The following is a 56,227-nucleotide window of genomic DNA, read 5'->3' on the forward strand; positions in this document are numbered from 1 at the left end:
AGGAGGCCGGCCTCCCCGACGGCGTCTTCACCGTCCTGAACGGCGACAAGGTCGCGGTCGACGGCCTCCTCGAGCACCCGGACGTGAAGTCGATCTCCTTCGTCGGCTCCACCCCGATCGCCCAGTACGTCTACGAGACCGGCACCCGCCACGGCAAGCGCGTTCAGGCGCTCGGCGGGGCGAAGAACCACATGCTGGTGCTGCCGGACGCGGACCTCGACCTGGTCGCGGACTCCGCCATCAACGCCGGCTTCGGCTCGGCCGGCGAGCGCTGCATGGCGATCTCGGTCGTCGTCGCCGTCGAGCCGGTCGCCGACGAGCTGATCGCCAAGATCCAGGAGCGCGCCGCGACCCTGCGGATCGGCGACGGGCGTCGCGGCTGCGACATGGGACCGCTGGTCACCGAGGCGCACCGCGACAAGGTCGCCTCCTACATCGCGATCGCGGAGGAGGACGGCGCGAAGGTCGTCGTCGACGGCCGCGGCATCGAGGTCGACGGCGACGAGAACGGCTTCTGGCTCGGGCCGACCCTGCTGGACGACGTCCCGATCACCTCGAAGGCCTACACCGAGGAGATCTTCGGCCCGGTCCTCTCCATCGTCCGCGTGCAGTCGTACGAGGAGGGCGTCGCGCTGATCAACAACGGCGCCTTCGGCAACGGCACCGCGATCTTCACCAACGACGGCGGGGCGGCTCGCCGGTTCCAGAACGAGGTCGAGGTCGGGATGATCGGCATCAACGTGCCGATCCCTGTGCCGGTCGCCACCTTCTCGTTCGGCGGCTGGAAGTCGTCGCTCTTCGGTGACACCAAGGCCCACGGCGCGGAGGGCGTCCGCTTCTTCACGCAGCAGAAGGCGATCACGAGCCGCTGGCTCGACCCGTCGCACGGCGGCATCAACCTCGGTTTCCCTCAGAACTGAGCGGGCCGCGAGATGCCACTTAGGAGCGACTTCTACGGCGTGTCCTGCTCACAAGTGGCATCTCGCGGGGCCCCCGCACGCCGACCATCGCAAGGTCGAGCGCAACCGGCGAATCGCGTGTCAGCGATTCGTCGTGGACGGACGTGCGTCGCTCTGTGGGGCGTCCCCCTCTCGCTCGGCCGACCGCGGCCGATCGACGACGGAGGAGGAGACCGGCGCCGAGAAGCACAGCGCCAGCCAGAGCTCCGTGCGCGCGTCCACGTCGTCCAGGTCGACGCCCAGCGCCCGCTCGATCGCGGTGACGCGGTTCCGCAGCGTGTGCCGGTGCACGCCGAGTTCGCGGGCCGCCGGCTCCCACGCGCCGTTGCAGCGGAGCCAGACGCGGGCGCTCTCGAGCAGCACCCCGCCCTCGGGGGTGAGCAGCGGCGCGAGCAGCCGCCGGGCGAGGGGCTCCGCACCGGCCGCGGTGAGCAGGCCGCGCATCCCCCGCGCCGACACGTCCTCGAAGCGGAGCAGCGGATGCTCCGCCGTCGCCCGATCGGCCGCGCGCCGGGCCTCCACGAGCCCCCGGTCCACCTCCGACCACGCGACCGGCGCCGACGCGCCGGCCTGCGCGCCGTGCCGCTCCAGCACGCCCGCGATCAGCTCCAGGTCGTCCGCGCCCGTGATCACCACGAGCGCCCCGTCGCGCTCGGCGAAGAACAGCCGCGACCCGTTCTCCTCCGCGAACACCTCCAGCTCGTCGAGCAGCGAGTCGCCGCGCACCGGCTCGCTCAGCACACTCACCCGGACCGGCTCGGCAGGCAGCGTCCCCCACAGCTGCCGGGCGGTGCGCGCCGCGACGTCGAAGGCCCCTGCGGCCAGCAGCTCGAGCAGCCCCGAGCGCAGCTGCCGCCGCGAGGTGTCGAGGGCGCGCCGCTGCTCCAGCGCGATGCTCGCGAGTCCGATCACGCTCGCGACCAGGTCGTTGCCGGCCGGGTCGAGCGGAGTGCCGGTGCCGACCGCGAGCACGCCGCGCAGGTGATCGCGCTGCCCGAGGGTCTGCAGCGTCACGCCGCCGCCGTCGTCCAGGCGCAGCCCGGCGCGGCTGCCCCGCGCGAGCGCGTGCCGCACCGCCGCGGCGACCGAGCGCTCCGCACCCGCCGGCACGTCGAGCCGCGTCGGCAGGTGCACCCGCTGCCCGACCGCGTCGTAGAGCGCGACCCAGCAGTCGAGCTGGCGCTCGAGCTCGGAGAGGATCGCGGCGAGGCCGTCGGGCCGCAGCGCCGCCCGCGCGACCCTGCGCTGCGCCTCCAGCGACCACTCCAGCCGCTCGCGCTGCTCGCGCGAGATGACGTCCGCGACGAAGCGGATGATCCCCATGAACGGGGTCAGCTCGGCGACCTCGAGCAGCGGCAGCCCCTGCCGGGCGCAGGCCGCGACGAGCGGCGCGGGCACCTCGTCGTGCACGATGCCCGTCGCGAAGCCCAGGGCCCGGATGCCGCGGCCGCGCAGGCGCGCCACGTACGCCTCCGAGAAGTCGGCCCCCTGCGTGCCCGGGCTCTGCTCGAAGTGCACGCCGTCGGTGAGCAGCAGCTGCCCCGATTCGAGCCACGGCGTCGGGTCGACGAGATCGGAGGAGTGCGCCCAGACCAGCGGGGCGTCGAGCGCCGCCTCGTCGTGCACGCCTGCGAGGACGTGGAGGCGGAACGCCGGCTCGGCGAGCAGGTCGCGGACGGTCGCGGGCACGGGCGGCTCCCTCAGAATTCGACGTTCTGTCCATCGTAGGGCGGAGGCTTCGACAAAGCGGGCCGCCCGCGACGGGGCGCCGCGCGGCACGATGGAGGCATGACGCTCTCGGACACGACACCCTCGGACACGACTCCCACCGGCAGCACCAACGCCTCCGTCACCGCCGCCGACCGCTCCCGGGTCTTCCACTCCTGGTCCGCGCAGGGCGCGCTGAACCCGCTGCCGATCGCCGGCGGCCTCGGCGCCGAGGTCTGGGACGTCGACGGCACCCGCTACCTCGACTTCTCCAGCCAGCTCGTCAACGTCAACATCGGCTACCAGCACCCCAAGGTCGTCGCCGCGATCCAGGCGCAGGCCGCCGTCCTCACCACCGTCGGCCCGGCCTTCGCGAACGAGACCCGGGCCGAGGCGGCGCGCCTGATCACCGAGCGCGCGCCCGAGGGCTTCGAGAAGGTCTTCTTCACCAACGGCGGCGCGGACGCCAACGAGAACGCGATCCGGATGGCGCGGCTCTACACCGGTCGCGACAAGATCGTCTCCTTCTACCGCTCGTACCACGGCAACACCGGCGCCGCGATCGTCTCGACCGGCGACTGGCGCCGCATCCCCAACGAGTACGCCCGCGGGCACGTCCACGCCTTCGGCCCCTACCTCTACCGCTCCGAGTTCTGGGCGGAGACGCCCGAGCAGGAGTGCGAGCGCGCGCTGCACCACCTCGAGCGCGTCGTCCAGGCCGAGGGCCCGGAGTCGATCGCGGCGCTGCTGCTCGAGACGATCCCCGGCACGGCCGGCATCCTGACGCCGCCTCCCGGCTACCTCGCCGGCGTGCGGGCGCTCGCCGACCGCTACGGCATCCTGCTCATCCTCGACGAGGTGATGGCCGGCTTCGGCCGCACCGGCGAGTGGTTCGCCTTCGACGCCTTCGACGTCCGACCCGACCTGGTCACCTTCGCCAAGGGCGTCAACTCGGGCTACGTGCCGATCGGAGGCGTCGTCATCGACGACCCGATCGCTCACCACTTCGACGAGCGCGTCTTCCCGGGCGGGCTCACCTACTCCGGTCACCCGCTCGCCGCGGCGAGCGTCGTCGCGACCCTCGAGGCCATGGCGGAGGAGGGCATCGTCGACAACGCGAAGACCATCGGCTCCGAGCACCTCGCCCCCGGCCTGGCCGCCCTCGAGGCGAAGCACGACCTGATCGGCGAGGTCCGCGGCTCCGGCGTCTTCTGGGCGCTCGAGCTCGTGAGCGACCGCGCCACCCGCGAGCCGCTGCCCGCCGCCGCCGTCGGCCGCCTGAAGGCCGACCTGCTGTCCCGCGGCCTGCTGCCCTTCACGGCCGACAACCGCATCCACGTCGTCCCGCCCGCCGTGGTCACCCCCGCCGAGGTCGCCCGCGGCCTCGCGATCCTCGACGACGCCCTGACGGCCTTCAGCGGCTGACCCGCCGGGTCTCGAGACGCCGCTCCGCGGCTACTCGACCAGCATGCTTCTGCCCCGACCACCGGCCGGCGGTCCTCCGAACCACCCGGCCACGCACAAGCCGTATCCGGGAATCCGCGTGCCAGCGGACTCCCGTCGGCGTACGCGAGACGCTCTGCGGAACGCGCGCGGCACTCCGCCGACCGCGAGACGCCGCCCCGCGGCGTCCTAGGAAGCGGAGTGCAGCGCGAACGCCGTGATGAACCCGAGGACGGCGTACAGCCCCGTCAGCACGTCGTCCCGGTCGAACGCCTCCGGGATCATCGTGTTCGAGATCATCGCGAGGATCGCGCCGGCCGCGACCGTCGTCACGAACGCCACGACCGCTCCCGGTGCGCTCGCGAAGACGAGGAAGCCGACGAGCGCGGCGATCGCGGAGAGCGCGGCGATGCCACCCCAGACGGTGAAGACGTAGCGGGCGGAACGGCCGTCGGCCTTCATGCCGACGGTCGAGGACAGGCCCTCGGGCAGGTTCGAGATCGCCACCGCCGCCACGATCGGCACGCTGATCGCCGCTCCCGCACCGCCCTGTGCCACGGAGAGGCCGAGCACGATCGACTCGGGGATCCCGTCGATCAGGGCGCCCGCGGCGATCGCGGTGCCGCCGCCGGCGGAGCCCGAGCCCTTCGCGCTCTTGCGGTTCCCGGCCCCGGCGCGGGTGAGCAGCGCGTCCGCCCCGACGAAGACCACGGCGCCGGCGAGCGTGCCGAGGACGGTCGGCAGGAGTCCGCCGTCGTCGGCCGCCTCCTGCACCAGCTCGTAGGCGAGCGCCGAGATGAGCACCCCGGCGCCGAACGCCGAGATCGCGGCGGTCAGCTTGGGCGGGACGCGGACGAACCAGGCGAGCGCCGCTCCGACGAGGAGGGTCGCTCCGCCGATGGCGCCGCTGAGCAGCGCGAGGGACCAGGGGGGCACGGCGCCCAGCCTGTCAGGCGGACGCAGGCCGCGGAGCGGGGTTGACGGAGCTCGGACTCGCGCGGCTGAGCGCGCTCATGCTGGTCGAGTAGCCCCGCAGGGGCGTCTCGAGACCCACCGTCGCCGGCACGACGGGTCTGCGGGCTCGTCCTTCGACACAGCCTCCTCAGCAGCGCTCCGAGACGTACCCCTCGTCCTCCGGCGTCAGCAGGTCGCGGTCGCGCAGCAGCACGCCGATGCCGTCGCCGCGTGCGCACGCCCGCGCGAACACCGCGTCCGCGTCGTCGACGTCCGTGTACTCCACCTCGTAGACCCGCTCGCCGTAGACGTCCCTGTAGGCGTCGCACTCCGCGAACACCTCGCACTCCTCCGTGATCGCGAAGTCGAAGCCGAGGCCGCGCATCTCCTCCGCGCGCTCGGCTGCGTTCTTCTGCCCGATCGCGAGCCCGGCCCGGTGCGCGGCCTCGACGAGGCCGCGGGCGAACGCCGCGGTGTCGTCGTCGGTGAGCAGCCCCTCGGAGCGGGTGGCGGAGTCGAGGTTGTCGGCCTCGACGGCGTCGAAGCCGCTCTCGGCGCAGCCCTCCAACCACGGCCCGACCACCTCGAGCAGGGCGTCCCGCTTGGCCTCCGTCGACACGTCGAGCAGCGTCTCGTCCGGCCAGTCCGGATCCGTGATCGGCTCCCCGTCGGCGTCCCGCAGCAGCAGGTCGGGGCGCGACTCCCACTCCGCCTCCTCGCCGGGCTGCGTCTGGAAGGCGTTGACGTAGCAGACCGAGTACACGCCGGGCGCGGGCTCGGCCTCACGATCGCGGACGACGAGCTCGACGCCGTCGGCCGGCGGGTAGCTCCCGCCGAGCTGGTAGTCGAAGCCCGCGCCGGCCGGGGGAGGGGCCGACTGTCCGACGGTTGCTGCGCATCCGGCGAGGAGGAGGGCCGTCGCGGCCAGGCAGCACAATAAACTGGCCGAATGGCGGAGTTCAGCGCGAGTGTCTTTCAGAACGAGTTCCTCTCGGACGGCGCGACGGATGTGCACGCGATCGTGACGGTGACCGCCTCCGGCACCGGCGCGGCCGGCAGCGACGGAGCGGCCGCCGAGATCATCATCGTCGACTGCTCGGGGTCGATGACCGGCGAGAACATGACCGCGGCCAAGCGCGCCGCCGCCGTGGCGGTCGACCAGATCCTCGACGGCACCTTCTTCGCCGTCGTCGCCGGCTCCGAGCGCGCCGACCGCGCCTTCCCGTACCCCAACGCCTCCGTGTCGATGGTGCGGATGGAGCCGGGGGCCCGCGCGGCCGCGAAGGAGGCCATCGGCTACCTCCAGGCCGACGGCGGCACCGCGATGGGCACCTGGCTGGCCCTCGCCCGACAGCTCTTCTCCAGCGTCCCCGAGGCGAAGCAGCGGCACGCGATCCTGCTCACCGACGGCAAGAACGAGCACGAGTCGCGGATGCAGCTCGACGCGGCGATCCGCGCGGCCGGCGGCGTCTTCCAGTGCGACGTCCGCGGCGTCGGCTCCCGCTGGGTCGTCGAGGAGGCGCGCACCATCGCCAGCGCGCTGCTCGGCACCGTGGGCCTCATCGCGAACCCGGCCGACATGGCCGCCGACTTCGAGCAGCTGATCCAGGCGTCGATGGGCCGGGGTGTCGCCGACGGCGAGCTGCGCGTCTGGACCCCGCAGGGCTCCCAGCTGCTCTTCGTCCGCCAGGTCGCCCCGAACCTGGAGGACCTGAGCTCGCGCCGCACCTCGGTGAACCCGCTGACCGGCTCCTACCCGACCGGCGCCTGGGGCGACGAGTCGCGGGAGTACCACGTGGCCGTCCGGGTCGCCTCGAAGCCGGTCGGCGCCGAGCAGCTCGCCGCCCGGGTGCAGCTCAGCGTGCGCGACGAGGTCGTCGCCTCCGCGCTGGTGAAGGCCCGCTGGACCGACGACTCCGCGCTCACGGCGCGGATCGATCCGGCGGTCGCGCACTACACCGGCCAGACCGAGCTCGCCTCGGCGATCCAGGACGGCCTCGCCGCGAAGGCCGTCGGTGACGACGCCACCGCGACGGTGAAGCTCGGCCGCGCCGTGCAGCTCGCCGCCGCCACCGGCAACGACGAGGCGACCGCGAAGCTGCGCAAGGTCGTCGAGATCGACGATCCCAACGAGGGGACGGTCCGGCTGAAGCGCGGCGTCGCCCGCCTGGACGAGATGGCGCTCGACACCGCCTCGACGAAGACCACGCGGGTGCGCAAGTGAGCTACCGCTGCCCGGAGGGGCACACCTCCCAGTCCGGCGACTACTGCGACGTCTGCGGTGCGCCGATCGTGCCGGCCGCGCCGTCCGCCCCCGCGCCCCGCGCCACCGACCCGACCACGGCGATCCCGACCGGTCCCGCCGTCTGCCCGAACTGCTCGTACCCCAACGAGGCCGGCGCGCTGTTCTGTGAGAACTGCGGCTACGACTTCACCACCGGCTCGCTGCCCGAGGCCGACCCGTTCACCGAGTCGGGGGCCGTCCGCGCGCCCGGCGAGGTCGGCGGCTCCGCCACGCCGGCCGGCGATCCCGCGGCTCACCTGGGCGAGGCGCCCGCTCCGGCCGCTCCCGGTGCGCCGCCCGCGCTCGTTCCGGAGGAGGAGGCCGGCTTCGACGTGCCCGTCGCCACCGCGCCGCCGGCCGCGCCGCCCACCGAGGTGATCCGCGAGGTCACCGGGAGCACGCCGACGGCCGCGCCCGCCGCCCCCGCGGCCCCGGAGGAGGACGACCCCTGGATCGCCGAGGTCTGGGTCGACCCCGACTGGTACGCCGAGCAGCGAGCCGAGGACCCGATGCCCTCCGCCGGCCCGCCGACGATCGTCGTGCTCCGCGAGCGCTCGGTGCTCGTCGGCCGGCCCTCCGCCTCGCGCGGCATCTCGCCGCAGATCGACTGCGGCACCGACTCCGGCGTCTCCCGCCGCCACTGCCAGCTCAACACCGACGGCTACCGCTGGTGGGTCGAGGACCTGCAGTCCGCGAACGGCACCTACCTCGCCGCGGCCGGCGCCCCGCTGCCGCAGACCCCGATCCCCACCGGCCAGCGCCGCGAGATCGAGGAGGGCGACCGCGTCTACGTCGGCGCGTGGACCCGCATCGTCCTCCGCCAGGCCTTGCCGGGCGAGGCCTGACCCCCGCCGACCGACGCCGCCGAGGAGCCCGCGGAGCGGGCGTATCGAGATCCGCCGTCACCGAGAGCGGAGCCGCCGGGCTCGCGTGCCGGACTGGGCGGGTCTCGATACGCCACTGCGCGGCCACTCGACCGGGATGGGTCACCGGGCGCGCAGCGCGAGCGCCGGGTCCTGGCGGCTCGCTGTCCACGCGGGGATCGTCGACGCGGCGAGTCCTGTCAGGAGTCCGACGCCGAGTCCCGCCGCCGGCAGCCAGGACTCGAGGATCGGAGTCCAGCCCTGGAGCCCGGCGATGACGAGCGTCGCGGCACTCCCGACGGCCACGCCCACCGCTCCGCCGAGCAGGCCGATGAGGAGGCCCTCGGCGAGGAAGAGGCGTCCGACCGCGGTCCTGCTGGCGCCGACGGCCCGGCGCAGTGCGATCTCGTGCGCCCTGGCCTGCACGGAGAGGTGCAGGGTCGTCGCGGCGCTGATGGTGGCGAGGACGAGCAGGATGAGGGAGATCAGTGCGATCAGGGCGCCGAGGTCGCTGCCGATGCCCGTCCGGAGATCGCGGAGGTCGGCGACGGTCTCGACGCCGAACCGTCCGGGGTTCGCGGGATCGAGCCGAAGGGGGACCGCCTCCGCGACGGCGGCGGGATACCCGGGCTCGGTGCGGATCAGGAGCGCCGTCGTGACATCGGATGAGCCCTGCAGGACATCGGAGGAGACGATCACCGAGTCGGCGAGGTCGGCCTGCCGAGGCTCGGCGTCGAGGACGCCGACGACGTCGACCGTGCGGCCGTTCACCCAGAGCCGGCAGCCGGGTCCTGGAGGAGGGAGCTCGAGCGTCGCCGCCGCGTCATGGCCGACGATCGCGATCCCCTGCAGCGACCGGTCATCGAGGAGTCCGAAGGTGTCCGGACCCACGGGCGATGCGCCTGTGAGCCGCAGGTAGTCCGAGGAGGCGGACATCAGCCTCAGCGGCGATCCCCTCTCCGGCTCGGTCGGCGAGAGGCGCTGGATCGAGGCGGCGCCTCCCGACGCCACGGAGGCGGAGCCGACTCCGGCGACTCGCGGCAGAGACGACGCCGAAGCGATCCACTCGGAGAGGCGACGGTCGTCGTCGCGCAGGAGATCCGTGCCGCCGGGGACCGAGACGCGCACCTCGTCGAGGGCGGCCGCGCTCAGCCGGTCCGCGACGCTGCCGGAGGCGCTCTCGCTGACCCCGATGGAGGCGACCAGACCGCCGATGCCCAGCGCGAACGCGAGCAGCAGGAACAGGGTGCGCGCCAGCCGGGTGGTGACGACGTCGACGGCGTCGCCGAGGTCGTCGGCGAGCGCCGTGACCCAGCGGTGAGGACTCCTGCGCGATGGTTCCGCCTCCTCGGCATTCGCCTCCGCGGCGGCCCGGTGCACTGGCGCTCGGGGAGGGAGGGCCGTCGACGGGTCGACAGTGCCGTCGACGATGCGGATCGTGCGATCCGCGGCCGCCGCGATCGTCTCGTCGTGGGTGATCAGGACGACGGTGACTCCGCCGGCGTGGAGATCGCGAAGGTAGTCGAGCACCGCCGTCCCGTTGGCCCGGTCGAGATTGCCGGTCGGCTCGTCGGCGAGGACGATCCGCGGCCGGGTGGCGATGGCGCGAGCGAGGGCGAGACGCTGCTGCTCACCGCCGGAGAGGACCCGCCCGGCGGCGTGTGCCCTGGCCTCCACGCCGAGCCGGGCGAGGGCGTCCAGCGCCCGCGTGCCGCGCTCCGCGAGCGGGACGCGCTGCGTGCGGAGTCCGAGCGCCGCGTTGTGCAGCGCGGAGACGTCGCCGAGGACGAACGACTGCTGGAACACGAATCCGAAGACCCGGGACCGGAGGCGGTCGCGCTCGCGCTCGCGCAGGGAGGCGACCTCCGTCCCGAAGACGCGGTAGCTGCCCGCCATCGGTGTGTCGAGCAGGCCGAGGACGTTCAGCAGCGTGCTCTTGCCTGAGCCGGACGGACCGACGATCGCGACGAACTCCCCCTGCTGCACGGTGATGCCGATGTCCCGGATGCCGGTCGCGGGGTCGGTGCCGAAGGTCCGGGTGATCCCGGTCAGCTCGAGGGCGGCCGGCGCGGGAGGCGTGCCGACGGTCACTGCAGGATCACCTCGCTCCCGGGTGCGAGGACGTCGCCGGCGATCGCGGTCCAGCCGTTCCCCGAGTAGTCGACGGTGACGGGCACGCGCCGGGGCTCCGGCTGCTCCGCTCCTGCCTCGGCGTCGGCCGGCACGAGGACGAAGGTCCCCTCGGCGTCCTGCCGGAGGGCGACCGTCGGCACCGCGAGGGACTCCTCGTGCGGAGCCTGCGGCAGCACGGTGACGCTCAGCCCCGGCGAGAGCCCGGCGAAGGCGGGATCGGCCGAGACGACCGTGACGTCCCGGCCCGGCGCCTTGCCGTCCGAGGCCTCGACGAACTCCCCGATCGCCGAGATCGTGCCCGCGAGCTGCCGGGTGTCGGCCTGGATGCTCACCTCCTGCCCGTCGGTCAGCGTCGCGGCGCTCACCGCGTCGGCCCGGAACGAGACGACGTTCGGAGAGGTGCGGACCCGGACCAGCGGGGCCTCAGCCGTGACCGTCGCGCCGAGCGGGAGGGCGCTGGTCACGGTCGCCTCGGCCGTCGCCAACGCGACGAAGCTCGCGAGGGGGATGAGCGGAGCCGGGGGCCGGACGACAGGGGGCTGCCGCACCTCAGGCGCCGAGGAGGACATGGGCTCGGCCGGATCAGGATCGGCCGGTGGCGACTCCACCGGATCGGGGGCGGCGGTGGTCGGCGCGGGGAAGCCGTTGTCGACGAAGAGCTCCGTCACGGCGGCGGTGGTCCGCCAGTCCACCCAGCCGGTCACCTCGACGTCGGCCCCGGTCCCGCGGAGCGCCCGCTGGAGGGACGAGACGTCGTCGCCCTCGTCCTCGGTGCGCAGATCGCGGTAGAGCGCCAGCGGTCCGGGCACGGCGAAGACGGGTCGTCCCGAGACGGCGCCGACGAGACTCCCCGGTCGGACCACGTCGCCGACCTCGACGGTGCGCCTGGTGACGACGGCCGGGACTCCCGAGGGGATCGTACTGAGCGCCTGCTCGCTCCCGGCGACGACGCTGCCGGCGAACGCCGTGCGGGAGTCGACGACTCGTCGCTCCACAGGCGCGGTGACCTGGATCGACTGCTGCGCCTGCTCTCCGGGTCCGTGGTCCGGCACCTGCACCAGGAGCCCGGTCAGGAAGGATGCCGTGATCGAGCCGAGCAGGACCAGGGCCGCGACGACCGCCCGCAAAGGGTGCTCTATGCGCCGGAGCCGCATGGTGCTCGGCTCTGCACCCCCGCCGTCAACCATGCGCGGCGATGTACGCGCGCGCGGCCTCGAGGAGTTGCTGCTTGCGCTCCTTCTCCTCGTTCAACGCCGCCTGGTTCGCGTCGATCAGCGGCTGCTGGTACGCGGCTTCGAGGTCGGCGAGCGTCTGCGTCAGTCGGGTATCGGTGTTGCACCGGGCCTCGATCGAGGCGAGCCGGATCCCTTCTTCGCTGCTCCCCGCTCCTTCGTTCCCCAGCAGCGCGTAGGACTGCTCCGTCAGGTAGTACTCGCCTGTCTGGGCGGTGAGTCCGGCGTCTTTCAGACACTGCTCCCAGGGCTCGCGGGCGCGATGCCAGCGTTCGTCCTTCCGAGCCTTCGTCAGCGCCTCGCTCTCCAGGCGGGAGGCGAGACTGTTCAAGTACTCGTCCTGCCGCGGGTTCACGGTATCCATCGCTGTCCTCACGGAGTCATCGTCTTCGTAGCAGGCGTCCCGCGCCGCGGACCATTGCATCCCGCCGACCGCGCGTGCCTGCTCCAGCGCGACGTCCAGTGGGGAGTCGGCGGAGCCGAAGCCGTAGCGTGCCGCGCGCTTCTCGTCCCACATCCCGAAGGTCCGGTCGTCGAGGTCGGTCGTCGGGTCGGCCGGAGTGCGAGCGACGGAATAGGTGAAGCCCTTCTTCTTCATGCACTCTCCGACCACGGCTTCCGCCGCCGTATCGAAGACCTGCTCGTCGGCGTGGCGCCCGTAGAACGCGTACTCGTTCAGCGGCATGACGATCTCCCCGCTGACCGAGTCCAGGTAGGCGTGCGCGGAGTCGTCGTGTTCGACTGCACCGGCAGTGCAGCCGCTCAGAACCGCGACGGTGAGGAGGGCGCCGACGACACCGCCGAGGGCTCGAGCACCAGTGCGCTGCCCGCGGCTGGTCATCGCATCCCTTCCACTGTCATCGGGCTCTCCTCGCCGCAGTACCCCGTTGTTCTCGACTGCAGTCTCACTGTCAGCACCCCTCCGTCAGCCATGCGCGGCGATGTACTCGCGCGCGGCCTCGAGGAGCTGCTGCTTGCGCTCCTTCTCCTCGTTCAACGCCGCTTGATTCGCGTCGATCAGCGGCTGCTGGTACGCGGCTTCGAGGTCGGCGAGCGTCTGTGTCAGCCGGCTCTCGGTGTTGCATCGGGCCTCGATCGAGGCGAGCCGGATCCCTTCCTCGCTGCTCCCCGCTCCTTCGTTCCCCAGCAGCGCGTAGGACTGCTCCGTCAGGTAGTCCTCGCCTGTCTGGGGGGTGAGCCCGGCGTCCTTCAGGCACTGCTCCCACGGCTCGCGGGCGCGATGCCAGCGCTCGTCCTTGCGTGCCTTCGTCCGCGCTTCGCTCTCGAAGCGGGAGACGACACTGTTGAGGCGTTCGTCCTGCGGCGGAGTGACGGCACCCATCGCGTCGACCACCGATTCGTCGTCCTGATTGCAGGCGTCGTACGCTGCGGACCACTGCACGCCGCCGGCCGCTCGGGCGTCCTCCAACGCGATGTCCATCGGCGACGGTGCGAAGTCGAAGCCGTAGCGCGCTGCGCGCTGCTCCTCCCAGAGTCCGAACGTCCGGTCATCGAGGTCGGTCGTCGGGTCGGGCTGTGTGCGGGCGGGAGAGGTGGTGAACCCTTTCGACTTCACGCACTCGACGATCACCGCCCGCGCAGCTGCCTTGAAGACCTGGTGGTCGGCATGCCTCCCGTAGAACGCGTACTCGTCCAGCGGCATGACGATCTCCCCGCTGACCGAGTCCAGATACGCGTGCGCGGAGTCGTCGGGCTTCGTCGCGCCGACAGCGCAGCCGCAGAGAACCGCCAGAGAGGCGAAGGCGCCCAGGGCGCCCCGGAGGATCCGTCCGCCGGGGCGCCGTCGTCGACCGTCCACTAGTTGTAGCTCTGGATCCGGTCGTTCCAGGTCTCCAGCCAGTTCAGGCCTGACGTGAGACTCGACAGGGCTGACACATCTCCCTGCAGACGGATCGAACGCCCGACCATTCCGCGGTTCTCGTAGAGGGTCTTCCGGTTCGGCGTCTTCAACGACGACGCCTTTCGATTGATCGAACCGAGACCGTCCTTCTCCACCCATGTCGCCTGGTAGGCGTATCCGCGGAAGTCGGCGTCCTCGTAGATCGGGAAGGCCGACGCGATCGGCGCCGCTCCGAGGGCGAGTGCTGCGGTCACCGCTCCTGAGGCGAGAAGTGCCCCGTACCTGTTCTTCATGGTCCATCTCCATCGATCGGACTATCACCGTACGGTGGCCGAGCCGTCCTGGCCCGACGAGAAGAGACGGTAAATGAGCGTTAGTCGACTTGCAAGGGAGTGTCGTCCGCTGCTCGCTCGGCGGCGCTCGACGCGCCTTCAGGCGCTGATCGACGCAGCGAGGGCCCTCCGGTGCGAGTGCTGGAGCGGAGTCTCGATACGCCGCTGCGCGGCTACTCGACTAGCGGGTGGGGTGCGCGTCCGCCGCTGTTGCTGCAGCCCCTGCATGCTGATCGAGTAGCCCGCGGAGCGGGCGTATCGAGATCCCCACCGGCAGGACGCTGAGTCAGCAGACCCGTCCTGCTGGTGACGGGGGGTCTCGATACGCCCCTGCGGGGCTACTCGACCTGCAGGAGGCGCGGCCGCTCGACGAGCGGGCTGTCGGCTCAGCGGCCGGCGAGGAGTCCGAGCATCCAGGAGAGGGCGGCGACGGCGCCGACGCCGACGACGCTCGAGCCGATGATGACGGCGCGGCGCAGGCGCACGCGGCTGCCGTCAGGGGCAGGGGCGGCCTCGCCGGCGGACGACGCGGTCATGCCCGCGCGCAGGCGGTGCGCGACCTGGTCGGCGGTGGGCCGCTTCGCCGGGTCGCGCTCGGTCATCGAGGTGAGCAGCGCGCGCCAGGGCGCGGGCAGCGTCGCCGGGACGACGGGGGAGCGGTTGAGGCGCGCGATCGCGGCCTCGAGGACGGTGCCGGAGTACTCGCGGTGCCCCGTGATCGCCTCGAGCAGCACGAGGCCGAGCGAGAAGACGTCGCTGGCGCCGCTGATCGGCTCGCCGGCGACCTGCTCGGGGCTGACGAAGCTGGCGGTGCCGATCACGATGCCGTCGCTGGTGAGGCGCGAGCCGTCCATGAAGTGGGCGACGCCGAAGTCGGTGAGCTTGGCGGTGCGGGTGTAGCCGCTGGAGGCGACCTCGCTGACCAGGATGTTCGCGGGCTTCACATCGCGGTGGACGACGCCGCGCTCGTGCAGGTAGGCGAGCGCCTCGGCCAGCTGCGTGCCGATCGCGGCGACCTCGTCCGGCGCCATCGGGCCCGGCTCGAGCCGCGCCTCGAGGGTCGGATCGGCGACCAGCTCCATCACGACGTAGCGGCGCACCTCGCCGCCGAAGTTGTGCAGGCCGGCGTCGAAGAGGTTGACGATCCCGGGGTGCGCGAAGGAGCTGAGCATCCGCACCTCGCGCTCCTGGCGGGCGACGTCCTCGGGGTTCGAGGCCTCGGCGCGGAAGACCTTCACGGCCACCTCGCGCTGCACGGTCTCGTCGCGGGCGCGGTACACCGAGCCCATCCCGCCCGAGCCGATGCGCTCGATCAGGTAGTAGCGACCGGCGACCCGCTGCTGGGCGGCATTGGCGGCGATGGTGCTCACGACGACCCCGCCTTCTGCTGGAGCGACGTGCCCCGCGGCGCTCCGGACGAGCGCCTGGGTAGACGGTACCGCGGTGCCGCGACGACGGGGAGCGCAATAGCCGGGATTGACATACGGCCGTGATAGAAGCAGTCGATCCGACCCCGAGCGACTGGGCTCAGCGCAGTCCGCTGCGGGAGAAGCCCTGCACGAAGTAGCGCTGAAAGATCAGGAACAGCACGACCATCGGCAGCACGTTCACCAGCGCGAAGGCCATCGTCCCGCCGTAGTCGCTGCCGAACTGCCCCTGCAGGTAGAGCAGCCCGATCGGGAGGGTGAAGAGGACGTTCTCCTTGAGGGCGATCAGCGGCCAGGCGAAGTCGTTCCAGGAGCCGAGGAGCGACATGAAGAACAGCACCGCGATCAGCGGCTTCGAGAGCGGGAGCACGATCCGGGTGAAGACGCGGAAGTGGCCGGCCCCGTCGATCCGGGCCGCCTCGATCAGGTCCCGCGGGATGGCGAGGATGAACTGCCGCGCCAGGAAGAGCCCGAACGCCGAGGCCGCGGTCGGCAGGATGACGGCCCAGTAGCTGCCGTAGAGGCCGAGATCGGTGACGAGCCGGAAGAGCGACACCATGATCACCTGCACGGGGAGCGTCAGCGTCGACAGTGCCAGCAGGAAGAGCACCCCCGAGCCGCGGAAGCGCAGCTGCGCGAAGGCGTAGCCGCCGAGCAGGTTGATCGCCACGGTGATCAGCGCGGTGGTGAGGCTGATCGCGAGCGAGTTGCCGAACCAGGTCGCGACCGGGAACGAGTCGAAGACGCGCTCGAAGTTGGCCAGCGTGAACTCGCGCGGCCACAGCCGCAGCGTGCCGCCGAGCAGCTCGGCGCGCGAGGAGAACGCGACGACGAGCATCCAGTAGAGCGGGAAGAGGATGACGAGCGAGACGAGGATCGCGAGGACGAGCCGGAGCGCGGTCGTCGAGCGGGAGACGCGGTTCATTCGACGAGGTCCCTCGAGCGGTTCGTGCGCCACTGCACGGCGGTGAAGATCATCGTCAGGATCAGCAGGACGATGCCGATCGCCGCCGCGTAGCCCTGATCGCGGGTGACGAAGCCGGTGTCGTAGGCGTAGGTCACCAGCACCGAGGTGGAGTTCTGCGGCCCGCCGCCGGTGAGGACGAAGACGATGTCGAAGACCTGGAACGAGTAGATGACGTTGAGGATGAGCAGGAAGAACGTCGACGGGCCGACCAGCGGCACCGTCACGTGCCGGAACTGCTGCCAGCCGTTCGCGCCGTCCAGCCGCGCCGCCTCGTAGAGCGCGGGGTTCACGCCCTGCAGCCCGGCCAGGTAGATCAGCATGTTGAAGCCGGTCCGCCACCAGAGCGTCACCAGGATCACGGAGGCGAACGCCGCCGCGCCGCCGGACTGCCAGGCGATGCGCGGCAGTCCGATCGTCTGCAGCAGGCCGTCGAGCACGCCGCTGTTCTCGTCGAAGATCAGCACGCCCATCAGCGCCGTCGCGACGCCCGAGACGGCCATCGGCAGGATCAGGATCGAGCGGAAGACGGGCCGGGCCGGCAGCACCGAGTTCAGCAGCACCGCGGCGCCCAGGCCGAGCGCCATCGAGAGCGGCGTGACGATCAGCGTGAACAGCGCGGTGTTGAGGGTCGAGCGCCAGAACAGCGGGTCGCTCAGCAGCCGGGCGTAGTTGTCCAGGCCGATGAAGACGCCGTCGCCGAAGCCGTTGGTGCGCTGGAAGCTGAGCAGGAACGCGCCGACCAGCGGCACGAAGACGAACAGCGCCAGCATCAGCAGGTTGGGCGCGAGGAACCCGTAGGCCGCGACGGTCTCGCGGGCGGCGGGCGCCCGGGAGGTGCGGCGCGGTCGCGCCGTCACCTCCTCGGGCGCGGGGAGGGTGCGGGTCACCGGATCCTGCCGCTCACTGCACGGCGGTGGCGATGCCGGAGCTGAGCTTCGCGATGGTGTCCTCGGTGCTCTGGCCGCCGACGAACGCCTGCTCGAGCTGCTCCTTCAGCACCGCGATGATCGCGGCCATGTCCGGTGAGGCGACCTGCGCCGCGTCCTCCGCCTGCACGGTGCCCGCCTGGCCGAGGAAGACCTCGGCGAGCTCGGGGCGCACCTCGAACTCGATGCCCGACTCGGTCAGGTCGCGGCGGGTGGGCAGGAGCGAGGCGCCGGCGCAGAAGTCGCGCATCGACTCCTCCTCGGTCACGAAGGCGAGGAACGCCGCCGCGAGCTCGGGGTTCGCGGTCGCCTTGGTCGCGACGAGGGCGTTGCCGCCGAAGTCGCCGCCGCCGCGCACGTTCCGCGGCGAGTAGGTCGCGCCCCACTCGAAGTCGAGCGTCGACTCCGCGTCCGGGATGAGGAAGGCGCCGCCGAAGGTCATCGCGGTCGTCTGCGAGTACCAGAGGTCGCTCGCGTAGGTCGTCGCCTGGATCGAGCTGCTCGGCGGCACGAGGCCGTCGGTGAAGAAGCTGCGGCTGAAGTCGATCGCCGCGCGACCGGCGTCGGAGTCGATGGCCGGAGCGGAGAGGTCCTCGGTGAGGAAGCGGCCGTCGGCCTGGAAGAGCAGGCTCAGCCAGCGGGTGACGCCGTTGCCCTGCCAGTTGTAGGCGAAGGGGTAGCGCTCGGCGGGAAGCGAGGCGCGCAGCGTCCGGCCGACCTCGGTGAACTCCTCCCAGGTCCACGCCTCCTCCGGCGAGGCCGGGAAATCGGTGATGCCTGCGGTGGCGAGCGCCTCGGTGTTGTAGAGGATCAGGGAGGTGTCGGTGTGGTGCGGCACGCCGAACGGGCTGCCGCCGCTCTGCACCGCGGCCCAGGCCGGGTCGGTGAAGCGCTCGGCCACGTCGGCCTCGAGGTGCGGAGTGAGGTCGAGCAGCTGGTCGCGACCGGCGTAGCTGCCGAAGGTGTAGTACGGCACGCGGAAGACGTCCGGCGGGTTGCCCGCCTGCAGCTGCGCGTCGATGTTGGTGAACATCTGCTCGTACGGCACCGAGTTCAGCGCGACGGTCGAGCCGGGGTTCGCCTCCTGGAACCGGTCGATCGCGCGCTGGAAGCCCGCGAGTTCGGCGTCCGTGCCCCAGGTGGTGAAGGTCAGCGTGCCGCTGTCGGCGCTCGCCGCGGGGCGGGCCGGCGCGAAGCCGCAGCCGGCCAAGACGGGGACCGAGGCGGCGACGCCCAGGGCGCTGAGGAAGCGACGCCGATCCAGCGTCACCCGATCGAAGGCGCTCCTGCCCAGCGACGTCGTGTCCAGAGCCATCATGGCCTCCCCTCGGGGGCCACCGGCGGGCCCTCCGAGGGGAGGCTAGCTGCGGGCATCGGCGTGCGCCGCTACTGGACGGATCCGCGCTCCTGTGAGAGAAGCGGTGCTCAGCTCCGGCGGCCGAGCATCCCCTCGAACGAGCCGTCGAGCGCCCACGGGTCCGCGGGAGCGCGCGAGGTGCGCGCCGCCTCGGTCGCGAGCTCGCGGCCCGCCCGCTCGATCCGCGAGGGCAGCGCACGGCCGTCCTCGGTCGCTCCGCCCCAGTCCTCGGTCGCGGCGAAGACCGTCGTCGACAGGGGAGCGGCGTGCAGGTAGCTGAAGAGCGGGCGCATCGCGTAGTCGACCGCGAGCGAGTGGCGGGGCGAGCCGCCGGTCGCCGCGAGCAGCACGGGCAGCCCGCGCAGCGCCTCGGTGTCCAGCACGTCGACGAACGACTTGAAGAGCCCGCTGTAGCTGGTGGTGAAGATCGGCGTCACGGCGATCAGGCCGTCGGCGCCGGCCACCGCGTCGAGCGCGGTCTGCAGCGCGGGGCTCGCGAAGCCGGTCAGGAGGTTGTTCGTCACGTCGTGCGCGAGGTCGCGCAGCTCGACGACGCTGCGTTCGACGGTGAAGCCCTGCTCGGTGAGCGAGGCCTCGGCCGCGTCGGCCAGGCGGTCGGCGAGCAGGCGGGTGGAGGACGGCGTGCTGAGGCCGGCCGAGAGGACGGTGATCCTGCGGGTGTCCATGGGCGGGGCCTCCTAGGCGCTGACGGGGACGGGCTGCTCGGCGCGGGCGGCGACGAGCGAGGAGTGGGTGGGCGCGTCCGGCACGTGCGCCGGGCGGCCCTCGGCGAAGCCGGCGCGCAGTGCGGGCAGGATCTCGCCGAGCATGTCCATCTGCTCGAGGACGGTCTTCAGCGGCAGGCCGGCGTGGTCCATCAGGAACAGCTGGCGCTGGTAGTCGCCGACGTACTCGCGGAAGCCGAGGGTGCGGTCGATGATCTCCTGCGGCGAGCCGACGGTGAGCGGGGTCTGCTCGGTGAAGTCCTCGAGGGAGGGGCCGTGGCCGTAGACCGGGGCGTTGTCGAAGTAGGGGCGGAACTGCGAGACCGCGTCCTGCGAGTTCTTGGCCAGGAAGATCTGGCCCCCGAGCCCGACGATCGCCTGGTCGGCGCTGCCGTGGCCGTAGTGCTCGAAGCGCGAGCGGTAGAGCTGCACCATCTTCGCGGTGTGCGAGGCGGGCCAGAAGATGTGGTTCGCGAAGAAGCCGTCGCCGTAGTACGCGGCCTGCTCGGCAATCTGCGGTGAGCGGATCGAGCCGTGCCAGACGAACGGCGCGACGCCGTCGAGCGGGCGCGGGGTCGACTGGAAGCCCTGGAGCGGCGTGCGGAACTGGCCCTCCCAGTCGACGAACTCCTCGGTCCACAGACGGTGCAGCAGGTCGTAGTTCTCGATGGTGAGCTCGATGCCGCGGCGGATGTCCTTGCCGAACCAGGGGTAGACCGGGCCGGTGTTGCCGCGGCCGAGCATCAGGTCGACGCGGCCGCCGGCGAGGTGCTGGAGCATCGCGTAGTCCTCGGCCAGCTTCACCGGGTCGTTCGTGGTGATCAGGGCCATCGCGGTGCTGAGCTGGAGGCGCTCGGTCTTCGCGGCGATGTAGGCGAGAGTCGTCGTGGGGGAGGAGGACCAGAACGGCGGGTTGTGGTGCTCGCCGAGCGCGAACACGTCGAGGCCGATCTCCTCCGCCTTCAGGGCGATCGCGAGGGTGGCCGCGATCTTCTCGGACTCGGTCGGGGTGCGGCCGGTCGTGGGGTCGGTGGTGATGTCGCTGACCGTGAAGATGCCGAACTGCATCGGGCGCTCCTTCTCTCCGTGGCCCCGTCCTGGCGAGACCTGATCCATGCATTTGCATGTACATCCTCATCCAACCACGGAGAAGCCACGTTATTCCCGGACCCGTCGGAGAGAGTCCGCTCGCCCTCCGATCGCCCGAAACATCCCCGCAATCTGCCCCGCACTAGAGTCGTGCCATGGGTGACCTCTTCGACGGATACGGGTCCCAGAAGGTCGAGCGGCCCCGCACGGGCGCCTCACCCTGGGACGAGATGTTCGCCGATGTCGCGGCGACGAGCGGCCCCGCCGGCGTCCGCGACTCCTACCGCGACATCTACTCCTCGCTCGCGCGGATGACGCAGGAGGAGCTGCGCGGTCGCACCGATGCGCTCGCCTCCTCCTACCTCGCGCAGGGCGTGACCTTCGACTTCGCGGGCGAGGAGCGGCCCTTCCCGCTCGACGCCGTCCCGCGCGTGATCGAGAGCGCCGAGTGGAACGAGGTGCAGAGCGGCATCAAGCAGCGCGTCCGCGCGCTCGAGGCCTTCCTCGCCGACGTCTACGGCCCGCAGAACGCGGTGAAGGACGGCGTGATCCCCGCCGCCCTGCTCTCCAGCTCCAGCCACTTCCACCGCCAGGCCGCCGGGATCGAGCCGGCCAACGGCGTGCGGATCCAGGTGTCCGGCATCGACCTGATCCGCGACGAGGTCGGCGACTGGCGGGTGCTCGAGGACAACGTCCGCGTGCCCTCCGGCGTCTCCTACGTCATCTCGAACCGCCGCGTGATGGCGCAGACGCTGCCCGAGCTGTTCGTCTCGATGCGCGTGCGACCGGTCGGCGACTACCCCAACCGCCTGCTCCAGGCCCTGCGCGCCTCCGCCCCCGAGGGTGTCGACGACCCCACCGTCGTCGTGCTCACCCCCGGCGTCTACAACTCGGCCTACTTCGAGCACACCCTGCTCGCGCGGCTGATGGGCGTGGAGCTCGTCGAGGGGCGCGACCTCTTCTGCACCGGCGGCAAGGTGTTCATGCGCACCACCTCCGGCCCCACCCGCGTCGATGTGATCTACCGCCGCGTCGACGACGAGTTCCTCGACCCGCTGCAGTTCCGCGCCGACTCGATGCTGGGCTCGCCGGGTCTCATGCTCGCGGCCCGCCTGGGCAACGTCACGATCGCGAACGCGGTCGGCAACGGCGTCGCCGACGACAAGCTCGTCTACACCTACCTGCCCGACCTGATCCGCTACTACCTCTCGGAGGAGCCGGTGATCAAGAACGTCGACACCTGGCGCCTGGAGGATCCCGGTGCGCTCGAGGAGGTGCTCGACCGCCTCGACGAGCTCGTCGTGAAGCCGGTCGACGGCTCCGGCGGCAAGGGCCTCGTCGTCGGGCCGGCCGCCTCCGCGAAGGAGCTGGCCGAGCTGCGCTCGCGGCTCCGGGCCGACCCGCGCGGCTGGATCGCCCAGCCGGTGGTGCAGCTCTCGACGATCCCGACCCTGGTCGACGACGGGATGCGGCCGCGGCACGCGGACCTCCGTCCCTTCGCGGTCAACGACGGCAAGGACATCTGGGTCCTGCCCGGCGGTCTCACCCGGGTCGCGCTGCCCGAGGGCCAGCTCGTCGTCAACTCGTCGCAGGGCGGCGGCTCGAAGGACACCTGGGTCGTCGGCCTCGAGGGCCAGCAGACCGCCGAGCCGGACGCCCACGACATCTCGGGCCTCGTCGAGGACCAGGCCGCGGTGACGACGTCGATCCCGATCGTCTACCCGCTCAACCACACGCCCGACCAGTCGCCGCAGGACGCGGCCAACCACGACCAGGACCAGCAGCAGCAGCAGACGCTCGCCGCGGGGGAGGACGCCTGATGCTCTCCCGGATCGCCGAGTCGCTGTTCTGGATCGGCCGCTACATCGAGCGGTCGGACGGCACCGCCCGCATCCTCGACGTCCACCTGCAGCTCCTGCTCGAGGACCCGTGGATCGACGAGGACACCGCCTGCCGCTCCCTGCTGTCGGTGATGGGCTCCACTGCCCCGGACGACATGAAGGAGGTCACCCGCGCCGACGTGCTGACCATCCTCGCGATCGACCGCACGAACCCCGCCTCGATCGCCTACTCGCTCGGTGCCGCCCGCGAGAACGCCCGCCGTGCCCGCGAGATCGTCTCGACCGAGCTGTGGGAGTGCCTGAACACCACGCGCACCCGGATGCCCCGCCGCGTCACGGGGGAGCGGGTGTCGGAGTTCTTCGGCTGGGTGCGCGAGCGCTCGGCGCTCGCCGTGGGCATCATCGAGTCGGCCACCTCGCGCGACGAGGCCTGGCAGTTCTTCACCCTCGGCCGCTCGATCGAGCGCGCCGACATGACCGCCCGGCTGCTGGCGACCCGGTCGCTGACCGAGGCGAGCGGTCCGTCCTGGACGACGATCCTGCGCTCCTGCGGGGCGTACGAGGCGTACCTCCGCACCTACCGCGGCGTGCCGAGCGCGCGCAACGCGGCGGAGTTCCTGCTGCTCGACCGGCTCTTCCCGCGCTCGATCCTCTTCTCGGTCTCGCGCGCCGAGATGTGCATGCGCGACATCGAGCCGCGCACCGGCCGCGTCGGCCACACCGGCGACGCCCAGCGGGTGCTCGGCCAGATCCGCAGCGAGCTGGAGTACCGGCCGATCGCCGAGATCCTCGAGGACCTGCCCCGGCACATGGACAGCGTGCAGGAGGCGACCTCGTCGGCCTCCGAGGCGATCCGGCAGCGCTACTTCCCCACCAATGTCATGCCGAGCTGGATCGGGGAGGCGCTGTGAGCAGGCTGCGCATCACGCACACGACGGGGTTCACCTACCGGGGCGATGTCGTCGCGTCCTACAACGAGGCGAGGATGCTCCCCGCCTCCTCGGACGGGCAGCTCGTGCTCTCGTCCAACCTGGTCATCCGCCCGGTCACCTCGGCGCACACCTACACCGACTACTGGGGCACCCGGGTCTCGTCCTTCGACGTGCTCGACCCGCACCAGGAGCTCTCGCTCACCGCGACCTCGCTCGTCGAGATCCGGCCCAAGGCGCACCCCGACCACCCCGTCGGCTGGGAGCAGCTCGACGACCAGGTCCAGACGCTGACCGAGTACGTCGAGCAGCTCAAGCAGACCAACCGCACCGCCCCGCCCGAGGACCTCGTCGAGCTGGCCCGTCGGCTGGCCGACGCTGCGGAGGGCCCGTGCGACGCGGCCCTGTCGATCGCCGAGACGATCGGTCGTGAGATGACCTACCGCCAGGGCGTCACGGGTGTGCACTCGACGGCGACCGAGTCGTGGACCGCCCGCGAGGGCGTCTGCCAGGACATCACCCACATCGTCCTGGGCGCGCTGCGCTCGACCGGCATCCCCGCGCGCTACGTCTCCGGCTACCTGCACCCCAAGCCGAACGCCGCGATCGGCGAGACGGTCGTGGGGGAGTCGCACGCCTGGGTCGAGTGGTTCTGCGGCGGCGCCTGGCGCGGCTACGACCCGACCAACCTGATCGACATCGGCGACCGCCACGTGATCGTCGGCCGCGGCCGCGACTACAACGACATCGCCCCGCTCCGCGGCGTCTACGCCGGGCCGCACTCCTCGAAGCTCTTCGTCCGGGTGGAGATCACGCGCGAGGCGTGAGGGCGGGGGTCGTCACGAGGGCGACCTCCTCCTGGGCGGCGGGCTCGCCGGCGCGGGCGCGGCGGCGGGTGCGCAGGTACCAGCCGAGGCCGACGCCGGCGGCGAGCGCGCCCGAGGCGGCGCCGACCAGCATCGCCCAGCGCGGGCCGTAGGCGTTGGCGACCCAGCCGATCAGCGGAGCGCCGATCGGGGTGCCGCCCATGAAGATCGCCATGTAGAGCGCCATGACGCGGCCGCGCATCTCCGGGGTGGTGGAGAGCTGCACGTAGCCGTTGGCCGAGGTCATCAGCGTCTGCGCGGCGATGCCGACGAAGGGCAGCAGGATCGCGAAGGCCCAGACGGTCGGCATCAGGCCGGCGAGGGCGAGTGCGACGCCGAAGGCTGCCGCGGCGCCGACGATCAGGCGCAGCCGGGGGCGGTCGCGACGGGCCGAGAGCAGGGCGCCGACGACCGAGCCGACGGCGATGGCGGAGGAGAGCAGGCCGAACTCGCTGGCGCCCATGTCGAATTCGACCGTCGCCATCGTCGAGGCGAAGATCGGGAAGTTGAGGCCGAAGGTGCCGATCAGGAAGACGATCGAGAGCACGACCACGATGTCCGGCCGGCGCGAGACGTAGCGGAAGCCCTCGAGCAGGGCGCCGGGGCCGCGGGTCGCCCGGGGAGCCGAGCGCAGCTGCTCGCGGTGCAGGAAGCGCAGCGAGACCAGCACGGCGACGAAGCTCGCCGCGTTGAGGAGGAAGACCCAGCCCGAGCCGACCGCGGCGATCAGCACGCCCGCGAGGGCCGGGCCGATCATCCGCGCGGAGTTGAAGGAGGCGGAGTTCAGCGAGACGGCGTTGGAGAGGTCGCGCTCCTCGACGAGGGCGGAGACGAAGGTCTGCCGCACGGGGGCATCGATCGCGGCCGCGAAGCCCAGGAGCAGCGCGAAGACGTAGACCATCCAGAGCTGCACGATCCCCGTCACCACGATCAGACCGAGGGCGAGGCCGAGGACGGCCATCGCGGCCTGCGTCGCCATCAGGAGCTTCCGGCGGTCGAAACGGTCGGCGATGAAGCCGGAGAAGGGGACCATCAGCAGCTGCGGGCCGAACTGCAGCGCCATCGTCACGCCGAGCGCGGTCGCGTCGTGGTCGGTCAGATCGTTGATGACGATCCAGTCCTGGGCCGTGCGCTGCATCCAGGTGCCGATGTTGGAGACCATCGCACCGGCGAACCAGATGCGGTAGTTCGGCACCGCGAGCGAGCGGAACATCGCGCTCATCGGTCCGCCACCTCGCGCAGCAGCGCGGCGGCGTCGTGCAGCAGCCGGCGCTGGGCGGGATCGAGCTCGCGGAGGCGGGCGATGAGCCAGGCGTCGCGGCTGCGCCGGACGTCGAGGACCAGCTCGGAGCCGCGGGCCGTCGCGCGGATGCGGGTGACGCGGCCGTCGCTCGGATCGGCGAGGCGCTCGACGAGTCCGTCGTCGGCGAGGCAGCCGACGGTGCGGGTCATCGAGGGCGGACGGACTCGCTCCGCCTCGGCCAGCTCGCCGAGGGTGCGCGGGCCCTCGCGGTGCAGCAGCGCCAGGACGCCGAACTGCGCGTCGCTCAGCTCGTGCTCCGCCTTCTCCTGGCGCAGGCGGCGGCCGAGCCGGCCGACGGCGATGCGCGTCTCGCCGGCGAGGGCGGGGAGGTCGGTGTCGGGCGAAGTCACATAGTTAGCCTAACAAAAGAATTGAGCGGATGCATGCTGGCGACCAGCTCGCGCAGCCGGCGTATCGAGACCTCGGGGCCGATCCCCCCCCCCCCGTTGTGGCCACGCCGTCCGCGACGGCTAGGCGGGCCGGTCGGCGCTCAGTACGGTCGGGGGAAGACCAGGCCGGGGACATCTCGCGTACGGTGACCTGGTCCGATCGGCCGCCCGACCCGGAAGGGCGGCTCCCGCGCCCCCGGCCTGGCCTCCGCCTCCCGTCGTTCCGCGACGGCAGCGGGACCCGGGTCAGGCCCGACGGGCCGTGCGCACCGCGCCGACGCTCGCGACCACGACGAGGGCGATGCCGACCGCCTCGATCGCGGTCAGCCGCTGGCCCAGGACGAGGAAGCCCGAGAGCGCCGCCGCGCCGGGCGCCAGCGCCATCAGGATCGAGAAGGTCGACGAGCGCAGCCGCCGCAGCGCCAGCAGCTCGAGGGCGTAGGGCAGCGCCGAGGACAGCACGGCGACCGCGAGCCCGAGCAGCAGCACCGGCGGCAGCACCAGCGCGGGGCCCGCCGTGGCGATGCCGAACGGCAGCGAGACGATCGCTCCGGCCGTCAGTGCGAGCGCCAGCCCGTCGAGCCGCGGGAAGCGCCCGCCGGTGCGCCCGGCGAAGACGATGTAGGTGGCCCAGAGCGCGGCGGCGCCGAGGGCGAAGGCGACGCCGACGGGATCGAGCGAGGAGAAGCCGCCCTGGGAGAGCACGACGACACCGCCGAGGGCGAGGGCGGCCCAGAGCAGGCTGACGAGACTCCGGCCGGCGATCACCGAGAGCACCAGCGGCCCGAGCACCTCGAGCGTCACCGCCGCTCCCTGCGGAATGCGGGCGATGGCCTCGTAGTAGCAGGCGTTCATGCCGCCGAGGGCGAGACCGTAGGCGCCGACGGTGGCCCAGTCGGAGCGCGAGTAGCCGCGGACCCGCGGCCGGCAGACGACGAGCAGCACCAGTGCCGAGAAGACCAGGCGGAGCGTCACCGTCCCGATCGGGCCGGCGGCGGGGAAGAGCAGGACGGCGAAGGATGCGCCGAGCTGGACGCTCGCGATCGAGCCGAGCACGAGTCCGATCGACCCCGCGCTCACCCGGGCGGGCGGGACGGCGTTCAGCTCGAGCGCCGCTGCTTCTGCACGGGAGGGACGTTGTAGCCGAGCAGGCCGACGCCGGTCTCGTCCCAGAGCAGGGTCGTCAGCGAGACGTTGTCGACCGAGGGGAAGGTGTGGCGGTAGGTCTCGGGGTTGATGCCGAGGTAGGCGCAGAGCAGCAGCCGGATCAGGGTGCCGTGCGCGACGACGAGCACCCGGCCGTCGGGGTGCTCGCGGTGGATCCGCGCCAGCGCCGTGTTGGCGCGCGCGACGGCGTCGAGGCCCGACTCGCCGCCGGGCATCGGCTGGATTGCGGGAGCGGCCACCCAGGCGCGGTACTCGTCCGGGAAGCGCTTCTCCATCTCGGCGTTGGTCAGCCCCTCGCCCTGGCCGAAGTCGACCTCGACGAGGGCCGGATCGAGCTGCACCTCGAGGTGGGCGGCCCGGGCGGCGGGCACTGCGGTGCGCACGGCGCGGACGAGGGTGGAGGAGTACACGGCGTCGAGCTCGGCGTCGACGGCCCAGGAGGCGAGCGTCGCCGCCTGGTCCTGGCCGAGCGGGGTCAGCGCGATGTCGGAGGAGCCCGCGTAGCGGTTCTCGGCGTGCCAGACGGTCTCTCCGTGCCGGGCGAGGATCAGGGTCGTCACCGGACGAGCCTATCGAGGCCGCCGCTGGGAACCCGACCGGTCATGCCGCGCGCACGTCGTAGTGAGCGTCGACCAGGACCGGGAGGTGGTCGGAGACTCCCTGCGGCAGGGTCGAGACCCGCTCGATCCGGACCGAGTCGCTGATCGCGAAGTCGAAGTGACCGCTGAAGTAGCGGTAGCGCGCGTAGGTCGGGGAATCGCTCCGCGACACCAGGTAGCCGTTCTGCGTCATCTTGCGGTCGAGTCCGCGGAAGAACCAGGGGTAGTTGTAGTCGCCGACCATCAGCGACGGCGTCTCCGGGGCGTACTCGCGGAGGCGGTCGAGTGCCTCGCCGATCTGCTTGCGGCGCAGCGCGTTGCCGGCCGAGAGCGGGGCGGCGTGGAAGGAGGAGACGGCGATCGATCCGCCCTCGCGGTCCTCGAGCCGGACGGCGAGCAGGCGCTCGTGAGCGGGGGACATCACGCGGTCGTGCATCGACTTGCTGAGCTCGAACGCGGCGCTGCCGAGCAGCTCGAAACGGGCGTGCGAGTAGTAGACGGCGAGGCCGAGGCGGTTGCGCGCGGTCACCGAGGCGAGCCGCAGATCGCCGAGCTCCTGCGGGAGCTTCGTGGTGTCGCACTCCTGCAGGCAGAGGACGTCGACGTCGTGACGGGCGGCGAGGGGGGCGATCTCGCCGTGCGCCCGGTGCTCCCGGAGGTTGTAGGAGATCACCCGGAGGGCGCGTTCGTTCGGCTGCATTGCGCCAGTGTAGGGCCGTCGGCGGGGGCCTCCGGCGACGTTCCGGCGAACACGGAGGGACGGCGGAGGGCCCCCGCGCCTCCCGGCCGGCGCAGTGCCGGTGAGGAGGTGCGAGGGCCCCGGGAGGGTGGCGCTCAGTGCCCGGCAGTGCCGGACGCGTCGGTGCCGTCGGCGGTCTCCGCGTCGGTGCCGTGGACGCCGTCGGTGGGTCCCCAGTCGGGCAGGGGCGGGTTCTGCTCCTCGCCCGCGGCGTCGACGCCGTCGGGTCCGTCGGGGGACGGGCTGCCGACCTCGTCGAGGCCGGCGGGGTTCCCGGTGCCGGCGCTGCCGGTGGTCTCCTCGGGGTCGACGGGGGTGGTCTCGATGTCGTTCTCGGAGCTGCTCATGGGGCAACGCTAGGACTCCGCCGAGCGGCCCGGAAGCCCCTTGCATCTCATCGAGAAGCCGCTCCTCGTCGGCCGTCGTCCCACTGACGGGGGACGGGCTCCGCGTGCTCGCGTCGGACCGGGCGTCTCGCGACGATCGAGCCGGACCACCCGTCACTGTCGCCGGTGTGGCGCCGAAGCCCGCTCACCTCGACCGGAAGGCCACACCGTGACCCACGACTCCTCGCCCCGCCCCGATGACGACCGCCTGGTCACCCGCCGCTCCGTCACCGCCGCCGCCGCGTGGACCGTGCCGGTCGTCGCCGTCGCCGTCGCCACCCCGTCCGCTGCGGCGTCGATCGTCGATCTCGGCGCGTACGCGCTCCGCGGCACCTGCGGCACCCTCGGTCTGCTCGGCCCCGGCTTCCTGCTGCAGGCGGGCCCCACGGAGCCGCTGCCGACCGGCACGACGATCATCATCACCGGTTCCGGGGTCGCCAACATCGGCGTCTTCTCGGTCTCGGGCGGCACGGCCACCGTGACCGTGCTGAGCAACACGTCCCGTCAGATCACCCTGACGGCCCCGCTGCCGGCGGGAGCGACCATCGCCGTCCGCACGACGCTCTCGATCAGCGTCGCCTTCCAGCTCAACGCCGTCTCGACGCTGCCCTCCGGCTACACCGGGACCGGCTCGAAGACGGCGGCGAACGTGTCGAGCACGCTCATCCTCTGCTCCGCGAACTGACGCGCGGAACGGCGAAGACCCTCCTCCTCCTTCTCGGAGGGGAGGGCCTTCGCCGTTCGTGCGGTGCGGAGCGGCGGCTCAGCGCCCGTAGGCGCCGGCGGCGGGGCAGTCGAACGGGTCGCCGCCGGCCGAGAGGCCCACGCGGTTGAGGTAGCGGACGACGATGCCGTACGACTCGAGCAGCGAGGTCTCGGTGTAGGGGATCTGGTGCGTCGCGCAGTACTCCTTGGCGATGACCTGGGCCTCGCGCAGGGCGGGGCGGGGCATGTTCGGGAAGAGGTGGTGCTCGACCTGGTAGTTCAGGCCGCCCATGAAGTAGTCGTTGAACCAGTTGCCGCGGATGCTGCGCGAGGTGAGGACCTGGCGGCGCAGGAAGTCGACGCGCGCCTCCTTCGGCAGGATCGGCATGCCCTTGTGGTTCGGGGCGAACGACGCGCCCATGTAGAGGCCGAAGACGGCCATCTGCACGCCGACGAAGGCGAAGGCCATGCCGAGCGGCAGCGCCCAGAAGACGACGGCGAGGTACAGGCCGACGCGGGCGACGAGCATCGAGATCTCGACCCAGCGCTTGTCGACCTTGCCCTTGCCGAACACGGTGCGGAAGCCGTGCAGGTGCAGGTTGATGCCCTCGAGCAGCAGGAGCGGGAAGAACGCGTAGCCCTGACGGCGGGTCAGCCAGGCGTACGCGCCGCGCGAGCGCGCCGCGTCCTCCGGCGTGAACGACACGACGTCGCGGACGATGTCCGGGTCCTTGCCGAGCACGTTCGGATTGGCGTGGTGGCGGCTGTGCTTGTTCATCCACCAGGAGTAGCTAATGCCGACGACGAGGTTCGCGAGCGTGCGGCCGGCGACGTCGTTGGCCTTGCCGGACTCGAACACCTGGCGGTGCGAGGCCTCGTGCGCGAGGAAGGCGAACTGGGTGAGGACGATGCCCAGCGCGGCGGCGAGCAGCAGCTGGAACCAGGAGTCCCCCAGCAGGACGAAGCCGGTGACGATGCCGCCGAGGGCGAGCGTCAGCACGGAGAAGAGGATGTAGTAGAAGCCGCGGCGGCGGCGGAGCAGCCCCGCGTCGCGCACGGTGCTCAGGAGACCGGAGTACTCGGTCGTCGGGTTCGTGTTGCCCTCGCCGCGGGGGCGGGTGCGGACGACACGGGGGGAGGCCTGGACCCGGGGGGAGGCCTCGACCCGGGGGGCGGTGGGGACGTTTCCGTCGGACAGTGCGGTGGGGGTGCTCATCGGCGCCTCGCTCGTTCGGGGTGGCCGTCCTCGTCGACGGCCGCTCGGTGAGCGATCCCCGGGAGGTCCGGGTCCGCTCATGGTGTTCACCGCGCCGGTAGGGGCCGGACGAGGCTGCGGCCAACCGGGTTCCGGGGCGACCGAGGTCAACACTATGGGGTGCCGTGCGGCCCCGCATCAGGGCGATTGCCAGTCTTCGAGAGGCATGCCGGAGGGGGTATGCGATGAGGAGAACTCCGGGCCGATCAGGGGATCGTCGGCCCGGAGCCTCCTCAGCGGTCAGGAGCCGATCGAGTCCTGGGGGCGACCCGTCTTGAGCGCGGCCAGGCGGGCCTCGACCTCGGTCATCTCGCCGAGGTCCTCGAGGGATTCGAACTGCGCGTCGAGGCTCGACGAGGCGAGCTCCTCGGCGCCTCGGACGCGGGCCTCCTCGCGGCGGATCTTCTGCTCGAAGCGGCTCACCTCGCTGGTCGGATCCATGATGTCGATGCTCTTGATCGCGTCCTGGACCTGCGACTGGGCCTCGACGGTCTTCGAGCGGGCGATCAGCTCGTCGCGCTTGGACGAGAGCTGGTTCAGCTTCTCGCGCATCTGGTTCAGGCCCGACTTGAGCTTGTCGACGACCTCGGTCTGCGAGGCGATGGTCGGCTCGGCGTCCTTCGCCTCCTTCTCGGACTGGATCTGACGGGTCAGGGCGACCTTGGCGAGCGCGTCGAACTTGTCGGCGTCGCCGGCGTTGCCGGTGGCGCGCAGCTCGTCGGCCTTGCGGCTCGCGGCGAGGGCCTTGCCGCCCCACTCGTCCGCGTTCTGCACGTCCTCGCGGTAGTCGTCCTCGAGCAGGCGCAGGTTGCCGATGGTCTGCGCGATGGCGGCCTCGGCGTCGCGGATGCTGTCGGTGTAGTCGCGGACCATCTGATCGAGCATCTTCTGCGGGTCCTCGGCCTGATCGAGGAGCGCGTTGATGTTGGCCTTCGCGAGCTGCGCGATGCGACCGAAGATCGACTGCTTCTGAGCCATGGTGTCTCTCCTTGGGTGAGGGGCTTGCGGGCGGGGGCCGAGCGGATGCGGGCCCGGGGTCTGTGAGCGGGGGTCGTCGGATCGAGCGGGTGGTCCGGAGCGGGTCAGAAGCGTCCGCCGCCGCCGCGACGGCCTCCGCCGCTACCGCCGCCGAAGCCGCCCCCGGAGGAGCGACGGGAGCCTCCGCCGCCGAAGCCACCACCCCCGAAACCGCCGCCCCCGAAGCCGCCGGAGCGGTAGCCGGAGCGTCGGCCGCCGCCGCCGCCGAGGAGCGACTCGACGAGGATGCCGCCGAGGAAGGCGCCGGTGGTGTTGCCGCCGTAGCCGCCGCCGAGACCGGGGGCGGAGTAGGCGCTCGCGTCGGAGCGGGCGGCCTGGAGCGCCTGCTGCGCGAGGGCGGAGGCGCGCTGCGCGGAGGCGAGCGCCTCGGCCGGGTCGGTGGCCGCGATCTGCGCGGCGTACTCCGCCGAGCGGACGGCCTCGGCGACCCGGGTGCGCGCCTGCGAGCCGACGGCCCCGCGACGGGCGGCGATGAAGTCCTCCGCGGCGGAGACGCGGCTGCGGGCGGCGCCGATCTCGGCGGCGAGTGCGGCCTGTCGGCGCTCGCGCTGCGCCTGGGCGTCGCGGTAGCCACCGACCGCCGCGTCGATGGTCGCATCGGCCGCGGTCAGGCGCTCCAGCAGTGCGAGCGGGTCGCGCGGGCCCGCGGCGGCGTCGCGCTCGACGGCGTCGAGAGCGGCTTCCGTCGTAGCGACCGCGGACTGCACGTTCGCGACGAGGGGCGCGCTCGCGGCGTCGGCGGAGTCGCCGGCCGCGACGATCGCGCGGCCCTGGGCGGCGTCGGCGCGGATCTCGGCGACCCGGCCGGCGAGGGTGCGCTCCGCCTCCTGCAGGTCGGTGGCGCGGGTCGCGACGGCGTCCAGGAGGCCCGAGGCCTGCTCCGCCGCCTGCTGGCCCGCGCGCAGCAGCACGGCCGCGCGGCCCGAGTCGCCGGCGGTGAGCGCCGTCCGCGCCTCGGCGACCTGGTCGTCGGCGAAACGGAGGCGGTCCTCCGCCTGGTCGGCGTCGTCCTCCACATCGTCGATCGCCGTCGGGGCGTAGCGGGTGGAGAGGTCGGCGAGCAGGGCGCGGGTGGGGGAGAGGCGGGCCCGGACCTCCGCGGCGCGCGCGGTGAGGCGGGCGGCCACCTCCGGGGCGTTCTTCTCGAGGGCGCGGAGCTCCTCGAAGGCCTCCGCCTTCTCGTCCAGCACCTGCTCGGCGTCGGCGCAGAGCTGGAGGATCCGGCCGTAGCCGTCGCGGCGCTCCTGATCGGTCTCCGGCTCCGCGTCGTCGAGCCGCTGCTGCAGGGCGAAGGCCTCGCCGAGGAGGCGCTTCGCGGTGACGAGCGCCTCGCGGAAGGGGCCGGTCGCGTCCGAGCCGAACTGCGCCTCCGCGAAGCCGACCTCCTGCTCGCTGGTGCGCACGGCGTCGTCGGCGTGCACGAGGGCGGAGCCGGAGCGGGTCGCGAGCTCGTCGATCGACGCCTCGACCGCCTCTGCTGCCTTCCGGCGGCGCGCGCGGCGGACGAGCAGCCAGACGATCACGCCCACGACGAGCAGTGCGGCCAGCACGGCGAGGACGACCAGGAGGCCGGAGCCGAGCGACTCGCCCGCGCTCGGCGCGTCGAGGCGGGTGCCGATGCCCTGGGCTGCCGCGACGGCGGCGCCCGCCCAGTCGCCGTCGACCAGCTGCGGCTCGATGTCGTCCGTCTCCAGCGCGGAGACCTGGCCGGCGTCGAGGGCGAAGCCGTTGTCGACGGACACCTGGTACTGCCGGGACTCGATCGCCACGGCGAGGAGCACGTCGTTCGTGCCGAGTCCGTTGAGCTCCGCGGTCGCGTCGGACCAGCGCTCGTCGCCGGTGGTGCCGGTGAAGGTGTCGACGTAGGCGACGAAGAGCTGGACGCTGTGCTCCTGGTAGAGCTGGGCGGAGGCCGCCTCGATGTCGCCGATCTCCGCGGAGCTGAGGACTCCGGCCGAGTCGAGGACGACGGAGGAGCCGAGGGTCGCGGGCGGCTCAGCGGCTGCGGTGGCGGCCGGCACGAGCGCGAGAGCGGCGGCTGCGAGCAGGGCGAGGAGCGCTGCGATCGGCGATCGGCGGGCGCCCCGGCGGGCCGCGGCCCTCGTCGGGGATGAATCGTTCGGCATCGCGCACTCCCTCGTCGTTCGCCTCCCGAGTGTAGACAGCCCGGGTGTCACCCGAGCGAGGGCTGTCCGAGAGGAGGAGAGCGGGGGAGTGCGTGACGGAGCGTCCGTGCTGATCGAATAGCCCGCGCAGCGGGCGCATCGAGATCCACCGGCGCCAGCAGGCGGGTCTGCAGGCCACCCTGCTGAGGACGGCGGGTCTCGATACGCCGCTCCGCGGCTGCTCGACCGGCAGGACTCGCGCGATCACTCGATTCGAGCGGGGGCCGTTCGTGTCGGCGGCTCCGACCGCCGCCTCGTCGAGCAGGTGACCCTATCGGCCGCGCAGGTCCGGGTCGGGCGAGACGGAGAACGTCCAGGGCAGGTCGCGGAACTCGCCGTTCTCGAGTACCGCGAGCAGAGCGAGACGCATCCTCTCGACGGTCTCGTCATCGGCCAGGATGCCGATCGTGAACTCGGTGAGCTCTGCAGACATCTGCTCGTCTCCTTCATCCGGCGCAGGGAACAGCAGGACTGTAGGCCGGGCGACGAGCGGCCGTCCCGGATGGCGTGAGGTGCTGTCGCGTCGTGCTCCTGACCATGCTGATCGAGTAGCCCGCGCAGCGGGCGTATCGAGATCCGCCGGTGTCAGCGGGCCGGTCCGCAGGCTTCTCTGCTGACGGCGTCGGGTCTCGATACGCCGCTCCGCGGCTACTCGACCAGCATGTTCCGCGCGACGCTCCTCTCGACCTGAGGGCGATGTGGCCGCCCGGCGCACCGTGAGTGGGAGAACGCCGGGAAGCGGAATGCGCGCGGGGCGGGCGCCGTTGCCTCCGGGGTGCGTCCCGGGAACGGTGACGCGCCCTCCCCCCGCTCTCCGATCGAAAGGCGATCCGTGGATCCCTTCTCCCCCCTCACCGCCGGCGACCTCGAGCTGCCGAACCGCCTCGTGATGGCGCCGATGACGCGCCTGCGCGCCGACGAGCAGGGCGTCCCCGGCGCCCTCATCGCCGAGCACTACGCCCAGCGCGCCTCCCTCGGCCTGATCATCAGCGAGGGCGTCTTCCCGAGCGCCGAGTCGAAGGCGTACCCGGGCCAGCCCGGCATCGTCACCGCCGAGCAGGCCGAGGGCTGGAAGGGCGTCGCCGACGCCGTGCACGCCGCCGGCGGCCGCATCGTCATGCAGGTCATGAACGGCGGGCGCGTCACGCACACCGACGTCACCGGCACCGACCGCATCGTCGCGCCGAGCGCCGTCGCCATCGACGGCGAGGTCCGGGTCCCGAGCGGCGAGAAGAAGCCGTTCCCGGTCCCGCACGCGCTGACCACCGAGGAGCTCGCCACCGTCCGCGACGAGTTCGTCGCCGGTGCCCGCCGCGCGGTCGACGCCGGTTTCGACGGCGTCGAGGTGCACGGAGCCAACGGCTACCTGCTGCACGAGTTCCTCTCGCCCGTGTCGAACGTCCGCACCGACGCCTACGGCGGAAGCCCCGCCGCCCGCGCCGCGTTCGTGATCGAGGTGACCCGCGCGGTCGCCGAGGAGATCGGCGCCGGCCGGGTCGGCATCCGCCTCTCTCCCGCGCACAACATCCAGGACGTCGTCGAGACCGATGAGGCCGACGTGCGCGCCACCTACGAGGCGGTCGTCGACGGCCTCGCGCCGCTGGGCCTCGCCTACCTCAGCGTCCTGCACGCCGAGCCCGCGGGCGAGCTGGTCCAGGACCTGCGCACCCGCTTCGGCGGCGTCTTCGTCGCGAACAGCGGCTTCGGCAGCCCGACATCCCGCGAGGAGGCGACGTCGCTGATCACCGAGGGCCACGCCGACGCCGTCGCGGTGGGCCGTCCGGTCATGGCCAACCCCGACCTCGTCGAGCGCTGGCAGGGCGGCCACCCCGAGAACGAGCTCGTCCAGGAGACCGTCTACGGCGGCGGCGCTGAGGGCTACACCGACTACGAGCGCCTCTCGGCGTAGTCACCCGCCGCTCGCCCGGCACGATCGGAAGGCCCGCTCCCTCACCGGGGAGCGGGCCTTCCTGCGTTCTCGTCGCCGGCGCGAGTCGCGCCCAGCGCGGGGTTCGCCTGGACGGGCCGCGTGTCGCGACAGCACTCGAAGGAACCATACGCAGATGGTATTCCTTTTCGAGCGGGAGCTTTCTCCCGTGGTGGGGGAGGACTCGAACCCGCCGGCTGCTGACCAGGATCGGGCAAAGATGTCATTCCGTTCACCGCTCAAGAAGACCGTCCTCGCCGCGATCATCGCCGTGGCAGTCCCCGTCGGTGCAGGCACACCTGCGGAAGCGGCGCCGTCGGTCTGCAACCGTCAACTTCCGAGGACGTCGACGGAATCCGATGGCGTCCCCGGAACGAACTTCTGGAAGCTCCTCCAGTGCTACGCCGCCGATGGCGGCTACAGCGGCCCGATCGATGGAGACCTCGGGCGCAACAGCTGGGTCGGCGTGGAGAGGCATCTCAAAGGCCAGCTCTTCTACTCCTCCGGGTCCTTCCCCGGCGTCCTGGATCAGGAGACGACCCGGGGGCTCGAGCGTTTCGGCGGTCACTACGGCAGCGGCCGCGCGACGGTCAACGGCTCGCTCGGCCCGGAGGACTACCGGGACATCGCTCAGGCACTCAACAACAAGTACGGAGCATGAGGCAGAAGTACCCGGACGGCTGGGCCTTCGTTCGAGTTCCGGCTTCTGACGCAGATGCGGTCGAGTGGCGGTCGCGCGGAAGCGCACGGAAGCGACGGAGTCGCCGCCTGTGAGGCGCTCGAGTGCGGTGCCGGTCCGGCACGGCCGGCTGCGCCGAAGGTCCGCGGCGCGGGATGTGGTGAGGGTCGCGGCCTCCGTGGTCGCCGTGCTCGTCGTGGGCTGCGGGTCCGTGGGCGCCATCGCGGCGGCGAGCATCGGCCGCACCGTCGCGGAGAACGCCGTCGATCTCGACGTCGGAGCGGCACTGTCCGCGTCGGCGACGCCGCGTCCGATCGGCGAGATGGAGGGCGGCTTCAACCTGCTCGTCGTCGGGGCGGACAACGATGCGGCGCAGGGCGACGAGTACGGCGGCAGGGACGCGACGCTGAACGACGTCAACATCCTCCTGCACGTCGCGCGCGACCACCGGAGCGCGGTGGTCGTCTCGCTGCCCCGCGACCTCCTCGTCGACCGGCCGGTGTGCACCGACCCGGAGACGGGGGTCGTCACGGCGGGGGAGGGCGACGTGCCGCTGAACTCCACGTTCTCGGCCGGCGGGCTCGCCTGCGTCAACCGCTCGGTGGAGCAGCTGACCGGACTGGACATCCCCTACGCCGGCTGGATCTCCTTCCAGGGTGTCATCGAGATGAGCGACGCGGTGGGCGGCGTCGACATCTGCTTGACGGGAGCCGTGCGGGACACGGATTCGGGGCTCGATCTCCCCGCCGGGACGAGCACGGTCTCCGGTGCGACAGCGCTCGCGTTCCTGCGGACGCGGCATGGCGTCGGGGACGGCAGCGACCTGGCGCGGATCTCGTCGCAGCAGCAGTTCCTGTCCTCGCTGATGAGGAAGGTGAAGTCGTCCGGCACGCTCTCGGACGCCGGCGCCCTGTACGGACTGGCGCATGCGGCGTCGCACGCGATGCACCTGTCGACGTCGATGACCGAGCCCCGGACATTGATCGGGCTCGCCCTCACGCTGAAGGACGTGGAACTCGATCGGCTGGTCTTCGTGCAGTACCCGGGCAGCACCGGCGACCCCGAGTTCCCCGGGAAGGTCGTGCCGGACCCGTCGCTCGGCCCTGACCTGATGGCGAAGGTGCGCGACGACGTCCCCTTCACCCCCGCGGCGCCGCAGGGAGTCGAGGGGGCGGAGGGCGGCGCCGAAGAATCGCGCGCGGTGCCGGAAGCAGCCCCGCCCGTCGCGACCGGCGCCGTCGCGCCGGACGCCGATCCGCTCCCTGGCGTCACCGGTCAGAAGGCGTCGGACCGCACGTGCGCTGTACCGGCGGAGTGAACTTCGTCATCGGCTCGGCACGCAGGAAGGCCCGCGCCCTGGAGGGGAGCGGGCCTTCCTGCGTTCTGCGTCCGATCAGTCGAGGTCGAGGCCGCCCTTGAGCTCCTGCTCGACCTGCTCGACGGTCTGCGGGTCGCCGTGCTCGACATCCGACTCGTCGGCGGCGTCGCCGCGGCGGCCCTCGCCGACGGCGCGGATCGAGGCCAGCTCGTCGGCGAGCGCCGGGTCCTCGGTGCGGCCGGCGGCGCCGTCGTCGGTGCTCACGACTCGATCTCTCCCGCGGAGACGGCCTCGGCGTACTTGCGGAGGTCCGGGCCGGGCTCGAAGTCGATGAACTGATCTTTCAGTCGTGCGTTCAGCTCGGCGAAGACGTCCTCCCAGGGCTCGCCCTTCTTGGTCTTCGCGAGGTCGAGCACCGCCTCGCGGAGGACCCTGTCCGAGTCCTCGAGGATCTTGTCGCGGGCTTCGTCGTTCCAGCGGATGTCCTGTGCGTCCATGCCTCGACCGTAGGTGGGCGGCCCACCCCGGCGCAGGGACTTGCGGACCGCGCGAGCGAGGCGTAGGCGCGCTGCCGATCCGTCGGCAACGGTCGTCCCGCCCGTGTGGCGAGAGCCGTTCGCGACGGATCGACGGCGCGGGTCAGGACAGGTGCGGGACGACGTCGCGCTCGAAGAGCTCGAGGCCGGAGCGGTCGTAGGCGGCGTCCGGGAAGTACGTGATCGCGTAGTCCATGCCGCGCTCGCGCATGTCGCCGAGGCGGTCGACGATCTGCGCGGGGGTGCCGACCGCGAGCGCGTCGGGGCTGCGGTACTCGGCGACGAACGCCGAGGCCGCCTCGGCGCCGAGCGCGGGGGTGACGCGGTCCTCCAGGCGCTGCAGGCCCTTCTCGACCTCCGCCTCCGTCTCGGCGATCATCACGTTGTAGTTGGAGCTGCGGGTGATCGCCGCGTAGTCGGTGCCGAGCCGCTCGCAGTGCCCGCGGAGGACGGCGCTCTTGTGGTCGAACGCCTCCGGCGCGCCCGCGAAGTTGGTGTACTGCGCGTACTGCGCCGCGATGCGCAGCGTCACCTTCTCGCCGCCGCCGGCCACCCACAGCGGGATGCCGCCGTCCTGCAGGGGGAGCGGGCGGTTCACCGCGCCGTCCACCTGGTAGTAGCGCCCGTCGAGCGTGGAGACGCCCTCGGTCCAGGCCTGGCGCATGATCTGCACGCCCTCGTCGAGGCGGCCGAGGCGCTCGGCGATCGGCGGGAAGCCGTAGCCGTAGGCGCGCCACTCGTGCTCGTACCAGCCGCCGCCGATGCCCATCTCGACCCGGCCGCCGGAGACGATGTCGACGGTGGTGGCGATCTTGGCGAGGTGCGCGGGGTTGCGGTAGCTCATGCAGGTGCACATCTGGCCGAGCCGCACCCGCGAGGTGGCGGCGGCGAACGCGGCCATCAGCGTCCACGCCTCGTGGGTGGCCTCCTCCGTCACCACCGGGACGGTGTGGAAGTGGTCGTAGACCCACACCGACTCCCAGGGGCCGGCGTCGGCGTGCTGGGCGAGGTCGCGCATGGTGCGCCACTGGTCGGCGGGATCGATGCCGACGAGGTCGTGGCGCCAGCCCTGGGGGATGAAGAGTCCGAATCGCATGCCGCCGACCCTAGGGTGGCGCGGCGCCCGGGTCGAGGGGGTGGCGGCGGCCGCGTACGCTTCCGAGCGATGCTGACGTTCACCGAGGACCTCGCCCTCCCCGTCGTCCTGCTGATGATCCTGGCCGCGTTCGCCGCCGGCTGGATCGACGCGGTGGTCGGCGGCGGCGGCCTGCTCCAGCTCCCCGCCCTGCTGCTCGTGCCGGGCATCTCGCCCGTGCAGGCGCTCGCGACCAACAAGCTCGCCTCGATCTTCGGGACGACGACGAGCGCGATCACCTACTACCGCAGGGCGAGGCCGGATCTGCGGACGGCCCTGCCGATGGCGGCGGTGGCGCTGGCCGGCAGCTACGGGGGAGCGAATCTGGCGGGGCTGCTGCCCGCCTCCGTCTTCAAGCCGATCATCGTCGTCGCGCTGATCGTGGTGGCCGTGGTGACGATCGCGCGGCCCGCGATGGGCAGCGTCACGGCGCTCAAGCACGCGGGGCGCCGGCACCTGGTGACGGCCGGGGTGCTCGGGCTCGTCATCGGCTTCTACGACGGGCTGATCGGGCCGGGGACCGGGACGTTCCTGATCATCGCTCTGATCACGGCGCTGGGCTACGACTTCCTGCTCGCGAGCGCGAAGGCGAAGATCGTCAACGTCGCGACGAACCTCGGTGCACTGCTGTACTTCGTGCCGGGCGGCCACGTGATCTGGCTGCTGGGGCTCTTCATGGGTCTCGCGAACGTGGCGGGCGCCTACCTCGGCTCGCGGATGGCGGTCGCGAAGGGGAGCCGGTTCATCAGGATCGCGTTCCTCGTGGTCGTCGGGGCGCTGATCGTGAAGCTCGGCTTCGACGTCTGGACGGAGAACCTGGCGCCGCTGCTGGGCTGACGCCAGGTCCCCGGATCAGCCGAAGGGGATCGCCCCGACCAGGACGCCGACCGCGAGCATCACCAGCGACACGATCACCGCGCGCCAGAGCACCTTGCGGTGGTGGTCGCCCAGGTTGACCGCGGCGAGCGAGACCAGCAGCAGGATCGCCGGGACCAGCGGGCTCTGCAGGTGCACGGGCTGGCCGGTGATCGAGGCGCGGGCCATCTCGACCGGGTCGATGCCGTACTGCGCGGCGCTCTCGGAGAGCACCGGGAGGATGCCGTAGTAGAACGCGTCGTTCGACATGAAGAAGGTCATCGGGATGCTCAGCACGCCGGTGATCACGGCGAGGAACGGTCCGAGCGCGGGCGGGATGACGTCGACGACCCACTCGGCCATCGCGTCGACCATGCCGGTGCCGTTCAGGACGCCGATCAGCACGCCGGCGGCGAGGACCATCGAGACGACGCCGACGATGCTCGGCGCGTGCTTGACGATCTCGGACGCCTGGTCCTTCATCTTCGGGAAGTTGATCAGCAGCGCGACCGCGGAGCCGACCATGAAGACGTAGGGGAGCGGCAGGATGTCCGCGACGAGCAGCGTCATCACGGCCAGGGTCAGCACGAGGTTGACCCAGATCAGCTTCGGGCGGAGCGTCTCGCGCTCGGGGTCGAGCATCGTGTCGGCCATCGCGGTGTCGGCGTCGTCGGCCTGGACGCGGGCGGCGACGGCGACCTGGGCGCCGCGCAGCGACTCCGGGCCGCGGAGGAAGGAGAAGCGCTCGCGGGCGACGGTGCGGATGCCGCCGGTGAGGGCGGCGAGGCCGCCGGTGCGGGCTCCGGAGCGGGACGACGAGCCGCGGCCGGCGCCGACGAGCTCCTGCTCGAGCATCGGCTCGGCCAGGGCGAGCGAGCCGAGGCGGCGGCGCTCGCCGAGTCCGAGGAACCAGGCGAAGACCAGCGTGACGGCGAGGCCGACGGCGAGCGAGGGCAGCATCGGCACGAAGATCTCGCTCGGCGAGACCTGCAGCGCCGCGGCGGCGCGCACCGTGGGGCCGCCCCAGGGCACGATGTTGAGCGTGCCGTTGGCGAGGCCGGCGACGCAGGTGAGGACGACGGGGTTCATCCCGAGGCGGAGGTAGATCGGCAGCATCGCGGCGGTGGTCACGATGAAGGTGGTCGAGCCGTCACCGTCGAGCGAGACCGCGCCGGCGAGCAGCGCGGTGCCGAGGACGACCTTGGCCGGGTCGTCGCCGAGCGCGCGGACGATGAAGCGGATCAGCGGGTCGAAGAGGCCGACGTCGATCATGATGCCGAAGTACATGATCGCGAACATCAGCAGGGCGGCCGTGGGGGCGAGGCTGCCGATCGCCTCGAGCACCATGTCGCCGATGCCGAGACCGGCGCCGGCGAAGAGCCCGAAGATCGTCGGGACGACGATCAGGGCGACCATGGGCGTGAGCCGCTTGGTCATGATCAGGGCCATGAAGGCCAGGATCATCGTGAATCCGAGTACTACCAACACTGCTGACTCCTTCGTCGTGGTGCGTCCGGGATCCCGCGGCGGGCTCTCCAGGTCGTGGACACACTAGGCAGCCCGGGCCGCCCGGCCCGGGTATCGCTCATTAGCGCGCGATCTGCGCATAGTGTGGGTTCTGCGCATTCTGCGCATCAGGATCATCACGACCGGCTCGGTCACCACGACGGCGAGGAGGCCCCGATGCGCTTCGCGACCCACGTGCTCGTGCTGCAGCTCGCCACCGTCGCGGCGGCCGTCCTGGTCTGCGCGGGGCTGGTGACCGCTTTGAGCGTGCAGCAGCTGCAGGGCGAGGCGGAGGAGACGGCGCTCGCCATCGCCCGCACCGTCGCCGAGGACTCCGACGTGCGCGACGCCGTCGCCGCCTCCTCCGCCGACCCGGCCGTGCCCTCCCGCGCGGAGCTCGAGGGCGGGACGCTCGAGACCGCCGCCGAGGCCATCGAGGAGCGCACCGGCGCGCTCTTCGTCGTGATCACCGACGACCGCGGCATCCGGCTCGCCCACCCCGACCCCGAGCGACTCGGCGAGGTGGTCTCGACGAGTGCGGAGGAGGCGCTCGCCGGCCGGGAGTCGGTGTCCTGGGGCACCGGCACGCTCGGCGAGTCCGCGCGGGCGAAAGTGCCGGTCTACGGACCGGACGGCGCGCGCGTGGTCGGCGAGGTGAGCATCGGCTTCGCCCGCTCCAGCGTCTTCGACGACCTGCCGACCGCGCTGCTGGGCGTGCTCGCGGCGGCGCTCGCCGGGCTCGTGCTCGCGGCCGTCGCCTCGGTCTTCATCCGGCGCCGGCTGCTGCGGCTGACGCTCGGCCTCGCGCCGGAGGAGCTCACCGCGCTGGTGCAGGACCAGGCCGCGGTGCTCGACGGGGTCGACGAGGGGGTGCTCGCCCTCGACCGCGACGGGCGGGTCGGCGTCTGCAACGCGCGCGCCGCCGCGATCCTCGGCTCGGAGGATCCGACCGGTCGCGCCCTGCACGGCCGCGCGCTCGCCGACCTCGGGCTGCCGCAGCCGCTCGCCGACGCGATCGCCGCGGCCCTCGCCTCGACGGAGCCCTCCCGCGGGAACGGCGAGGAGGGCTTCGTCGTGCGCTCCCGCATCGTCTACGTGGACATCCGGCGGGTGACCCGGGGCGACCGCGATCTCGGCGTCGTGGTGGTGCTGCGCGATCGGACGGCGCTCGCCGCGCTCAGCCGGCGCCTCGACGCCGTCGGCGCGATGACCAACGCGCTGCGGGTGCAGCGGCACGAGTTCGCCAACCGTCTGCACGTGGTGGCCGGTCTGCTCGATGCGGGCCGGACGGGGTCGGCGCGCGAGTACCTCGACGAGGTGCTGACCCGCGGGCCGCTGAAGTACCCGGTGCAGCACGCCGACCGGCTGCAGGAGCCCTACCTCCAGGCGCTGGTCGGCGCGAAGGGGATCGAGGCGGCCGAGCGCGGCGTCCTGCTGACCCTCGGCGAGGAGACGCTGGTGCGCGGGACGGTGATCGAGCCGGAGGACGTCGCGACGGTGGTCGGCAACCTCGTCGACAACGCGGTGCGCGCGGCCGTCGAGGGGAGCCGCGACGTGCGCTTCGTCGAGGTCGAGCTGCTCGACGACGGCGACGCGCTCTTCGTGACGGTGGCGGACTCCGGCGACGGCGTCGCGGATCCGGAGTCGCTCTTCGCCCGCGGGCCGGGCGCGGTGGACGAGGACGACGACCGCGTGCACGGCCGCGGCTTCGGACTGCCGCTCTGCCGCGAGGTCGCGGCGCGGCGCGGCGGCGAGGTGTGGCTGGCGGACGCCGGTGGCGAGTCCTCCGGGGCGGTGCTCTGCGCGCGGCTGCCGGGCGCGGTGCTGCCGCCGGAGGACGAGCTGCGCGACGAGTCGCGGCTCGAGGAGGAGGACCGATGACCCCGGATCAGCAGGAGCGCACCGTGCTCGTCGTCGACGACGACTTCCGGGTGGCGCAGCTGCACGCCGACCTCGTCGACACCCGGCAGGGCCTGCGGGCGCTGCCGCCGGTGCACACCGCCCGGGCCGCTCGCGCCGCGGTGCTCGAGCACGCGCCGGACCTGCTGCTGCTCGACGTGCACCTGCCGGACCAGAGCGGGATCGCGCTGCTGCGGGAGCTGGAGACGGACGCGTTCGTGGTGAGCGCCGCCTCGGACGGGGCGACGGTGCGCAAGGCCCTGCACGCGGGGGCGCTGGGCTACCTGATCAAGCCGTTCGACGCGCGGCTGCTCGGCGAGCGCCTCGACGCCTACGTGCGCTTCCGCAACGTGCTGCGCGAGGACCGGGTCGCGGATCAGGAGGCGGTGGAGCGGGCGCTGCGCATCCTGCACTCGGGCGACGCCGCGGCGGCGCAGCCGTCCCGCTCGGCGACGGAGCAGCTGGTGCTGGCGCGGCTGTCCGAGTCGGGCGCCGAGCTCTCGGCCCTCGAGGTCGCGGAGCGGGCAGGCATCTCGCGCGCGACGGCCCAGCGCTACCTCTCGGGCCTCGCGGGCCGCGGCCTGGTCGAGATGACCCTGAGCTACGGCACGACGGGTCGCCCGGAGCACCGCTACCGAGCGAAGTAGCCCCAAAACGAAGGCTGGGACGCACGATCCGGGTGATTCCTTCTCGGATCGGCGTCCCGGCCTTCGTTGTGCGGGTCAGTGTCCCGTTTTGACGTCCGCACCGGTCTCGGCGGCGAGGCGCTTGCGCTCCGCGGCCTCGGCGGCCATGCGGCGACCCTTCGGGCTGACCAGCGAGGCGATGACCGTGACGGCCAGGACTCCGATGATCACAGTGAGCGAGAGGCCGGTGCCGATCTCGAAGACCTCGACGTGCTCGCCGCCGTTGATGAACGGCAGGTTGTTCTCGTGCAGCGCGTGCAGGATCAGCTTCACGCCGATGAAGGCGAGGATCGCGGCGAGGCCGTAGCTGAGGTAGACGAGGCGGTCGAGCAGTCCGTCGATCAGGAAGTACAGCTGGCGCAGACCGAGCAGCGAGAACGCCGTGGCGGTGAAGACCAGGAAGACGTCGCTGGTGAGGCCGAAGATCGCGGGGACGCTGTCGAGCGCGAACAGGATGTCCGTGCCGCCGATCGCCGCCATCACCAGGATCATCGGCGTGAGGACCTTCTTGCCGTCGATGTGCGTGTAGAACTTGTCGCCGTCGTACTGGTCGCTCGTCTTGAAGATGCGCTTGGCGAGGCGGACCATCACGTTGTCGCCGGCGTGCTCGTCGCCGGGCTTCACCAGGTTGAACGCGGTCAGCAGCAGGATCAGGCCGAAGAGGTAGAAGATCCAGGCGAAGGAGTTGATCAGCGCGGCGCCGAGGAAGATGAAGCCGGTGCGGGCGATCAGCGCGAAGACGATGCCGAAGAGCAGCACCTTCTGCTGGTCGGCGCGGGGCACCTTGAAGCTCGCCATGATGATGAGGAAGACGAAGAGGTTGTCGACCGACAGCGCCTTCTCGGTGATGTAGCCCGCGAAGTACTCGGAGCCGGGGGTCGGTCCGCCGAAGACCAGGACGGCGACGCCGAAGAGCACGGCGATGCCGACGTAGAGGGCCGACCAGAGCGCCGACTCCTTGAGGGTCGGCTCGTGCGCCTTGCGCACGTGGAAGAAGAAGTCGAAGAGCAGGAGCAGGACGATGAAGACGATCGTCAGGGTCCAGATCAGGGGCGACACGGTCATGTGGGGGCTGGCCTCGCTCGAGATGGGGGATGGGGACGGACGTGGGGGCTCCGCACGGCGCTAGAACGCTAGCGATCAGGCGGGCGGGCAGGACCGTTGTCCGACGGATCGTGAGTATCTTCTCAGTTCTTCCGCTCGTCTTCGCGCTCAGCGGCCGGAGGGCCACACTGGTCCCATGCCCGGCACCGCGGTCGACAGGACCTTCCAGGACGCCTACGGCGTGACGATCCACTGGCGCTGGTGGTCGCACCCGCGCCCGAAGGCGATCGTGCAGATCGCGCACGGCGTGGGCGAGCACTCCGGCCGCTACGTCGAGCTCGCCGAGGCGCTCGTCGCCGCGGGCTACGCGGTCGCCGCCGACGATCACCGCGGGCACGGGCGCACCGGCCTCGAGCAGCACGGCGGCGACGTCGCCGAGCTCGGGCGGCTCGGCCCGGGCGGTCTGCGCGCGGCGGAGGAGGCGATCAACCGGCTGACCCGCGAGCTGGGGGCCGAGAACTGCGGCGTCCCGATCGTCCTGCTCGGCCACTCCTGGGGCTCGCTGATGGCGCAGCGGATCGTCGACCACCGCTCCGCCGACTACGCCGCCCTGATCCTCAGCGGCACGGCGTACCGCCTCCCCGGGTACATGAACGCCGGCGATCTGGCCCGCCGGCACCGGGTGCCCGGCGGGCTCGGGCTCGAGTGGCTCTCGCGCGACCCGGCGGTCTGGCAGCTCTTCCACGACGACCCGCTCACCTTCACCACCCCGCTCGCGAAGCGGATCGGGCTGCGCGAGACGCTGCGGCTCGTGGGCCGGCCGGCCCGGCGGCCCGAGCACCCGCTGCCGCTGCTGCTCGTCGTCGGTGCGGACGACAGCCTCGGCGGCGAGCGCTCGGTGCGGGCGCTGGCCCAGGCGTACCGCCGCCGGGCCGGCTACACGGACGTCAGCGTGCGGGTGTACCCGGAGGCGCGGCACGAGCTGTTCCAGGAGCTCAACCGCGTCGAGGTCACGGCCGACCTGGTCGGCTGGCTCGACGAGCGGTTCCCCGCACCAGGGGAGGACGTCGCTCCTCCGGCCTAGGCTGGCGTCATGCATGGCGAGTACAAGGTCCCCGGTGGAAAGCTCGTGGTCGTCGACCTCGACGTGGTCGACGGGAGGTTCGCCGGCTTCCGGCTCGCGGGCGACTTCTTCCTCGAGCCCGACACGGCCCTCGACGACATCGACCGCGCGGTGGTGGGGCTGCCGGCCGAGAGCGACGCGAGGACGATCGCCGCGGTGATCCGCCAGGCGCTCCCCGCCGATGCGGTGCTGCTCGGCTTCACCCCCGAGGCCGTCGCGGTCGCGATCCGGCGCTCGCTGCAGAAGGCGACCAGCTGGCGCGACTACGACTGGCGCATCGTGCACGCGAAGGCGGTCTCGCCGTCGATGCACCTCGCGCTCGACGAGGTGCTCACCGCGGCCGTCGGCGAGGGGCGCCGCGAGCCGACGCTGCGGATCTGGGAGTGGGACCAGCCCGCCGTGGTCATCGGCAGCTTCCAGTCGCTGCGCAACGAGGTCGACCTCGAGAACGCGGAGAAGTACGGCGTCGAGGTCGTCCGCCGCATCTCGGGCGGCGGCGCGATGTTCATGGAGGCGGGCAGCGTCGTCACCTACTCGCTCTACGTCCCCGGCGATCTCGTGCAGGGCCTCACCTTCGCCGACTCCTACGCCTTCCTCGACGAGTGGGCCGTCAGCGCGCTGCAGTCGCTCGGCATCGACGCGGTCTACCAGCCGCTCAACGACATCACCTCGCCCTCCGGCAAGATCGGCGGAGCGGCGCAGAAGCGGCTCGGCTCCGGCGCCGTCCTGCACCACGTGACCATGAGCTACGACATCGACGCCGAGAAGATGGTGCAGGTGCTGCGGATCGGGCGCGAGAAGCTCTCCGACAAGGGCATCGCCTCCGCGGTGAAGCGCGTCGACCCGCTGCGCAGCCAGACCGGGCTCAGCCGTGCCGAGATCATCGAGCGGATGAAGGCGACCTTCGTCCAGCTGCACGGCGGGACCGCGGGCGATCTGACGGCCGAGGAGTACGCGGAGGCCGAGGAGCTCGTGGCGTCGAAGTACTCGACGCCGGAGTGGCTGCGCCGGGTGCCGTGAGGCGGGGCGCCCTCCGGGGCGCCGGCTCCGCTCGGCTCAGCTCGCGAGCAGCTCCTGGTAGTCCGGGTGGTCGGCGATGAAGTCGGCGACGAACGGGCAGAGCGGGACGACGTGCGCGCCGCGGTCGTGCGCGTCGTCCAGGGCGGCCTCGACCAGGCGGTCGCCGAGGCCCTCGTGCCGGTGCTCGGGAGCGATCTCGGTGTGCAGGAAGACCACGTCCGCGCCGCGGACCGCGTAGTCGGCGAGGCCGACGTTCTCGCCGTCGACCCACAGCGTGTACTGGGACCGGTCCTCGTCGTGGCGCACCTCGGAGATCATCGCGTCACTCTACGCCGGGGCCCGCGGCGGCCCGGGCAGCCGCCCGTCGAGGCGTGTCGGAGGGGTCGGTGCCGTGTCCGAGCGGCCCGCGCCCCCGTGACACCATTGCGGAGTGCCCAGGACGATCCAGATCGCGGACGGCGTCCCGGAGACCCGGAGCGCGGTGATCCATGCCGAGAACCTCGAGGTCCTGCCGCTGCTCGCGGACGGGTCCTTCACCGTCGTGTACCTCGATCCGCCGTTCAACACCGGCCGCGCGCAGGTGCGGACGTCGACCACCTCCGTCCGCTCGGCGACCGGCACCATCTCCGGCTTCAAGGGCCGCAGCTACGAGCGGATCCGCGGCGACCTCCTCCGCTACGACGACCGCTTCGACGACTACTGGTCCTTCCTCGAGCCGCGCCTCGCCGAGGCCTGGCGCCTGCTCGCCGACGACGGCACCCTCTATCTGCACCTCGACTACCGCGAGGCGCACTACGCGAAGGTGCTGCTGGACGCTCTGTTCGGCCGCGAGTGCTTCCTCAACGAGATCATCTGGGCCTACGACTACGGCGCCAAGGCCACCAAGCGCTGGCCGACCAAGCACGACACGATCCTCGTCTACGTGAAGGACCCGCGCGGCTACCACTTCGACTCCGCCGCCGTGGACCGCGAGCCTTACATGGCACCCGGCCTCGTCACCCCTGAGAAGGCCGAGCGCGGCAAGCGCCCCACCGACGTCTGGTGGCACACCATCGTCTCGCCCACCGGCCGCGAGAAGACCGGCTACCCCACCCAGAAGCCCGAGGGCGTGCTCCGCCGCATCGTCCAGGCCTCCAGCCGCGAGGGCGACGCCGTGCTCGACTTCTTCGCCGGCTCCGGCACCACCGGCGCCGTCGCGCACGCCCTCGGCCGCCGCTTCGTCCTCGTCGACGAGCACGCCGACGCCATCGCGGTGATGCGCCGCCGCTTCGCCGCCCACGACCCGGAGCCCCTCTTCCTCTGACGCCCCGCCGCCCCCTCTCCAGAAGTTGTCGTACTCGCGTACCCCCTACGACAACTTCTGCGGACCTGATGGCCACCTCGTCGGCGTGCGGATCCGCTCTCCAGAAGTTGTCGTAGAGGAGCGCCGAGTACGACAACTTTTGAGGAGAGGTCGGGGCGGTAGTCCTCCACAGGGGCGGTCGGAGGGAGTTGTCCGTCGGTTGGAGGGAAGGGAGCCACGTCGTCGGCTCGAGTGCAGCACGATCGGCGCATGACGGACATCGATCTAGGAGCGTTCACCCGCCGTGCGGCCCTGCGCGAAGGCGCGACGGACGGCGAACTGCGGTCGCCGCGACTGGCGAGCCCGTTCCACGGAGTGAGGACACGCGTCATGCCGGTGACGCACGTCGAGCGTGCTCTGGCCTACCGGCCGCGGCTGCGTCCGGGGCAGTTCTTCTCGCATCTGACGGCGGCCCAGCTCTGGTCGGTGCCGCTTCCCTTCCGACGGCCGGAGGACGATCCGATCCACGTCGCTACGTTCTCTCCGCGGCGACCGCCGCGGACTCGGGGCGTCGTCGGGCACGTCCTTCTGCCGCAGAACGTCGCCGTGTCCACGAGGTTCGGACTGCCGGTGGCCGATGCGGCGTCGACATGGGTCTCGCTCGGGATGCTCCTTCCCGACCGCGACCTCCTGGCGGCCGCCGATCACCTCCTCCTCGTGCCTCGCTACCCGGACGAGGTCGATCCGCGTCCGTACGCGGGACTCTCCGACCTGCAGGACCGAGTGAACGGATACCACGGGCCCGGACGAAGACGGCTCGAGAGCGTGCTGCGGCTCGTCTCGACCGCGGCCGCCTCCTGCAGGGAGACGGCCCTGCGATCGCTGGTTCGCGAGGCAGGACTCCCCGCCCCGGAGGTCAACGCCGAGATCACGGCCGGCGGCCGGCTCATCGCGATCGGCGACCTCGTCTTCCGCCGGTGGAAGGTGCTCGCGGAGTACGACGGCCGCCAGCACCAGACGAGCGATGCGCAGTACGCGCGCGATCGGGAGCGCTCCCTGGCGCTCCAGCTGGCGGGTTGGATCCAGGTCGTGGTCCGCGCGGACGGGCTCGGCCGAGAGCGAGCCCGCACGATCTTCGAGATCCGGGCCGCTCTGATGGCGCACGGCTGGCGGCCATGACCCGCCCTGCCTTCACCGAGAGCTCACTCCCTCCGCCGGGTCCTCGAAAGTTGTCGTACTCGGCCATCGAATACGACAACTTCTGGAGAGTGGCGAAGAGGAGGGGAGGAGAGCGCCCGCGGTCAGGAGCTGGCGCGGACGATCAGCTCGGTGGGCATCAGGGTGCGGTGCTCGACGTCGGCGCCCTCGATGCGGGCGGTCAGGAGCTCGGCCATCCGGGCGCCGAGCTCGACGGGGACCTGGCGGACGGTGCTGAGGGCGGGCACGGCGGAGCGGGCGAAGATGTCGTCGTCGAAGCCGACGACGGCGACGTCCTCGGGGACGCGGCGGCCCGCCTCCCGCAGCGCCGCGTAGGCGCCGACGGCCATCTGGTCGTTGGCGGCGAAGAGGCCGTCGATCGAGGGATCGCGCTCGAGGAGCCGCCGCATCGCCGCGGTGCCGCTCTCGGGCGAGAAATCGCCCCACTCGACGAGGGAGTCGTCGAGACCCGCGTCGGTCAGGGCGCTGCGCCAGCCGATCAGGCGGTCGACGCCGGGCGGCATGTCGGCCGGACCGGCGATGGTCGCGATGCGGCGCCGCCCGCCCGCGATCAGGTGCGCGGTCGCGACGGCGGCCCCGTCGGCGTTGTCGACGTCGACGAAGTAGGAGTCCCGCTCGTCGGGCGAGAGCGGCCGGCCGCCGAAGACGATCGGCAGCGAGTTCGACAGCGCGGCGTAGGAGTGGTCGCCGGAGTGGTGCGAGACGACCAGGGCGCCGTCGACGTTGCCGCCGAGGAGGTAGCGGCGGGTCTTCTCGCCGCTCGTCTCGGAGGCGATCAGCATCGACAGCGTGTAGTCGGTGTCGGCGAGGCGCATGGCGGCGCCCTGCACGATCGCGGCGAAGAACGGGTCGGCGAAGACGCGCGCGGTCGACTCCGGCACGATCAGCGCGATCGACTGCGTGCGCCGGGAGGCGAGCATCCGCGCCGCCCGGTTGGGCACGTAGTCCAGCTCGACGATCGCCTTCTGCACGGCGGCGACGATCTCCGCGGCGACCTGCGGCGCGTTGTTGACCACCCGCGAGACGGTGGCGCGCGAGACGCCGGCCCGGGCGGCCACGGCCTCGAGCGTCGGCGAGCGCCCGCCTCCCCTGATGCCCTCGGACACGGGCTAGTCCAGCGCCTCGGCCGCGGCGCCGCCGATCAGGCGGGAGTAGACGAGTCCGGAGTCCTTGATCAGCCGCTCCTGGCTGGCGTAGTCGACCCGGACGATGCCGAAGCGCTTCTCGTAGCCCCAGGCCCACTCGTAGTTGTCGAGCAGCGACCAGACGAAGTAGCCGCGGACGTCGGCGCCCTGGTCGATCGCGTCCGCGACCTTCTCGACGTGGTCGAGCACGTACTGGGTGCGGTCGACGTCGTGCACGCGGCCGTCCTCGACGACGTCGTCGTACGCGGCGCCGTTCTCGGTGACGTAGAGCGGCGGCAGATTCTCGTACTCCAGGCCCAGCCGCGTGAGCAGGTAGCGCAGGCCGTCGGGGTGCACCTCCCAGTCCATGGCGGTGCGCGGGAGGCCGCGCGAGGGGAAGGTGATCGACTCCGAGCCGACCCACGGCGAGCCGACCTCGCGCTCGGTCGCCTGCGCGAAGTCCTCGGCGTCGGCCGGCAGCGGACGCCCCGAGACGTTGTCGTCGTGGTAGTGGTTCACGCCGAGGAAGTCGAGCGGCTGCGCGATCGTCGCCAGGTCGCCGTCCTGGATCAGCTCGTCCAGACCCAGGCCCGCGACGTCCTCGAGGAGGTCCTCGGGGTACTCGCCGAGCAGCAGCGGGTCGAGGAAGATGCGGTTCTGCAGTGCGTCGAAGCGGCGCGCGGCGTCGAGGTCGACCTCGTCCTCCGGGTCGTCGGGGACGGCGTTGGAGAGGTTGAGCGTGATGCCGAGGTTCTGCGCGCCGAGCTCGCGCAGGGCCGAGACGGCGAGCCCGTGCGCGAGGTGGGTGTGGTGCACCGCGGCCAGAGCGGCCTGCTGCGAGATCACGCCGGGCGCGTGGATCCCGGCGCCGTAGGAGAGCAGGGTCGAGCAGAACGGCTCGTTGAAGGTGGTCCAGTGCGCCACCCGGTCGCCGAGGCGCGCATGCACCGCCTCCGCGTAGTCCCGGAAGCGCTCGGCGGTGTCGCGGTTCGTCCAGCCGCCCGTCTCCTCGAGGGCCTGCGGGAGGTCCCAGTGGTAGAGCGTCAGCCAGGGCAGCACTCCGGCGCCGAGCAGCTCGTCGACGAGGCGGGAGTAGAAGTCGAGTCCCTCAGGGTTGACGGAGCGGTCGCCGGGCTTCACCCGCGACCAGCTGACCGAGAAGCGGTAGGAGGCGAGGCCGAGGCGCTTCATCAGCGCGACGTCGGCGGGCATCCGGTGGTAGTGGTCGACGGCGACCTCAGGCGTGTCGCCGTTCGCGACGGCGCCGGGGACGCGGGAGAAGGCGTCCCAGATGCTGTCCTCCTTGCCGCCCTCGTGGCCGGCGCCCTCGATCTGCGCGGCGGCGGTGGCGGAGCCCCAGAGGAATCCGGCGGGCCAGTCGCGCGCGGCGAGGCGCTCGACCCGGGCGATCTGCTCCGGCAGGGTCGGGGCGGGGGAGGGGGGAACGGTCACTGCGGACTCCTTCGGCGGCTGTCCCGTCATCCTACGACCATCCCGGTGGAGCGCTCTCTCACCGCGCTGGAGGGACGGCAGGAGGGGCGGCCGGAGGCACGGTCGGAGATCCGGCCGCGGGAACGCCGACGGCCCGGCACGCCGAGGCGTCCGGGCCGTCAGGGGTCGGAAGGAGCCGACCGGGCGCAGCGATCAGCCGCGCCGGTCGCCGTCCTCCGTGCGCCGGGGCGCGGTGGCGATGGAGTCGGTCCGCACGTCGGGCTCGATGCTGCCGGCGGCGAGGTCGGCGCCCGCGCGGGCGGCCAGCTGCGGGTCGGTGCGGCGCAGCTCGGCCGCGGCGTCCTCGTTCGCGAGGTCGTGCGCCTCCTGCATGGCCGACTTCGCCCGCAGCGGCGGGGTCTTCAGGAACCAGGAGAGCACGAAGGCGAGCAGGACCACGCCGAGCGCCACCTGGAAGACGGTGACCGTCGCGTCGTTGAAGCCGGTGAGGAACGGCGCCGAGAGGGCGTCGTTCGCCGTGTTGAGGAACGAGGTGTCACCGTCGAGCGCCGAGCCGATCGCGCCCGAGTCCTGCGACTGCAGCAGTTTCAGGATGCCCGCGTTGGCCGGGTCGGCCGCGATCGTCGGGTCGGACGCGGCGGCCTGCAGGTTCGCGGCGATCGTGGGGTTCTTGAAGGCGGCGGCGATGGTCTCCGGGATGCGGCTGAACAGCACCGAGAAGATGACCGCGGTGCCCAGCGTGCCGCCGATCTGGCGGAAGAACGTCGAGGCGCTGGTCGCGACGCCCATGTTCGCCGTGTCGACCGAGTTCTGCGAGGCGAGGGTCAGCGTCTGCATCATCTGGCCGAGGCCGAGGCCGAGCAGCAGCATGCCGCCCATCACGAAGATCACCGGCTTGTCGATCGAGACGAAGGAGAGGTAGAAGAACGCCGCGGACATCAGGAACGTGCCGAGGATGGGGAAGGCGCGGTAGCGGCCGGTGCGGGAGATGATCTGGCCCGAGACGATCGAGGCGATCATCAGGCCGAGGATCATCGGCAGCATCAGGAAGCCGGACTCGGTCGGCGTCGCGCCGTTGACGAGCTGCAGGTAGAGCGGGAGCGCCATCATGCCGCCGAACATGCCGAAGCCGACCAGCACGCCCAGGACGGTCGCCATCGAGAAGGTCGGCGAGCGGAAGAGCTTCAGCGGGATCAGCGCGTCGTCGCCCATCATCCGCTCGGCGGCGATGAAGCCGACGATGCCGAGCACGCCGACGACGTAGCAGACCCACGCGATCGGCGAGCCCCAGCCCCACTCGCGGCCCTGTTCGGCGACGAGCAGGAGCGGCACGGCGGCGACGATCACGAGCGCCGCACCCCACCAGTCGATCCGCACGGAGCGGCGGGCGGCGGGCTTGGGCAGGTGCAGGAAGCGGACCACGATGAACAGCGCCACGGCGCCGATCGGCAGGTTGATCAGGAAGACCCAGCGCCAGCCGGTGATGAAGAGGATCTCGGGGGTGCCGGCGAGGAGGCCGCCGATCAGCGGGCCGACGACGCTGGAGATGCCGAAGACGGCGAGGAAGTAGCCCTGGTACTTGGCGCGCTCGCGCGGCGGCAGGATGTCGCCCATCACGGTGAGGGCGAGCGACATCAGTCCGCCGGCGCCGAGGCCCTGCACCGCGCGGAAGCCGGCGAGGCCGAGCATCGAGGTCGCGAAGCCGGCCAGGAGCGAGCCGATCAGGAACAGGACGATCGCGATCAGGTAGAGCGGGCGGCGGCCGAAGATGTCGGAGAGCTTGCCGTAGATCGGCGTCGCGATCGTCGAGACGATCAGGTACGCGGTGGTGACCCAGGCCTGCTGCGAGAGGCCGTCGAGGTCGTCGGCGATCGTGCGCATCGAGGTGCCGACGATCGTCTGGTCGAGCGAGGACAGGAACATCCCCGCCATCAGGCCGAAGATCACGAAGAGGATCTGGCGGTGCGACATGATCGCGCCCGAGGGAGTGGCGGCGGTCGCGGGTGGGCGGGCGGAATCGGTCACGGGGGTCCCCTTGTCTGGCGGACGCCGCCAGGGCACGGCGGACCGCCGCAAACGTTGCGTGCTGCGCAAAGTTACACCGCGTGCGGACTCGACGGCACCGCTTCCGGCGAGCCTGTGGAGGATCTCAGAACGGCCCGCCCGATCCGCGGTTCGAGGAGGCCGATCGGGGCCCCGCGGGGCCGCCGCTCAGCTGTGCGCCGGGACCCCCGCCTCGGCCCAGCCGGCCTCGCGCAGCGCCGCCCGCGCCTCGGCCCGAGCCGAGTACGGCGTCCGCACGCCCTCGATGTCGCGGTAGTTCTGGTGCCCCGGTCCGGCCCAGAGGATCGAGTCGCCCTCCTGCGCCAGCGACACGGCGACGCGGATCGCGTGCTTGGGGTCGTCGACCTCGTGGATCTCGCCGTCCGGCCGCGCCGCGCGGGCCGCTGCCATCAGGGTGCTGCGGATCGACGCCGGGTCCTCGAAGCGCGGGTGGTGATCGGTGATGACGAGTACGTCGCTGCCCGAGACCGCCGCCTCGGCCATCGCCGGCCGCTTCAGGGCGTCGCGGTCGCCGTCGGCGCCGAAGACCATGATCACGCGGCCCGGAGTGACCTCGCGCACCGCCTCGAGCGTGCGGGTGAAGGCGTCGGCGCTGTGGCCGAAGTCCACGTACACCGTGGGGCCGTGCTCGCCCGAGACGCGCTCGGTGCGGCCGGGGAGGGAGACGTCGAGGCCGCCGTCGCGGTGCAGGGCCGCCCGGATCTCGCCGATCGGCCGGCCCGCCTCGATCAGCATCACGATCGCCAGCGCGGCGTTGGCCGCCATGTGCGCGCCGATGATCGGGACGGACGTGGTGATCGCCCGGTTCTCCCGGTTCTCCACGCGGAAGTGGGTGCGGCCGAACTCCTGCTCGAGGATGCTCACCCGCCAGTCGGCGTCGACGTCGGGGAGCGAGGTGATCGTGGTGACGGGGACGCCCGCCTCGTTCACCAGGCGCTGCCCGGCGGGGGAGTCGAGCGAGACGACCGCGCGGCGCGAGCGGTCGGGCTGGAACAGCTGCGCCTTCTCGGCGAAGTAGGTGTCCATGTCGCCGTAGTCGTCGAGGTGGTCATGGCTGAGGTTCGTGAACGCGGCGACGTCGAAGACGACGCCGTCGACGCGGTGCCGGGTGAGGGCCTGCGCGCTGACCTCGATCGCGGCGGCGCCGACCCCCTCCTCCTGCATGCGCGCGATGAGGGCGTGCAGCTCGGTCGCCTCGGGAGTGGTGAGCCCACTCGTCACGGAGGTGTCGCCGATGTGGCGCTCCGCGGTGGAGCTCAGGCCGGGCACGACGCCGAGCTGCCGCAGCATCCCCTCGAGCATGTGCACCGTCGAGGTCTTGCCGTTGGTGCCGGTGACGCCGAGGAGCAGGGGCGCGCGCTCGGTCGTCGCGTAGACGACGGCGGCGACGGCGCCGAGGCGGGCCCGCGGGTCGTCGACGACGAGCACGGGCAGGCCGGTGGCGCGCGCGGCGGACTCGCCGGCCGCATCGGTGAGGACGCCGACGGCACCGCGCTCGGCGGCCTCCGCGACGAAGTCGGAGCCGTGGCGGTTGACGCCGGCGAGGGCGACGAAGAGGTCACCCGGCTCGACGTCGGAGGCGGTGAGGGTGATCCCGCTCACCTCGACGGACGGGAGGTCGCCGTCGGGCAGCTCGGCCGCCCGGGCGACGGCGCGGAGGGGGACTGCTCGGACGTGCAAGGGGCGCAGCATGGGGTCCTCTCGTCATCGGGACCGGT

52 protein-coding genes (1 of these 52 only partly in view) are annotated in these 56,227 nt (G+C 72.1%); 18 read left to right on the forward strand and 34 right to left on the reverse strand.

All coding sequences use genetic code 11. From position 1 onward, the window contains the following. Positions 1–920, forward strand: partial view of a CoA-acylating methylmalonate-semialdehyde dehydrogenase gene (locus tag GTU73_RS04675; RefSeq protein ID WP_160087415.1) — the 3' portion only. Its footprint begins 598 nt before the window's first position; the window shows 920 of its 1,518 coding nt (coding positions 599–1,518); its start codon lies beyond the left edge, outside the window; its stop codon occupies positions 918–920. A 120-nt stretch (positions 921–1,040) separates the two neighbouring features. On the opposite strand, the gene GTU73_RS04680 is transcribed toward GTU73_RS04675, so the two are convergent. Continuing rightward, positions 1,041–2,648: a PucR family transcriptional regulator gene (locus tag GTU73_RS04680; RefSeq protein WP_160087417.1), complete on the reverse strand. Its 1,608-nt coding sequence runs from the start codon at positions 2,646–2,648 to the stop codon at positions 1,041–1,043. A 99-nt stretch (positions 2,649–2,747) separates the two neighbouring features. Here GTU73_RS04680 and GTU73_RS04685 point away from each other — a divergent pair, with 99 nt between their 5' ends. Continuing rightward, on the forward strand, positions 2,748–4,091 hold the full coding sequence (locus tag GTU73_RS04685; RefSeq protein WP_160087419.1) for an aspartate aminotransferase family protein: 1,344 nt from the start codon (positions 2,748–2,750) through the stop codon (positions 4,089–4,091). Between the two features lie 207 nt (positions 4,092–4,298). Here the strand turns inward: GTU73_RS04685 and GTU73_RS04690 are convergent, their stop codons facing one another. Next, a complete protein-coding gene (locus GTU73_RS04690) occupies positions 4,299–5,045 on the reverse strand; it encodes a ZIP family zinc transporter (RefSeq protein WP_160087421.1) in 747 nt (248 codons plus the stop codon). Between the two features lie 166 nt (positions 5,046–5,211). Next, positions 5,212–6,000 (reverse strand): endo alpha-1,4 polygalactosaminidase, encoded by a 789-nt coding sequence (locus tag GTU73_RS04695; RefSeq protein ID WP_208543739.1) that lies wholly within the window; start codon positions 5,998–6,000, stop codon positions 5,212–5,214. Between the two features lie 12 nt (positions 6,001–6,012). Between GTU73_RS04695 and GTU73_RS04700 the strand changes: the two genes are divergently transcribed. Beyond that, positions 6,013–7,287 (forward strand): VWA domain-containing protein, encoded by a 1,275-nt coding sequence (locus GTU73_RS04700; protein ID WP_160087423.1) that lies wholly within the window; start codon positions 6,013–6,015, stop codon positions 7,285–7,287. After that, positions 7,284–8,192: an FHA domain-containing protein gene (locus GTU73_RS04705; RefSeq protein WP_160087425.1), complete on the forward strand. Its 909-nt coding sequence runs from the start codon at positions 7,284–7,286 to the stop codon at positions 8,190–8,192. Before GTU73_RS04700 ends, GTU73_RS04705 begins: the two co-directional genes overlap by 4 nt. A gap of 141 nt (positions 8,193–8,333) precedes the next feature. Here GTU73_RS04705 and GTU73_RS04710 read toward each other — a convergent pair whose 3' ends face one another. The 11 genes from GTU73_RS04710 to GTU73_RS04760 all read right to left on the reverse strand — a co-directional run bounded on the left by GTU73_RS04710 (position 8,334) and on the right by GTU73_RS04760 (position 20,238). Further along, complete coding sequence (locus GTU73_RS04710) at positions 8,334–10,301, reverse strand: ATP-binding cassette domain-containing protein (RefSeq protein WP_160087427.1); 1,968 nt, start codon at positions 10,299–10,301, stop codon at positions 8,334–8,336. Continuing rightward, on the reverse strand, positions 10,298–11,470 hold the full coding sequence (locus tag GTU73_RS04715; RefSeq protein WP_160087429.1) for a hypothetical protein: 1,173 nt from the start codon (positions 11,468–11,470) through the stop codon (positions 10,298–10,300). The genes GTU73_RS04710 and GTU73_RS04715 overlap by 4 nt, the downstream gene beginning before the upstream one ends. Positions 11,471–11,522: 52 nt before the next feature. Beyond that, a complete protein-coding gene (locus GTU73_RS04720; RefSeq protein ID WP_160087431.1) occupies positions 11,523–12,416 on the reverse strand; it encodes a hypothetical protein in 894 nt (297 codons plus the stop codon). Between the two features lie 84 nt (positions 12,417–12,500). Further along, positions 12,501–13,238, reverse strand: a complete 738-nt coding sequence (locus GTU73_RS04725; protein WP_160087433.1) for a hypothetical protein — start codon at positions 13,236–13,238, stop codon at positions 12,501–12,503. Between the two features lie 155 nt (positions 13,239–13,393). After that, positions 13,394–13,690: a hypothetical protein gene (locus GTU73_RS04730; RefSeq protein WP_160087435.1), complete on the reverse strand. Its 297-nt coding sequence runs from the start codon at positions 13,688–13,690 to the stop codon at positions 13,394–13,396. A gap of 464 nt (positions 13,691–14,154) precedes the next feature. After that, positions 14,155–15,138, reverse strand: a complete 984-nt coding sequence (locus GTU73_RS04735; RefSeq protein ID WP_160087437.1) for a serine/threonine-protein kinase — start codon at positions 15,136–15,138, stop codon at positions 14,155–14,157. Between the two features lie 157 nt (positions 15,139–15,295). Further along, a complete protein-coding gene (locus GTU73_RS04740) occupies positions 15,296–16,120 on the reverse strand; it encodes a carbohydrate ABC transporter permease (RefSeq protein ID WP_160087439.1) in 825 nt (274 codons plus the stop codon). Further along, the gene (locus GTU73_RS04745) at positions 16,117–17,049 is read right to left on the reverse strand and encodes a sugar ABC transporter permease (RefSeq protein ID WP_244231774.1); all 933 of its coding nucleotides are present in this window, start codon (positions 17,047–17,049) and stop codon (positions 16,117–16,119) included. Before GTU73_RS04745 ends, GTU73_RS04740 begins: the two co-directional genes overlap by 4 nt. A gap of 13 nt (positions 17,050–17,062) precedes the next feature. Continuing rightward, a complete protein-coding gene (locus GTU73_RS04750; protein WP_244231775.1) occupies positions 17,063–18,406 on the reverse strand; it encodes a sugar ABC transporter substrate-binding protein in 1,344 nt (447 codons plus the stop codon). Positions 18,407–18,513: 107 nt separating this feature from the next. Then, positions 18,514–19,131 (reverse strand): FMN reductase, encoded by a 618-nt coding sequence (locus GTU73_RS04755; RefSeq protein WP_160087441.1) that lies wholly within the window; start codon positions 19,129–19,131, stop codon positions 18,514–18,516. Positions 19,132–19,143: 12 nt separating this feature from the next. After that, positions 19,144–20,238 carry an LLM class flavin-dependent oxidoreductase gene (locus GTU73_RS04760; protein WP_160087443.1) on the reverse strand — a complete coding sequence of 365 codons (1,095 nt, stop codon included), beginning with the start codon at positions 20,236–20,238 and terminating at the stop codon, positions 19,144–19,146. Between the two features lie 176 nt (positions 20,239–20,414). On the opposite strand from GTU73_RS04760, the gene GTU73_RS04765 reads away from it, so the two are divergent. Genes GTU73_RS04765 through GTU73_RS04775 form a run of 3 tightly spaced genes read left to right on the forward strand, consistent with a single transcriptional unit; the run spans position 20,415 to position 23,856 of the window. Next, positions 20,415–22,079: a circularly permuted type 2 ATP-grasp protein gene (locus GTU73_RS04765; protein ID WP_160087445.1), complete on the forward strand. Its 1,665-nt coding sequence runs from the start codon at positions 20,415–20,417 to the stop codon at positions 22,077–22,079. Beyond that, complete coding sequence (locus GTU73_RS04770; protein ID WP_123444951.1) at positions 22,079–23,011, forward strand: alpha-E domain-containing protein; 933 nt, start codon at positions 22,079–22,081, stop codon at positions 23,009–23,011. The genes GTU73_RS04765 and GTU73_RS04770 overlap by 1 nt, the downstream gene beginning before the upstream one ends. After that, positions 23,008–23,856, forward strand: coding sequence for a transglutaminase family protein (locus GTU73_RS04775; protein ID WP_123444952.1), 849 nt, complete (start codon positions 23,008–23,010; stop codon positions 23,854–23,856). Before GTU73_RS04770 ends, GTU73_RS04775 begins: the two co-directional genes overlap by 4 nt. Here GTU73_RS04775 and GTU73_RS04780 read toward each other — a convergent pair. From GTU73_RS04780 to GTU73_RS04805, 6 genes are all read right to left on the reverse strand, one after another. Then, on the reverse strand, positions 23,840–25,117 hold the full coding sequence (locus GTU73_RS04780) for an MFS transporter (RefSeq protein ID WP_160087447.1): 1,278 nt from the start codon (positions 25,115–25,117) through the stop codon (positions 23,840–23,842). The genes GTU73_RS04775 and GTU73_RS04780 overlap by 17 nt on opposite strands. After that, positions 25,114–25,548 carry a MarR family transcriptional regulator gene (locus tag GTU73_RS04785; protein ID WP_160087449.1) on the reverse strand — a complete coding sequence of 145 codons (435 nt, stop codon included), beginning with the start codon at positions 25,546–25,548 and terminating at the stop codon, positions 25,114–25,116. The genes GTU73_RS04780 and GTU73_RS04785 overlap by 4 nt, the downstream gene beginning before the upstream one ends. 285 nt (positions 25,549–25,833) lie before the next feature. Continuing rightward, entirely contained in the window at positions 25,834–26,667 is an 834-nt protein-coding gene (locus GTU73_RS04790) for an EamA family transporter (protein WP_244231776.1), read from the reverse strand. Between the two features lie 20 nt (positions 26,668–26,687). Continuing rightward, entirely contained in the window at positions 26,688–27,314 is a 627-nt protein-coding gene (locus GTU73_RS04795; RefSeq protein WP_160087451.1) for a histidine phosphatase family protein, read from the reverse strand. Between the two features lie 40 nt (positions 27,315–27,354). Next, positions 27,355–28,053 carry an endonuclease/exonuclease/phosphatase family protein gene (locus tag GTU73_RS04800; protein WP_160087453.1) on the reverse strand — a complete coding sequence of 233 codons (699 nt, stop codon included), beginning with the start codon at positions 28,051–28,053 and terminating at the stop codon, positions 27,355–27,357. A gap of 134 nt (positions 28,054–28,187) precedes the next feature. Further along, on the reverse strand, positions 28,188–28,439 hold the full coding sequence (locus GTU73_RS04805; RefSeq protein WP_123701963.1) for a hypothetical protein: 252 nt from the start codon (positions 28,437–28,439) through the stop codon (positions 28,188–28,190). A gap of 208 nt (positions 28,440–28,647) precedes the next feature. Between GTU73_RS04805 and GTU73_RS04810 the strand changes: the two genes are divergently transcribed. Beyond that, positions 28,648–29,163, forward strand: a complete 516-nt coding sequence (locus GTU73_RS04810) for a hypothetical protein (protein ID WP_160087455.1) — start codon at positions 28,648–28,650, stop codon at positions 29,161–29,163. 78 nt (positions 29,164–29,241) lie between these two features. Here the strand turns inward: GTU73_RS04810 and GTU73_RS04815 are convergent, their stop codons facing one another. The 4 genes from GTU73_RS04815 to GTU73_RS04830 all read right to left on the reverse strand — a co-directional run bounded on the left by GTU73_RS04815 (position 29,242) and on the right by GTU73_RS04830 (position 34,074). Beyond that, complete coding sequence (locus GTU73_RS04815) at positions 29,242–30,399, reverse strand: acyl-CoA desaturase (protein ID WP_160087457.1); 1,158 nt, start codon at positions 30,397–30,399, stop codon at positions 29,242–29,244. A gap of 279 nt (positions 30,400–30,678) precedes the next feature. After that, positions 30,679–31,416 (reverse strand): PspA/IM30 family protein, encoded by a 738-nt coding sequence (locus GTU73_RS04820; protein WP_160087459.1) that lies wholly within the window; start codon positions 31,414–31,416, stop codon positions 30,679–30,681. A gap of 104 nt (positions 31,417–31,520) precedes the next feature. Beyond that, positions 31,521–33,602 (reverse strand): TPM domain-containing protein, encoded by a 2,082-nt coding sequence (locus tag GTU73_RS04825; RefSeq protein WP_160087461.1) that lies wholly within the window; start codon positions 33,600–33,602, stop codon positions 31,521–31,523. Between the two features lie 310 nt (positions 33,603–33,912). Next, positions 33,913–34,074, reverse strand: a complete 162-nt coding sequence (locus GTU73_RS04830) for a hypothetical protein (protein WP_160087463.1) — start codon at positions 34,072–34,074, stop codon at positions 33,913–33,915. Between the two features lie 399 nt (positions 34,075–34,473). Between GTU73_RS04830 and GTU73_RS04835 the strand changes: the two genes are divergently transcribed. The 3 genes from GTU73_RS04835 (at position 34,474) to GTU73_RS04845 (ending at position 37,565) form a co-directional block, all read left to right on the forward strand. Beyond that, a complete protein-coding gene (locus tag GTU73_RS04835) occupies positions 34,474–35,550 on the forward strand; it encodes an alkene reductase (RefSeq protein ID WP_160087465.1) in 1,077 nt (358 codons plus the stop codon). Positions 35,551–35,704: 154 nt separating this feature from the next. Beyond that, positions 35,705–36,229, forward strand: coding sequence for a hypothetical protein (locus GTU73_RS04840; protein ID WP_123444964.1), 525 nt, complete (start codon positions 35,705–35,707; stop codon positions 36,227–36,229). A 196-nt stretch (positions 36,230–36,425) separates the two neighbouring features. After that, on the forward strand, positions 36,426–37,565 hold the full coding sequence (locus tag GTU73_RS04845) for an LCP family protein (protein WP_160087467.1): 1,140 nt from the start codon (positions 36,426–36,428) through the stop codon (positions 37,563–37,565). A gap of 75 nt (positions 37,566–37,640) precedes the next feature. Here the strand turns inward: GTU73_RS04845 and GTU73_RS04850 are convergent, their stop codons facing one another. From GTU73_RS04850 to GTU73_RS04860, 3 genes are all read right to left on the reverse strand, one after another. Next, positions 37,641–37,829, reverse strand: a complete 189-nt coding sequence (locus tag GTU73_RS04850) for a hypothetical protein (protein ID WP_160087469.1) — start codon at positions 37,827–37,829, stop codon at positions 37,641–37,643. After that, positions 37,826–38,062, reverse strand: a complete 237-nt coding sequence (locus GTU73_RS04855; RefSeq protein WP_123444967.1) for a hypothetical protein — start codon at positions 38,060–38,062, stop codon at positions 37,826–37,828. The genes GTU73_RS04850 and GTU73_RS04855 overlap by 4 nt, the downstream gene beginning before the upstream one ends. 142 nt (positions 38,063–38,204) lie before the next feature. Next, positions 38,205–39,197, reverse strand: coding sequence for an LLM class F420-dependent oxidoreductase (locus tag GTU73_RS04860; RefSeq protein ID WP_160087471.1), 993 nt, complete (start codon positions 39,195–39,197; stop codon positions 38,205–38,207). Positions 39,198–39,266: 69 nt separating this feature from the next. Between GTU73_RS04860 and GTU73_RS04865 the strand changes: the two genes are divergently transcribed. Continuing rightward, a complete protein-coding gene (locus tag GTU73_RS04865; protein WP_160087473.1) occupies positions 39,267–40,073 on the forward strand; it encodes a TSUP family transporter in 807 nt (268 codons plus the stop codon). Positions 40,074–40,088: 15 nt separating this feature from the next. On the opposite strand, the gene GTU73_RS04870 is transcribed toward GTU73_RS04865, so the two are convergent. After that, positions 40,089–41,555, reverse strand: a complete 1,467-nt coding sequence (locus GTU73_RS04870) for a CitMHS family transporter (RefSeq protein WP_160087475.1) — start codon at positions 41,553–41,555, stop codon at positions 40,089–40,091. Positions 41,556–41,774: 219 nt separating this feature from the next. Here GTU73_RS04870 and GTU73_RS04875 point away from each other — a divergent pair, with 219 nt between their 5' ends. Continuing rightward, positions 41,775–43,478 carry a sensor histidine kinase gene (locus GTU73_RS04875; protein ID WP_160087477.1) on the forward strand — a complete coding sequence of 568 codons (1,704 nt, stop codon included), beginning with the start codon at positions 41,775–41,777 and terminating at the stop codon, positions 43,476–43,478. Then, positions 43,475–44,143 carry a response regulator gene (locus GTU73_RS04880; protein WP_160087479.1) on the forward strand — a complete coding sequence of 223 codons (669 nt, stop codon included), beginning with the start codon at positions 43,475–43,477 and terminating at the stop codon, positions 44,141–44,143. The genes GTU73_RS04875 and GTU73_RS04880 overlap by 4 nt, the downstream gene beginning before the upstream one ends. 75 nt (positions 44,144–44,218) lie before the next feature. Here GTU73_RS04880 and GTU73_RS04885 read toward each other — a convergent pair whose 3' ends face one another. After that, positions 44,219–45,247, reverse strand: a complete 1,029-nt coding sequence (locus GTU73_RS04885) for a TerC family protein (RefSeq protein WP_160087481.1) — start codon at positions 45,245–45,247, stop codon at positions 44,219–44,221. A 175-nt stretch (positions 45,248–45,422) separates the two neighbouring features. Between GTU73_RS04885 and GTU73_RS04890 the strand changes: the two genes are divergently transcribed. Both GTU73_RS04890 and GTU73_RS04895 read left to right on the forward strand, forming a co-directional pair. Beyond that, a complete protein-coding gene (locus GTU73_RS04890; RefSeq protein ID WP_160087483.1) occupies positions 45,423–46,310 on the forward strand; it encodes an alpha/beta fold hydrolase in 888 nt (295 codons plus the stop codon). Positions 46,311–46,319: 9 nt separating this feature from the next. Further along, entirely contained in the window at positions 46,320–47,369 is a 1,050-nt protein-coding gene (locus GTU73_RS04895) for a biotin/lipoate A/B protein ligase family protein (RefSeq protein ID WP_160087485.1), read from the forward strand. Between the two features lie 36 nt (positions 47,370–47,405). Here the strand turns inward: GTU73_RS04895 and GTU73_RS04900 are convergent, their stop codons facing one another. After that, a complete protein-coding gene (locus GTU73_RS04900; protein WP_160087487.1) occupies positions 47,406–47,687 on the reverse strand; it encodes a GNAT family N-acetyltransferase in 282 nt (93 codons plus the stop codon). 112 nt (positions 47,688–47,799) lie between these two features. Here GTU73_RS04900 and GTU73_RS04905 point away from each other — a divergent pair, with 112 nt between their 5' ends. Both GTU73_RS04905 and GTU73_RS04910 read left to right on the forward strand, forming a co-directional pair. Next, positions 47,800–48,672: a site-specific DNA-methyltransferase gene (locus GTU73_RS04905; protein ID WP_160087489.1), complete on the forward strand. Its 873-nt coding sequence runs from the start codon at positions 47,800–47,802 to the stop codon at positions 48,670–48,672. A gap of 249 nt (positions 48,673–48,921) precedes the next feature. Next, on the forward strand, positions 48,922–49,830 hold the full coding sequence (locus tag GTU73_RS04910; protein ID WP_160087491.1) for a hypothetical protein: 909 nt from the start codon (positions 48,922–48,924) through the stop codon (positions 49,828–49,830). A gap of 122 nt (positions 49,831–49,952) precedes the next feature. Here GTU73_RS04910 and GTU73_RS04915 read toward each other — a convergent pair whose 3' ends face one another. From GTU73_RS04915 to GTU73_RS04930, 4 genes are all read right to left on the reverse strand, one after another. Further along, positions 49,953–50,975, reverse strand: a complete 1,023-nt coding sequence (locus GTU73_RS04915; protein WP_160087493.1) for a LacI family DNA-binding transcriptional regulator — start codon at positions 50,973–50,975, stop codon at positions 49,953–49,955. Between the two features lie 3 nt (positions 50,976–50,978). After that, entirely contained in the window at positions 50,979–52,403 is a 1,425-nt protein-coding gene (locus tag GTU73_RS04920; protein WP_244231895.1) for a GH1 family beta-glucosidase, read from the reverse strand. Between the two features lie 234 nt (positions 52,404–52,637). After that, the gene (locus GTU73_RS04925) at positions 52,638–54,416 is read right to left on the reverse strand and encodes an MDR family MFS transporter (protein WP_160091225.1); all 1,779 of its coding nucleotides are present in this window, start codon (positions 54,414–54,416) and stop codon (positions 52,638–52,640) included. A 240-nt stretch (positions 54,417–54,656) separates the two neighbouring features. Continuing rightward, positions 54,657–56,189, reverse strand: coding sequence for a UDP-N-acetylmuramoyl-L-alanyl-D-glutamate--2,6-diaminopimelate ligase (locus GTU73_RS04930; protein WP_244231777.1), 1,533 nt, complete (start codon positions 56,187–56,189; stop codon positions 54,657–54,659). Between the last annotated feature and the right edge of the window lie 38 nt (positions 56,190–56,227).

It is taken from the genome of Rathayibacter sp. VKM Ac-2804 (assembly GCF_009866655.1).
Taxonomy (GTDB): domain Bacteria; phylum Actinomycetota; class Actinomycetes; order Actinomycetales; family Microbacteriaceae; genus Rathayibacter.

What these genes read in the sequence shown, in the direction of transcription:
- GTU73_RS04685 (WP_160087419.1), top strand. Translation starts at nt 2,748, where the DNA reads ATGACGCTCTCGGACACGACACCCTCGGACACGACTCCCACCGGCAGC.
- GTU73_RS04700 (WP_160087423.1), top strand. Translation starts at nt 6,013, where the DNA reads ATGGCGGAGTTCAGCGCGAGTGTCTTTCAGAACGAGTTCCTCTCGGAC.
- GTU73_RS04720 (WP_160087431.1), bottom strand. Translation starts at nt 12,416, where the DNA reads ATGACCAGCCGCGGGCAGCGCACTGGTGCTCGAGCCCTCGGCGGTGTC.
- GTU73_RS04725 (WP_160087433.1), bottom strand. Translation starts at nt 13,238, where the DNA reads ATGCCGCTGGACGAGTACGCGTTCTACGGGAGGCATGCCGACCACCAG.
- GTU73_RS04740 (WP_160087439.1), bottom strand. Translation starts at nt 16,120, where the DNA reads ATGAACCGCGTCTCCCGCTCGACGACCGCGCTCCGGCTCGTCCTCGCG.
- GTU73_RS04750 (WP_244231775.1), bottom strand. Translation starts at nt 18,406, where the DNA reads ATGATGGCTCTGGACACGACGTCGCTGGGCAGGAGCGCCTTCGATCGG.
- GTU73_RS04755 (WP_160087441.1), bottom strand. Translation starts at nt 19,131, where the DNA reads ATGGACACCCGCAGGATCACCGTCCTCTCGGCCGGCCTCAGCACGCCG.
- GTU73_RS04760 (WP_160087443.1), bottom strand. Translation starts at nt 20,238, where the DNA reads ATGCAGTTCGGCATCTTCACGGTCAGCGACATCACCACCGACCCCACG.
- GTU73_RS04765 (WP_160087445.1), top strand. Translation starts at nt 20,415, where the DNA reads ATGGGTGACCTCTTCGACGGATACGGGTCCCAGAAGGTCGAGCGGCCC.
- GTU73_RS04770 (WP_123444951.1), top strand. Translation starts at nt 22,079, where the DNA reads ATGCTCTCCCGGATCGCCGAGTCGCTGTTCTGGATCGGCCGCTACATC.
- GTU73_RS04780 (WP_160087447.1), bottom strand. Translation starts at nt 25,117, where the DNA reads ATGAGCGCGATGTTCCGCTCGCTCGCGGTGCCGAACTACCGCATCTGG.
- GTU73_RS04800 (WP_160087453.1), bottom strand. Translation starts at nt 28,053, where the DNA reads ATGCAGCCGAACGAACGCGCCCTCCGGGTGATCTCCTACAACCTCCGG.
- GTU73_RS04805 (WP_123701963.1), bottom strand. Translation starts at nt 28,439, where the DNA reads ATGAGCAGCTCCGAGAACGACATCGAGACCACCCCCGTCGACCCCGAG.
- GTU73_RS04815 (WP_160087457.1), bottom strand. Translation starts at nt 30,399, where the DNA reads ATGAGCACCCCCACCGCACTGTCCGACGGAAACGTCCCCACCGCCCCC.
- GTU73_RS04820 (WP_160087459.1), bottom strand. Translation starts at nt 31,416, where the DNA reads ATGGCTCAGAAGCAGTCGATCTTCGGTCGCATCGCGCAGCTCGCGAAG.
- GTU73_RS04825 (WP_160087461.1), bottom strand. Translation starts at nt 33,602, where the DNA reads ATGCCGAACGATTCATCCCCGACGAGGGCCGCGGCCCGCCGGGGCGCC.
- GTU73_RS04830 (WP_160087463.1), bottom strand. Translation starts at nt 34,074, where the DNA reads ATGTCTGCAGAGCTCACCGAGTTCACGATCGGCATCCTGGCCGATGAC.
- GTU73_RS04840 (WP_123444964.1), top strand. Translation starts at nt 35,705, where the DNA reads ATGGTATTCCTTTTCGAGCGGGAGCTTTCTCCCGTGGTGGGGGAGGAC.
- GTU73_RS04855 (WP_123444967.1), bottom strand. Translation starts at nt 38,062, where the DNA reads ATGGACGCACAGGACATCCGCTGGAACGACGAAGCCCGCGACAAGATC.
- GTU73_RS04860 (WP_160087471.1), bottom strand. Translation starts at nt 39,197, where the DNA reads ATGCGATTCGGACTCTTCATCCCCCAGGGCTGGCGCCACGACCTCGTC.
- GTU73_RS04865 (WP_160087473.1), top strand. Translation starts at nt 39,267, where the DNA reads ATGCTGACGTTCACCGAGGACCTCGCCCTCCCCGTCGTCCTGCTGATG.
- GTU73_RS04870 (WP_160087475.1), bottom strand. Translation starts at nt 41,555, where the DNA reads ATGATCCTGGCCTTCATGGCCCTGATCATGACCAAGCGGCTCACGCCC.
- GTU73_RS04875 (WP_160087477.1), top strand. Translation starts at nt 41,775, where the DNA reads ATGCGCTTCGCGACCCACGTGCTCGTGCTGCAGCTCGCCACCGTCGCG.
- GTU73_RS04880 (WP_160087479.1), top strand. Translation starts at nt 43,475, where the DNA reads ATGACCCCGGATCAGCAGGAGCGCACCGTGCTCGTCGTCGACGACGAC.
- GTU73_RS04885 (WP_160087481.1), bottom strand. Translation starts at nt 45,247, where the DNA reads ATGACCGTGTCGCCCCTGATCTGGACCCTGACGATCGTCTTCATCGTC.
- GTU73_RS04890 (WP_160087483.1), top strand. Translation starts at nt 45,423, where the DNA reads ATGCCCGGCACCGCGGTCGACAGGACCTTCCAGGACGCCTACGGCGTG.
- GTU73_RS04895 (WP_160087485.1), top strand. Translation starts at nt 46,320, where the DNA reads ATGCATGGCGAGTACAAGGTCCCCGGTGGAAAGCTCGTGGTCGTCGAC.
- GTU73_RS04900 (WP_160087487.1), bottom strand. Translation starts at nt 47,687, where the DNA reads ATGATCTCCGAGGTGCGCCACGACGAGGACCGGTCCCAGTACACGCTG.
- GTU73_RS04910 (WP_160087491.1), top strand. Translation starts at nt 48,922, where the DNA reads ATGACGGACATCGATCTAGGAGCGTTCACCCGCCGTGCGGCCCTGCGC.
- GTU73_RS04925 (WP_160091225.1), bottom strand. Translation starts at nt 54,416, where the DNA reads ATGTCGCACCGCCAGATCCTCTTCGTGATCTTCGGCCTGATGGCGGGG.